Below are 57,671 nucleotides of genomic sequence, written 5' to 3'. Positions count from 1 at the left end.
ATACATCGAAAACAGCTCCAGGAGATAGAAAATTTGTGGATACGAATGATGATGGAAGAATAACAGATGCCGATCGTGTCGTGATCGGTAGCCCTATCCCTAAATTTTATGGGGGCATTAATTTCAACGGTGAATATAAAAACTTTGATTTCAATATCTTCTTCAATTATTCTTATGGGAATGATATCTTAAGCTTTGTGAAAAGGAATCTTTATAGTTTAAATGGTGAAGGAAGTATTGGGCTTCAGAATGTAAGTAAAGAATTTTATGATAATTATTGGAGAGGTGAAGGCAGTACAAATAAATACACTCGTGCCGTATGGAGTGATGTCGGCGGAAATAGCCGTGTCTCAGATGCATTCGTTGAAGATGGTTCTTATTTGAGATTGAAAAATATTGAAGTGGGATATACAATACCTAACGCTCTTTCTCGCAAAATAAATGGAGCTAAGTTGAGAGTCTTTGGCAGTGTCCAGAACTTATTTACTATTACCGGATATTCAGGGATGGATCCGGAAATAGGACAAAGCATGGGCTCGAATGGGATTGCCGGAGGAGTTACAGCTTCTGGTATTGATGTTGGGATATATCCTTATTCTAAGTTCTTCTCACTGGGTATTAATATTCAGTTCTAGTTTACTAATGAAACAATTAATTCGGAATACAATGAGAAAAATAGCTAAAATAAATACATTGGTGATCACGTTATTTGTGACATTCATGTTTTCCAGTTGTGATGGATTTCTTGAACAGAAAGATACGTCAAGCATAAATGAGGGTTCACTCTTTTTAAAGAAAGATGATGGTTATTCTTTAGTTACAGGTGTATACAGTACATTCCATTTCAATATAGAATATATGCTGAAGGGAATATGGTTTACTGCGAACTTCCCTTCACAGGACTTCCACAACGCAGGTTCTGATACTTTCTGGAATACATATGAGATACCGACAGATTTTGAGGCATTAAATATATTCTGGTCTGGTAATTATATTGGGATATCTCGGGCCAATGCTGCAATTCCTATCTTGAAAGATATGATTAACAGAGGCGTATTTACAGAAGCGGAAGGTAATCGACTGATTGGTGAATGTTATTTCCTTCGTGGCATATTTTATTATTATCTGGCTGTAGACTTTGGTGGAGTGCCATTGGAATTGGAGGTCGTAAAAGACAATGGATTACATCCGCGTAACACACAAGATGAAGTCTTTGAGGTGGTCAATAATGATATGCAAACTGCTTTCGAATTATTACCATGGAAAGCAGAACAGTCTTTGTCCGACAGAGGTCGTGCTACCAAAGAAGCTGCTTTGGCCTATAAAGGCGATGCGTTGATGTGGTTGAAAAAATATTCTGATGCTATTTCTGTTTTTGATCAATTAGAAGGAAAATGTCAATTGGAAGATACTTATCTCAATATTCATGAAACAGTCAATCGTAATGGTAAGGAATCTATATTCGAAGTACAATTTACAGAATATGGTAGTATGGGTTGGGGGCAATTTGGAGTAAACAACCAATGGATATCTTCATTTTGTATGCCAAAACCAATCTCGGATTTTGCTTATGCTTATGGTGATAAGAAATTATACGATTCATTTCAGGTAGGCGACCAAAGAAAATTGGCTACTATCATAGGTCCGGGAGACGAACATCCTTCGCCTTTAATTAATTTCAAAGACTATCCTCGGTTGAAATCATACGCAATAAATGGAGGTGCCGGACTCCCCGCATCATATTATCAAGATGAGAATGGGGATCCTATTAATACTTGTGGAACTATTGACAGACCATGGGTCGCTGACGGGTCCGGTTATTTTTGTGTGAAATATTGGCGTAATCCCGAAGTTTGCGGCACAAGAGGGCAAAATTGGTTTTTAAGTCCGGATAATATTATGATGATGCGTTATGCACAGGTCCTGTTGAGTAAAGCTGAATGCTTATACCGTATAGGAAATTCAAACGGAGCTATGAATCTTGTTCAACAAATACGTAATAGGGCTTTTGGCAAAACGATAGATCCGTCTATAAATGTTCCTACGCCAGTAGAATCAGATGTTATGAAAATTATTTTGGATGAATATCGCCATGAATTGGCTGGTGAATGTTCTCTTTGGTTTTTACTAAGACGCTCGGGTGAACATTTTCAATTTATTAAAGATAAACATGGAATTGCTATTCCTGCAGGTAAGGATTTAATGCCAATACCTCAAACGCAGATCGGTTTAAATCAAACATTAGTTCAAAATCCGGGATATTAATCTTAGCTTATGATTAAAGGTGGGTTGCCTTAATAACTAGGCAACTCACTTTTTATTGATTTCAGTGAACCTTATCTTTCTGATAATCCATTTACAATTACTACTATGAGAAATTTAGTTCTTCTTTTGTGCTTTTTATCTCTTGGGGGATCTCTTTCGCTAAGAGCACAAGACTTTAGGCTGGATACTTCCGGGTATTTCCGGAATAAAGGGGTGGATATAATGGCCTTCGATGATATATACCCAGAAGGACACCAAGGTGGAATATGCATTATTATGCACGGTAACCGAGTCGCTACAAACGGAGATATTCGCCTGGAAGCAACACCCGGACAGTGGCAACCTGTACCTGTTCAGCGTGATCGTAAGCTGGATATGAAAACCAATACCATTACGGTTCAGTTGAGCTACCCTGACTCTTCCCGTCATTTGAAAGGCTCAAATCCTATGATTTATCCAGATATAGTGTTTAATTATGCCGTGACGGTAAAAGGAGAAGGAGCATCTATTGTAGTTACGGTAGATTTAGACCGGCCTATGCCAAAAGAGTTTATCGGTAAAGTAGGTTTTAATTTTGAATTATTCCCCGGTGCATTGTTTGGTAAACCATGGATAATGGATAATCAACAGGGTCTTTTCCCTCAACAACCCAATGGACCGACTTTATCCGAACCGGCAAACTTTAATCATACCGGACACTTTAATCCTGATCCGAAGGCCGATCCGAAACGGTTGACAGGACATGGCTATAGCCCCATAATTGCCGACGATATAATTGCAGAGCCATATGCAGTCGGAAAACGTTTTGTCGTACGTCCGGATGATCCGTATAATAAATACACGATTGAATCTGAAGGAACCGAACTGAAGTTATATGACGGACGCATGAACCATAATAACGGTTGGTTTGTGGTCCGTAGTGAAGTGCCTGCCGGCGTTACTCGTGGAGCCATCAAATGGGTGATCACTCCCAATGTAGTGAAAGAATGGGTTTATACGCCTGTTATTCAAATATCACAATTAGGTTATCATCCGGAGCAACCTAAAGTAGCTGTCATTGAACTGGACAAACGGGATATGAAACGTGAAAAACCGGTTCTTTATAAAATCACGGCGGAAGGTGAAAAAGAAATAAAATCGGCAGAAGGAAAAGAATGGGGGCAATTTCTTCGTTATAACTACCTGAAATTCGATTTCTCGAATATAAAAGAGGAAGGACTGTATCAGATACGATACGGCCATGCTATATCTTCTATTTTCCGTATAGCAGAAGATATCTACGACCGGGGTGCCTGGCAACCGGTATTGGAATATTTTCTCCCGATACAAATGTGTCACATGCGTATAAATGAAAAGTATCGCGTATGGCATGACTTCTGCCACTTGGACGATGCCCGTATGGCTCCGGTCGACTTCAACCATATCGACGGATATGTACAAGGACCTTCCACCCTTACTAAATATCAACCCGGAGATATAGTGCCGGGACTGAATATAGGTGGATGGCATGATGCCGGCGACTTTGATCTCCGTGTGGAATCACAGGCCGGAGAGGTCTATATTCTGGCATTAGCTTACGAAGCATTTAATGTAAATTATGATGCGACCTCTATCGACCAGATAAGCCGGATCACTGAAATTCATCAGCCGGACGGAAAAGCCGATATGCTGCAGCAGATAGAAAACGGAGTCCTGACAGTCGTAGGTGCTTATCGTGCGCTGGGACGTTTATATCGGGGAATTATCTGCAATGATCTTCGCCAGTATGTTTTATTGGGTGATGCAGGAGCGATCACCGACGGTTTGATTGGTAACGAAGACGATCGCTGGGTTTTTACGGAAAATAATCCGTCACGCGAATTGACGACTGCCGCCCAACTGGCTGCTGCTTCACGTGTATTGAAGGGATTCAATGATACATTGAGCGTCCAGTCGCTGGAAACAGCCCGCGAATTATATAAAGTAACGGAAGTAACAGGACGCTCCAAATCGGCTAAGATCCATGCAGCTACAGAGCTATTTCTTACCACAGAAGAAAAAGAATATAAGGATTATTTACTTTCAGAGACAAATTATATTATTCAAAATATTGAACGTGTCGGATGGTTTATTGGACGGGCAGAAAAGAAAATAAACGATACGAAGTTTACTAAAGCAGTATATGACGCTCTCTTTGATTTTCGTTCCGAACTGGAAAAACAGGGAGCGGAAACGCCATATGGCATTCCTTATCGCCCTCATATCTGGGGGGCAGGTTGGGATATACAGGCTTTTGGCTACCGTCACTACTTCCTACATACTGGTTATCCGGATATTTTTGGCCCGGAGTATATCTATAATGCGCTGAACTTTATACTTGGCTGTCATCCTGGTCAAAATACATCCTCTTTTGTATCGGGTGTAGGTGCCAAATCGGCTACGGTCGGCTATGGGCTGAACCGGGCGGACTGGTCGTATATTCCCGGCGGGGTTATTTCGGGGACGGCATTGATTCGTCCTGATTTTCCGGAATTACTGGAATTTCCCTTCCTTTGGCAACAAACAGAATATGTATTAGGTGGCGGCTCCTCACATTATATGTTTTTGGTACTGGCCGCCCGACAATTGTTATCAGACCAAAAGCATTCTAAAGAGGAACATTCGGTGAAATAAGAATTTGGTGTTCATAATACATCCGGATTACATTCTTTATATAACTTCAATTTCTTGATAGTTTAGAATAAACCGATCCGACCCTCAATAGCCAAATAAAATTAGTCGGACAATAACATTTCATATGGAAAACTTGAGTTTATTATACGATATTTTTCTAATAATGCATATATTTGTTAAACCAGAAAACGATAGTATAATAATCGGATAAAAACTTCTTTTATTTTTGTCCGGTGTGTAAATATGAAAAATGATGAGACATAGGGTAATAATTGCTTCATTCATTCTAGGATTGCTGTTCTTTCACAATCAGGGTGATGCACAAAATAATTATGTACTTACTATTGATAGCAAAACGAGAGACGGCGTAAAATATGGAGAACATATTGCAACTCAATTTAAAGATTCTAAAATATTTCCCGGTACAATACGATATGTGGATGTATATGTACCTGCGGGATATGATGGGAAGAGTCCGGCTTGTGTTTGTGTCTTCCAGGATGGGATGAGCTACAAAGCAGACACAGTGGTGTCTAATTTGATTGAAAGCAAAGAGTTGCCGATGATGATTTTAATAGCTGCGTCTCCGGGTTGGATTCCAGGCGATTATGATGCAGAAAGTCCACGGGCAAATAGAACCTATGAATATGATACGCCATCTCCTCGTTTTGGCAAATTTCTTTTAGAGGAATTACTCCCCTTTGCTGAAACGCTGCAAACCTCAGATGGTCGAAAAATAGTATTATCAAATAAAAGAGAAGACCGAATGATAACAGGGTGTAGTTCCGGTGCTGCATGTGCCTTTAATGTAGCGTGGAATACAAATGCTTTTTCGAGAGTATATAGCTCCTGCGGATCTTTTACGGGGCTTCGCGGATCTTTTACGAATGCAACCTTGGTGCATAAGTTTGAAACAAAACCTATACGCTTTTTCTTTCAGAGTGGTTCTCATGATATGTGGACGTCGTTTGGCGACTGGTGGAGCGCAAATCAGGCAATGGTAAGGTCGATGGAGTTTGCCGGATATGATTTTGATTATAAATTCACCGAGAATGCCAATCATTGTGATGATAATGTTACACAAATATTTCCGGATGTTTTGAGATTTCTATGGAAAGGATATCCTGATAATATTCCATCACCCAAGCATAAATCCCATAATGGCATGATAAATCAGATATTACTGGAAGGAAAAACATTTGAAAAACTATCATTATTAGATGTTATGGGTGGTAAATTAGTGTCAAATAATGGATCCTTATTCGTAACATCAGAAAAAGAGACGTGGGTCCTTGATGAACATGGCGGGAAAGGTGAATCTTATCTGGATAAAAGAATATTAGCTTTTGGAAACGATGGGATATCTTTGGTTTATAGTACGCAAAAGGGATTAGAGATTTTAGACAAAAACGGAAAAACAATCAAGAGAATATCACAAAAAATCTACCCACATGCGGCAGTTGCTTTAAGAGACGGACGATTCTATATTGTTGGGGCTTTGGGTCGGACAGATAATCCGCGTATGTTATGGGCTTTGTCCTCTGAGGGTGCATTGTCTTTGGAAGATGAGAACTTGAAAGGGGCGAGATCATTAGGAATAAGTGCAAATGATAATTGGCTTTATGTATTTGAATACGATACACGTCGGGGTTTCAATTATATGGTTCAAAAAGATGGGAGCGGTTTAAAATATAAGCAAGAGTTTTTCTATATCCATCTTCCCGACGAGGCGGATGGTGCGGAAGTTTCCTCATCTGTTACTGATAATTATGGCCGTACTTATCTTGCGACTGCTTATGGCATTCAAGTGTGTGATTATAATGGACGAAGTGAAGCGATACTGCCTCTCCCGGATAATGTTAAGCCTATTTCAATCACATGGGGAGGTAAAGATCTTAATTATTTATATATACTGGGAGATGATAATATTGTATATAGAAGGCAATTGAATACAAGGGGAGCATCGGTAAATGATCTTGCTCCTAAGATACGTGTTGGTGCAGGTTAACCGTCGGTTTGTATTCATAGATAATGTATTACTCATAACCTAAGTATAATATGAAATTGAAAATTCGAGTGTATTTCTCGTCTACATTTTACATATCCATTATGAAAAAAACAGGATTTATCACCGGCATGATTATGATAACGCAGTTATGTATGGGCGATGGACACTTGCCCCAAACTGCCGGCTTGGAGGCCAGCAAACGGAAAATACAGATCGATGCCAATTGGACTGATCGTGCTCAGCTTTCCGGTAAGGGAGCTAAGCCGGATGGAAAGAATGTATTGTGGTATCGCAATCCGGCTAAAGTTTGGGAAGAAGCCCTTCCTCTCGGAAATGGAAAACTGGGAGCTATGGTTTTCGGAGGAGTAGCGGATGAACGTATCCAGCTCAATGAAAATACCGTATGGGACGGTTATCCTTTAGATGCCAACAATCCGGAAGCATTAAAAGCATTGCCTGAAGTACGACGTTTACTTTTTGAAAACAAGAACAAGGATGCTGTAGAACTGGCTGAAAAAACGATGCTGGGCATTCCCTCGAGAATCAAGTCTTATCAATCATTAGGCGAATTATGGTTTGACACTTCTGTTTTGGTTGCTGAAAATTATGTGCGGAGCCTTGACCTTTCCACCGCTATTGCTACAACTCGCTATTCTTCAAATGGAGTGACTTATACCCGTGAATATTTTGCATCGGCTGTAGAAAATGTGATTATTGTACGATTTACGGCTGATAAGAGAAACTCCATAAATCTGTCCCTTACGCTACGCCGGGAAAAGGATGCGGAATGCAAACCGGTTGCATCCGACCCGGCTTCTTTACTCTTAAGCGGACGCATTTCCACAAAAGATGAAGACGGTAATCCGAGAGGCATTAGTTTTGCTGCACAAGTAAAGGCGGTTGCTGAAAATGGTATGGTAAGACAGATAACGGACAATTCTAGCCACACAGAACTGCTTACTGTTAAAGATGCAGATGTACTTACCTTATACATTGCTGGGGCAACTAATTATCCGGGAATGGAGAATCTGGCGAAAGGCATATCCGAATTCTCGGAAAATCCGGAAAAGAAATGTAGCGAAACAATAGAAAAAGTAATAAATAGGCCATATTCACAACTGAAAAAAGAACATATTGAGGACCATCAGAAATATTTTGGCCGCGTAGAATTAAATCTGGCAAAAGCAGCTCCCGAAGTTGAACTGCTTCCAACCGACGAACGGCTGGACTTAGCCCGTAAAAGCGGTACTCCGGATTTAGGACTGGTAGAAACCTATTTCCAATTCGGTCGTTATCTTCTGATCGGTTCGTCCCGGCCGGGTGGTATGCCGGCTAACCTGCAAGGCCTTTGGTCCTGGCAAATGAATGCGCCCTGGAATGCCGACTTCCATACTAATATAAATTTCCAGATGAACTATTGGCCGGCAGAAATCACCAACCTTTCAGAATTGCATACCCCGATGTTTGATTTAATGGATCTATTGGTCATATCCGGTGAAAAGACTGCACAAATACAATACGGCGCTCGCGGTTGGGTGGTGCATCACTTAACCGATGCCTGGGGCTTTACAGCTCCTGCTGACGGTCCGCAAGGCATTTGGCCGATTGGATCAGCCTGGTTGGCCCAACATCCATGGGAACATTATGCCTTTACCGGAGACAAAGACTTCCTTTCAAAACGTGCTTTTCCTTTGATGAAGGGGGCTGCGCGTTTTATCATGGATTTCCTTGTGGAAGCTCCTGCCGGAACAGCCTATGCCGGTAAATTGGTAACGAACCCATCCTATTCACCGGAAAATGCGTTTTATCTTCCTGATGGTTCAACTTCCGTTTTCACATATGGGGCGACAATGGATCTGGAGATTATACACAATCTGTTGACAAACTGTATCAAAGCCTGTAAGGAATTGAATATAGACAAGGAATTCCGCATTGAATGTGAAAAGACATTAAAGCGATTGCCTACAATTCAAGTAAGTAAGACGACCGGACGTATTCTCGAATGGGCGGAAGATTATAAAGAGGTAGAACCTCATCATCGCCATACTTCCCATTTGTTCGGTTTACATCCCGGCAATCAGATTACAGTAGAAAATACTCCCGAATTGGCAGAAGCCGCACATAAAACCTTGCTCGCCCGTGGTGATGACGGAACAGGTTGGGGGCTGGCGTGGAAAATTAATATGTGGAACCGTTTATATGATGGAGACCACGCCTACAAATTATTGTCCGTATTATTGAATACCAAAACATTGCCTAATTTGTTCGACAATCATCCTCCCTTCCAGATCGACGGGAACTTTGGCGCTACGGCGGCAATAGCCGAGATGTTCCTGCAAAGCCATGCGACCACCGCCGATGGATTATTTGAGGTTCATTTATTGCCGTCTCTCCCCGTTATGATGGCGGCTGAAGGCTCCGTCAAAGGGCTTCGGGCAAGAGGCGGATTTATCGTAGACCTCTCATGGGAAAATGGCCGATTGGTACGGGCTTCGATCCAATCTACGCTGGGAGGGAAATTGAATCTTCATGTCGGAAATGCACATACAACTTATAACACGAAAAAAGGAGAAGTTATAACAGTAAACGGAAGCTTGAAAAAAGAGAGATAATGCTTTTCCTGTTTTCTCTTTTCATTTGACAGATACCCTCCATATTGTCTTAGCAGCATCATCGCTTACCAAAAGCGAACCGTCCGGCAATGCCGCCACACACACCGGACGACCGTATACTTCACTCTTTGAGAGATCGGCAATGAAACCCGTCAGGAAATCCTCAGATGGTCCTGAGGGTCTGCCGTCTTTAAACGGGACGAATATGACCTTGTAGCCTGATAATTCGGATCGGTTCCATGAGCCGTGTTGCCCGATGAACATACCTTTGTGATATTTCCGGGGAAAGGCGTCGGAATGATAAAACATAAGGCCCAGCGAAGCAGTATGTGCTCCCAACGGAACATCGGGGATAAGTGTCTTAGCAACTAAGTCCGGGCGTTTGCCCTTATGGCGCGGATCTTCATGAGCGCCGAAATATGCATAGGGCCAACCGTAAAAGCCTCCTCCTTTAACACTCGTGGCATAGTCGGGAACCAGGTCATCACCCAATTCGTCACGTTCGTTTACGGCTGTCCATAAAGTTTGTGTTCCCGGCGCCCAGTCCATCCCTACCGGATTGCGTAATCCGTAAGCATAGATGCGTTCGCCGCTACCGTCGGGATTGATTTCAAGGATACAGGCTCGCCTTCGCTCTTCTTCCATCCCGTGTTCTCCCACGTTACTTGCCGAACCGATAGAAATATATATTTTAGTCTGTTGAGGGTTGGAAATGATATTGCGTGTCCAATGATTGTTATATCCTCCGGCGGGTAATTCCAATATACGTTTTCCATCCGATTGCATTATAGTATCGCTTGCCTTGTAGGGAAAACGCAAGAGCCCGTCGGTATTCGCCACATAAAAATAATTGCCCATCACCAGCATTCCAAAAGGTTGGTTCAATCCTGATAAGTAAGAATACCGGCTTTCGTAGGCGCCATCTCCGTTTTTGTCCCGAAACAGAGTGATCCTGTTTGCACTTCCGAAATTCTGGGCTTTCGACCGGAAAAATTCATCCTTTTCATCGATTCGCTTCTCTTCGGGCATACGTGTTCCCGCCTCCGACACAAAGACATCACCATTAGGCGCCACATAGATCCATCGCGGATTCTCCAATTCTTTGGCAAACAAAGAGACTTGGAAACCCTCGGGTGCTATCGGTTTCTTTCCTTCCGGCCAGCCGATCACCGTGCAGAAATTGCTTGTCGGCCTTGTAGCATATGGCTCGGGTAAGCGAACCGTATGTTGTGCCAACAAGATATTGACGCTTCCTGCAATTATAATTAAAAGGAGCATAGCATATCGTGTCATAGCTCTCTGTTTTATGATATAACATGAAAATAAGCAGCTAAGTTTATTTTAACGTCAGTTAAGATTGGTTCTTAGCAGGCGGTGGCTTGACCGTTTGGGCCGGCATATAAAAATGTCGGATTCTTTTACCGGAAAGAGAAAGAAACTTATTTCTTTTGTTTGGCTTTTTGGGCGGCACGGCGGGCGGCTTCCCGTTCTTTAAGCTGCTGTTTGCGGAGTTTTTCGCGCTCGCGGAGCTCGGCTTTACGGGCCTTCTTTTTTTCTTTCTGCTCTTTTTCGCGCTGTTTCAGCTTCTCTTTTTGCTCTTTCTCTTTCTGCTTGCGGAGCTCTTCACGGGTTTGAGCTTCTTCCTTGCGTTGTTTTTCGCGGGCTTTCAGTTCAGCTTCGCGAGCTTCTTTTTCCGCTTTTTCCTGTGCTTGGGCCTCTTCGGTTTCCCGTTTGCGCATTTCTTCCAACTCCTTAAGGGTAATGCTATGACTCTCATCCGTCGGTGCGACGATAGGCGCCGGCACACTGTCTTGCGGCGTGGCGGCCGTCGTATCCATTTGTGTTTCCATAGGAGACTGGATGGAAACGGTGTCAATCCGGGTCGTATCCTGGCTAACCGGCCTTAATTCCGGAACAGGCTTTTCTTCCGGTAGGGAGTCGGAAACGCTTTCTTTTGTGGGCGGAACTTCTTCCGTGCGGTCGCTTGCTGTCTTTTCCGCCGGCGCCTCCTTTGCCGGTGCTTTGGTTTCTACCTTTGCCGGCGCTTGCTTCTGTTGTTCCTTCTCCGTCTCGGCAGCCTCTTCTTCCGCGTCTAAACGGGTCTGTTGGCGGGTAATGAACTCGGGCAGCAAAGCCTTGAAATGTTCGGCGAAATAGTCCATGTATTCATCCAGTGTTTTCCCCCTCATCAACGTTTCGTTGTTATGGTCGGAGATCGGAATGATGGTGATGATACGATCCAGGCTAACGGCATATCCATCCTTGCCGTAGATCATCCGATAGTAACGGATAATTTCGTCCATTGTATTGAATCCGCTGATCGTCAGTATACTCACCGGTCCTGATTCTTCAAAGCCCAGGTCAAAGCTTTTTACTTGGAAATTTGCAAAGTTATAGGCCGCCACGGCAAAGAGCAATTGGTTCTTGTCCACACTTCCGGTCGGATAAATCAGCAACATTCGATGCGGCGCCTCGGTTTCCGGGGAGAAGACACGCGCCGAGTCTTCGGCCGACAACGAGCCGTCGCTTCCCATGCCGAAACGTAGGTTCCAGGTCATGCCGGTAATGCCTCCCTGTACGATCGAACGGCCCCGGAGGATTCCCTTCAACATCTCGCTTGCCAGTTCGGTTACATCGGTATCCGGATACTTGTCGATCAACTCTTTCAGTGCCGTTTTAAAACCTTCGGCGTCGCCTGCTTGTACATAGGTCAAAGCATTCAGGAACATGAATTTCGGCATCAGCGTACCCAACGGATACTGCTCGCTGAAATTTTTGTAAAGGGTACGGACTTTTGTTGTATCTCCGGACAGATAGGAATTGTAAGTTTGCTCATAAATAGAGTTCTGAGCCGAATCCATGTTGCGCATGTTCTGTTCGTAGTTCGGATCGGCGATGGCAACGGCATAGTCGCTTTCCGGGAAAGCCCGGATCAGCCGGTTCTTATATTGCTCCGCGAGCGCATGATCCTTCATCTGAAGCGCCATCAGGAACTGGTTGAAGTAGCTGTCCAACCGGTATTTGTGATCGGGAAAACGTCTCTCCAGTTCATCGAACGCACGGATAGAGAGGGGCAAATCCTGCAGTTTATCCTTGTAGATCATCGCCATGTTGAACAAGCCGTCTATGATGATCAGGTTGGAAGCCTCGATATCTTCTTCCGTCAACGGCAACTGGCGCAAATAATACTCTCTCTGATGCGGGTCGGAGGCTAGCGAATCCAACACGGCCAAAGCCGAATCCGGGAGAAGCGGTTCACTGCCGGCAGCCTGGGAATCTACGGCAAGTGGTGAATCTGCGGTGAATGCCCCCGAATCATCGAAGGTACTCATTTGTTTCTTGCGCCGGCGCCAGTTATCTTCCAGCGTGCGCCGTCCCCATTTGTTCTGGAATTGGGTCTTTCCTTGGGCAATCAATTGCGGATTATAGAAGTAAAAACTCCCGTCCGACGAAGCCATCGGTAGGGTTGCCGGGTTGGCGGCCGGTGCCTGGAGAGCGGAGCCTTTGCTTTCCTGTTCCGCCAGGTAAGCTTCCTTCTTAGCCAATTCTTCCGCTTCTTTCTCCTGCTTGATAACGGCTTCGATTACACTGTCGATTCGTGCCAGGCGTTCCTTTTCAGGCATTTTGGCTACATATTGCAGGCTATCCTGCAGATGGACGGCTTCAGCGTAAACGACGAGTTCGTCCAATACGGCAGAGAGTTCGGAGACCCGTTCATAATCCTTGAATTCCTTGCCGATGCCGGCTAATGCTCCGCTGAAGCAAGGCTGGGCATGGATATAATCCTGTTGTTGGAAATAAATGTCACCCAGCCGGATTTGGCAGATCGCCTTATCAAGGCCGTTCTGCGTACTTTTTTCAATCCCGAGCCTATAGTTGTCGATAGCATTGGCCGTATCCTTTTCACTCATGTAAATATTTCCGATCGCATAATAGACCTGATCCAGGTAATCTTTGTTCTTCGGACTTTTGGACATCCGTTTCAAGCGGTTGATCACTTTCGGGGTGTCTCCTTTCGGATAAACCTCCGTCTGGCGGATACGCGCGGCAAATTCGAGTTCATAAGGAGGATTGGAGCGGGGAACAGTGCCGAAGGCTTCGTAGGCAAGGGCGTTTTGTCCCTGTTGGGCATAAAGTTGGCCTAACAAATAGCGTTGGCGGCTTCGTTGCCTGCTGTTTTTCTCCGCTTTGATAGCTTTGAGGAGATAAGGTATGGCTTCCTCTTCCTGCCCGTTCTTGATCAGGTAATCGGCATAGATCCGGTTGTATTGATTGAGATTTGCCCTGGGTATTCCGCTTTTGTTCAGCTTATTCAATACATCTTCAGCTTCATAGAGCCAATCCATTTCGGCGTAGCTTCTGGCTTGCCAGATGCGCGCCTCCGCCATGACTTCCGGATCTTCCTTGTAATGGCGGGCAATGTAGGAGAATGTCGCGGAAGCCTGCAGGAAATCGGCATTGTAGAATTGCCCTTGGCCGATCAGCAGCCAGCAATGTTTCAGGAAAGGATTATATTCTTCCTGGTTTTGAAATGCCACCTGCTTCGGATTGTTGCGCCAGCCGGCTTTCTTTTTCGGTTTTGTCTGAATGGAATGCAGTTTGATGGCTTTGGTTCCCTTTTCAATCGCCCGGTCGAACGGGCCTCCGGTTTCGGACTTGTCTTTCGGCTGTGCGCTGACCGGAAACATGTGAATCTGCTCCGTATAATTCTCCTTATACCCGTCCTGAAGAGCTTTCAGGGATTCGTCGAAAGAGACTTTTCCGTTATAATGGATATTATACCGCGAGGTAAAGGAATGGTAAAACCGGCTTGTTCTCGTGTTTTTCTTTGTACTACACGAAAACAGCAGGGCAAGAAGCAAGAACGGAATAATATATAAGATTCTTTTTTTCACAAACGCATGCTATCATTGTATAAACTGTAAAACCGTCTTTTTATTGCTTATGCGACAGGAATAATACCCCTTTGGCAATCAAAAAGAAAAGTACCAGCACGATGATGATAAAGGCGCCCGAAGGAACATTCAGGTAGTAGGAGAGAAGTAATCCGGAGATACACCCGGCGAAACCGATGCCGATGCTGCCGAAAATGACCTTGTTGAAGTTCTGCGTGAATAAGTTGGCTGTCATCTGTGGAATGGTCAGCAGGCTCATCAAGAGCATGATGCCGACCAGGCGGATGGATAGGACAATGGTTACGGCAATGAAGAACATCATGATCGACTCGATGGTTTTCACCGGCAATTGCTGTGTCTGGGCAAAGTCGCGGTCAAAAGCCGAATAGACGATCTCACGGAAAAACAGGATGAAGAGGACGGCCAGCAGTACCGAAAGGATCGCGATGGCATAGATGTCTCCCATAGAAATAGTAAGGATGTTTCCGAAAAGGTAAGCCGACAGATTGGGAGCGTAGCCGGGCGTCAGGAAAATAAAGAATACGCCGAGCGCCATCCCCAGCGACCAGACGGCTGCAATGGCCGAATCTTCCCGCACGTTCTGCGTTTTGCTCGCCCATTCCACGCCTAAGGCGGAGAGGATGGAAAAGACCAGTGCCATTCCGATCGGATTGACTCCCAGGTAAAAGCCCAGTCCCAGTCCGCCGAAAGAGGCGTGCGTAATTCCCCCGCTGATGAAGGCAAGGCGGCGCGCTACGATATAAGTGCCGATGATCCCACAGGAAATGGCCGTCAACAAGCTGCCGAATAAGGCGTTCTGGAAAAACGAATAATGGAGTAGTTCGATCATTCTTTTATTTATTTAATATGATTATCCGCATCGTGTCTTACGTGAAAAATCGAGTATACTGAATTAATATATTGAGTGCACTGATTTTTTCCAGGGATTTAAATACCTCTGCCGGGACATTATGCGGATAATTATTTTGTTTAATAAGCAGTCAACTTAAAACCGGCCCGTTCCAGACCTTGCCAGAAATGAGGATAGCTCTTACTGACCACTTCGGCGTGGGCTATCCGGAGGCCGGCCGGCCGTCTTAGTGCCACCGGGGCGAAAGCCATCGCCATCCGGTGATCTTCGTAGGTTGCGATCTCCGGATCAGTTTCCGGGGTACAGCGTTCACCGTTCCATTCCAAAATCCGGTCTTCCCGGTCGGTCAGGAGATAACCCAATTTTCTCAGTTCGTTTTGAAGCGCAGCCATGCGATCTGTTTCCTTGATCCGCAGGCTTTGCAGTCCGGTGAAACGGAAGGGAACGCCAAGCAAGGCGCAGGTAACGACTAACGTCTGCGCCAGATCCGGTGCATTCACAAAATCATACTCCAAGTGTTTGCTGCGGATTTCTTCCTTTTGCAAACGAACTCCTTCCGGAGTGAAAGCCGTATGGACGCCCAATTGGGCAAATAAATCGGTGACGACGGAATCCCCTTGCAAGCTGCAGGGCAGGAGACCACCCAAACGAAGGTCCGGTTTTTCCGATAAGGCTGCTATCTGATACCAATAGGAGGCGGAGCTCCAGTCGGATTCGACAGTATACGGCACCGGGCGGTATTCCTGTGGACGGACGGTCAGCGTAGCCCCTTCCCAAACGGTCTCTACGCCGAACTGCTTCATCAATTCGATCGTTAGCCGTATATAAGGTGCGGAGATCACTTCTCCGGTCAGGTGCAGCGTCAATCCTTTCTCCATCAAGGGGGCAATCATCAGCAGGGCGGAAATGTATTGGGAACTGACTCCTCCGGGCAGGGAAATCTCTCCTCCCTGCAAGGCGCTTCCGAAGATGTGCAGGGGAGGGAAGCCCTCTTTTTCCATGTATTCAATGCGGGCGCCCAGGCTGTTTAACGCTTCCACCAACAGTTTGATCGGGCGGTTCTTCATCCGCTCCGTCCCGGTGATGGTCCATTCGCCGACCACTTTCGACAAGAAGGCAGTCAGGAAACGCATGGCGGTGCCGGCAGCTTTGATATCGAAATTATGGTCATTGGAGTGCAATGCTTTCCAAAGGACTTCGGTGTCGTCGCAGTCCGACAGGTTTTGCACTTCATACGGGCTGTAAGCCAATGCATTCAGTATCAATACCCGGTTACAGATGCTTTTTGAAGCCGGTAACGGGATATTTCCCCCTACGGTCTTCCCCGCCTCAATCCTAAAGTTCACGTTCATAGTTCATCATTCATGTTATATACGTTCATCGTTCAAGCAAGAACGGCTTCTTCAAAGATCATCCCGCTTCCGAGGCAAAGCCGGTGATCCCGGTCGTAGACGACGGCAAACTGTCCCGGAGCAATGCCCTGGATCTTCTGCTCGCTGTCGATGCGGTAGAGGTCGCCGATACGCCGGATCCGCCCCTGCGTAAATTCCGGTGTGTGGCGAATCTTGAAGGTAATCTCTTTCGCGTCATCGAACTCTCCCCAGGGATCTTCCGTAATAAAATGGAATCCTTGCATCGGAATCACAGTACCGTATTGTGTTTCCGGATCGTATCCGTTGGAGACATAGATGATATTCTGCCGGATATCCTTCTTGATCACGAACCAGGGCCCTCCGCTCAGTCCCAATCCTTTGCGCTGCCCGATGGTATGAAACCAGTAGCCGTGATGCTTGCCGACCACTTTCCCGGTCTCCAATTCGATTATCGGTCCTTCCTGCCGTCCGAGATAGCGCTCGATAAAGTCATTGTAATTGATTTTACCGAGGAAGCAAATGCCCTGGCTATCTTTGCGCTGCGCGCTGGGCAGCTTTTGTGCGTTGGCAATGGCGCGCACTTCTTTCTTAGGCAGGTGCCCGATCGGAAACATTAACTTGGCGATTTGCAAGTTAGTGATCTGTCCCAGGAAATCCGTCTGGTCTTTCACTTTATCCTTGGCGGTGGAAAGCCAGGTCTTTCCGTTTATTTCCGTCGTCGTTGCATAATGTCCGGTCGCAATTTTATCGAAATCCTTTCCCCATTTATCCTCGAAACAACCGAATTTGATGTATTTGTTGCACATCATATCGGGGTTGGGCGTCAATCCCCGTTTCACGGACTCAATGGTATAGCTGACCACCTTCTCCCAGTATTCCTCATGGAGGGAAACTTCCTCGAAGCGGCATCCGTATTTCTTCGCGATGTAGGAGGTAATTTCGATGTCCTCCTCCGCCGGGCAATCGATATAGCCGTCCTTATCTTCCATTCCGATACGGATATAGAAGATAGTCGGGTCGTATCCCGCCTCTTTCAGTTGGTGTACCACCACCGAACTGTCGACGCCTCCGGAGACCAATGCTGCAATTTCCATGTTTTTAAAACCTTCCTCTAAATTTAGAATACAAAGGTAGGAATAATCCCCCGAATTTGCGTAGGGTCTTTAATGTATAACTATCCCGGGAGAGGATAACCGAGAGTCTATAAATATGGATACTCAATATTTAACTAAATGTAGGGCGCCTTTACCTTCTTACAGGTGCCCAAAAGTCATCGCTTATCCACCACTAAAAAATTGGTAACTATGAATGAACGCAGTCATAACTATGAACGAATGCAATCATAACTATGACTGCGCACAGTCATAGTTATGAGTTTTTGCAGGGTTTGGGGGCTTCCATTATCGCAAGGATAATCAACCTGTCTCGTAGAATTAATCGTTAGGCATCACATTGAGTAATCATTAAAAGGGAGTTTCGGATTCTATTTTTTAATAGACCGGTTTTTCAAGCCATGGGTGAAATTTGGATTGTCGCTGTCATAACGAAGGGGTAGGGTGGCGGAAAATCTTTATATTTGCAATGAGTAAGGATAAAAGCGATGGAGGAGAAGAAAAATAAAGAGAGGCAACACCTGACGGCACAGCGGGTTGCGGATTTGTTTCTTGATATCGGAACCTTTCTGCTGGCTTCGGGTGCACATAGCGGACGGTTGCAGACCAATCTCGGACGGATGGCGGAGACGTGGGGAATGAGGCTGCAAATCCATCCGACGTTCAAAGGGCTGTTGGTTAGCGTGCGCGATAAGGAAGATCCGCAAAATGCGGTGACTTGTTTCAAGACTTCACCGGCTCATTCCATTCATTTGGAAAATCTGACATTGGTTTCCCGGCTATCCTGGAAGGTTTGTGAGGAGAGGCTGCCGATCGATATGGCGGAAGAGGCCTTTGCCTCCATCAAAACGCAACCGCATTATTCGACTTGGCTCATTGCCATAGCCGTCGGCTGTTCCTGTTCGGGGCTCTGCCTCTTTGCCGGAGGCGATTTCCTTAGTGTCTTGGTGACTTTTATCGCCTCTTTCATGGGATACTTGGTTCAGGTGGAAGTGGTGCGCCGGCGGTATAATCCGATGCTGGCTATTACGATTGCCGCCTTCGTCACGACAATCGTCACCGGTTTGGGGACGCTGCTTCACCTGGGAGAACATCCGGAGGCTTCGATGGCGACTGCCGTTTTGTATTTGGTGCCGGGCGTTCCGTTGATAAATTGTGTCATCGACCTGATTGAAGGCTATCTGTCTTCTTCGATCAACCGGGCTTTGTTTGCCGGATTCATCTTGCTCTGTATTGCTGCCGGAATGACATTGAGTATAGGATTGATAGGGATCAGTAATTTTTGACGGACCATTCAAAGCAACTGAAAGATGGAAAATATAGTCTTATTGTTTTTACGGGATTTTGTTATCGCCTTTGTCGTCGGTTTCGGATGGGGAATCCTGTTCGGGACGCCGAGGCGAATTCTATGGATTGCCGGCCTACTGGGAGGGATGGGCCATAGCCTGCGCTTTCTCCTGATGCAGTTGGGGTTGGATATTATCCCGGCGACCCTGGCCGGCTCGGTGCTGATCGGTTTGACGGGGATTTATGTGGCTCACCGCGTAACGCATCCGCCGGTCGTTTTCACAATGCCGGCCTGCATCACTATGATTCCCGGGATGTACGCCTACCGTACGATGCTTGCGGGCATTAAGGTAACCGATCTCGCTACCGTCAGCCAAAAACCGGAACTCGTTTCGGAGATGATCCATAACCTGATGCTCACCTTATCCCTGCTTTTCACCCTGGCGATCGGCATCTGCATCGGCGCCCTGCTTTTCCGCCAGTCCAGCAGCAAATACATCTCTTTTAAGTGGAACATATTGAGACGTTCCTGAAGGTCCTAGTTACGTGTTAACATAGCTGAACAATAACTAATAAATACCATAAAGGGGGTATTTTTTCATTAAAAGAGAGCCTCTACTTTTGTTCCGGGAATAATTTAATCTAAACGGAACAAATATGACGAAAGCCAACAGGGATTTTATGGGATGCAAAAAGATTGTTTTCACTGTTTTAATATCTTTTCTTTTCTTCGGGACAGCCATAGCGCAACAGACGGTTATCGAAGGTGCAGTCGTTGATAAAGAAACGCAGGAACCCATTATCGGCGCGGGAGTGGTTATTAAATCCTCTAAAAGAGGTGCGAATACGGATTTGGACGGACATTTCAAACTTGCGGTCAACCAGGCGTTGCCGGTTACCCTCGTAGTTCGGTATGTCGGTTATCGCTCGGAAGAGATCGATGTGTATGACGCTTCGGAAGTTATAAAGATTGCGTTGATCGGGAATGCGAATCAGCTCAACGAGGTGGTTGTCTCCGCCCGGCGCCGGAAGGAGACCGTGCAGGAGGTTCCGATTCCCATTTCGGTGGTTAACGGAACTTTGGCGAATGAAGCGGGCGCTTTTAATGTAAACCGCCTGAAGGAAATGGTGCCGACCGTCCAATTGTATTCTTCCAATCCGCGAAATACGGGGCTTAGCATCCGGGGGCTGGGGACGACCTTCGGGCTGACAAACGACGGAATCGATCCGGGAGTCGGCTTCTATGTCGACGGCGTCTTTTATGCGCGGCCGGCGGCAACAACCATCGACTTTATTGATGTAGAGCAAATTGAAGTGCTTCGCGGCCCTCAGGGAACGCTTTTCGGGAAGAACACGACGGCCGGCGCTTTCAACGTTACGACACGTAAGCCCGCTTTTAAACCGTCCGCCACGTTCGAAAGTAGTTTCGGTAATTTAGGTTATATCCAGGCAAAGGCCTCCGTCACCGGGCCGTTGAGCAAGAATATTGCGGCAAGGGTTTCTTTCGTAGGAACCCAACGGGATGGAACCTTGTATAATGTGGCTACCCAGAAGCGGACAAACGACCTGAATAATTTGGGTATCAGCGGAAAAATTCTCTTCCAACCCTCGGAGAGGGTGGAAATTATTTTGGCGGCGGATGCTACGAGGCAGCGTCCGGACGGTTATGCACAGGTCTTTGCCGGTGTGGCGCCTACTTTAAGAGCCGATTACCGCCAGTTTGAAAAGATCATAGCCGACCTGGGGTATGATTTGCCGAGCCGTAATCCGTTCGACCGGGTGATCGACCATGATACGCCTTGGCAATCCTTTCAGGATTTGGGCGGCGCTTCGTTGAACCTGAATATCGGATTAGGCTCGGGGACGTTGACTTCGACTTCCGCTTGGCGTTACTGGAACTGGGATCCGTCGAACGATCGCGACTTTACCGGCTTGCAGGGACTTGCGCTTTCGCAGGCTCCGTCCAAACACAAACAATGGTCTCAGGAAGTACGCTGGTCGGGCATTTTCTCTTCGAAATTGAGCGGAGTGGTCGGGCTCTTTGCCTTTGCCCAGGATCTGAAAGCGGATCCGGCTCATACGGAAGAAGCCGGACGGGATCAATGGCGCTTCTCACAGAATACGACCAGCCCTCTGTGGGAAACTCCCGGTTTGTTCGATGGTTTCGGCATCAAGTCCTATCCTTCGCTGAAAACATTTAGCGGAGCGCTGTTCGGACAACTCGAATGGACAATCAATGACCATTGGAGCTTTCTTCCGGGTATTCGCCTGAACTATGATTATAAAGAAGTACATTTCCGGAGAGAGCCTTACGGGGGACTCGAAACAACTGATCCGGAACTCCTTGCCTTGAAGAAGGCGCTTTACAGTGCGCAGTCCTTCGATGAGGATGTGGATGATACAAACTTTTCCGGCCAGTTGACCCTCTCTTATTGGCCGGTACGGCCGGTTACCGCTTTTGCCACGTATGCCACGGGATTCAAACCGGTAGGGCTTAACCTGGGCGGATTGCCGAGTCTGGACGGAAGCCCGATGACCGAACTGGCCGTGATCAAGCCGGAGAAGGTGCATCATTATGAGGTTGGAGTGAAAACATCTCCTACCTCTTTTTCGACATTGAACCTGACGGTTTACCAGACAGATGTGAAGGATTACCAGACCCAGGTGCAGGCTGCCGATTTATCGGTTAACCGCGGGTATCTTGCCAATGCGGAGAAGGTACGTGTACGCGGTGTCGAGTTGGATGCCAATCTTGCCATTGGCGACTTTCTTTCTTTTTATGGAGCGCTGGCCTATACGGACGGGAAGTATGTGAAGTTTACTAATGCGCCTCCTCCACTGGAAGAAACCGGCGGTCCTACCTTTAAGGATATTTCAGGAGGAAGATTGCCCGGTATCTCCAAATGGGCCGGCTCTATCGGAGGCGAGGCTTCTGCTGCCGGACATTTGCTGGGGCAGGCGGGACGTTTCTTCATTGCCTTCGACACTTATACGCGTTCTTCTTTTTCGTCGAATCCGTCACCGTCCAAATATCTGGTCGTTCCCGGCTATGCATTGCTGAACGGACGCCTGGGATTCCGTACGTCGGAAAAGGCGTCTCTCTATATCTGGTCGCGGAACCTACTGGATAAGGATTACTTTGAGCAATTGTTACCCGGTGCAGGTAATGCAGGACATTACGCCGGCGTTTTGGGCGACCAGCGTACATTCGGAGCGACATTGAGGTATGCCTTCTAAAGGGGTTGCCCTATTCTTCCGGCAGGATAATATGGGTCGTATCCGCCCAGGCACCTCCGTCCTCAATGCTGATTTCAAAAGTATTTTCGGTGGTGCCGGGGGTATAGAGCGTTCCGGTATAACGGATCAGTTTGTTGGCGGCAATAGGCACTGCTTCTACTTTACGGTAATGCACCGTATCGCCGGTGGTGGTTAAAGCAGCTAGTTCCACCTGGTGGATGGTCTCCCCGTTTGGTACAAAAGTAAAGAAGGCGTGTATGTTTTTCACGCCTTTCTTTTTTTCTTCCGGAGTGAAGAGGTGGGAGAAGAGAGTCGCCGGTTCGGCTGCCGACGGGCCGTCAAGCAAATGGAAACGGTTATAAACGGGCGAGACGTTAATGGTAAAACGGCTGACCGATGGCGGGACGTCATCGATTGCTGCGAACTCTACCCGGCTGACGATCCGTTGCAATGTGATATCGATCGTCTGGTCTTCTTTTCCATCCACTTCAATCGCCTTTTTCAGAAAGAAGGCATCTCCCATTTGGTCGAATCGAAAGGCATTGTTCCCTTCCAGAAAAACTTTGGGAGAGGAATACGCCAGAAAACAGGCCGTGTAAGAACCGGCCTCAAGGCTATCATACAGGAAACTGCCGAAATCTTCCTCTCCCGTTTGTTGCTCTATCTTCCGAAGGGGAATGGTGTCTCCCGGTTTATACAAGGCATATTCCAGGGTATTATATAGTTCGTTTTCCGTAGATTCGTTTTCCACGGTAGGTTCGGGAATTGAATTTTCAGGCATCGACCTGGTTTGGAAAGGTAGTATTTCCGGAGACAGGCGTACACGGAATTGAATGGCGTGCAAAGCCGGTGTTATTTCTTCCGGAGAATCGTGTCGGCAGGAAAATAAAAGAATCGACAGGAACGATAAGTAGAGAACGTACTTTCTCATTTTGCATTAAGTATTTAAGGTTTCGGTTTGAATTGCTAAACTGAATTAGCCTTACAAAGGAAATGAAAACTTATCAAAAAAGAAAGACGAATGTTCCGAAAAAAGATTAGTTTTGAAAATTACTTATTTACGATGATTAAAAAACAAGTGAAATGAGAAGTTTTTTTAGTTGGAGCTTTTGCCTGGTCCTATTGATTTCAGGCTTTTCCGTGGAAGCGCAGAAGCCGGTTTTGAAGTTTAATGCCAATAAGGAGTTCAAGGTCGTCCAGTTTACCGATTTACATTTGAAATATCAGGATCCGGCTTCCGGGATAGCCTTTGAACGGGTCAATCAGGTGCTGGACATAGAAAAACCGGATCTGGTCGTTTTAACCGGTGATATTATTTACAGTAGGCCGGCAGTCGAAAATCTGCAAAGTATCCTGAAGGTACTGTCCGACCGGAAACAGCCTTTTTCGATCATATTCGGAAATCATGATGACGAGTTTGAGGCCAGCCGGGAAGAACTTTTCAAAGTGGCTGAGGCTTATCCGTATAATCTTTCGGAAGATAAATTTCCCGAACTCTCCGGCGTAGGTAATTATATTTTGCCGGTTCTTACTTCGGATGGGAAGAAGGAAGCGACGGTTCTTTATTTCTTCGACTCCCATGCGTATAATAAAATCGAAGGGGTCGGAAGTTATGATTATATCAAGTTTGACCAGATCCAGTGGTATCTGAACGAGAGTACGGCCTATACGAAGAAAAACGGAGGCGTCCCTTTTCCAGCGTTGGCATTCTTCCATATCCCCGTCCCGGAATACAGCTATGCCTATACGAAAGAAGATGCCCAGGTTTACGGCATTCATCGCGAAAGGGTCTGTTCTTCCAAACTGAACTCGGGACTGTTTACGGCGCTCAAACAGGCCGGCGACGTAATGGGAACATTCTGTGGACATGACCATGATAACGATTACGCAGTACTTTGCGAAAATATCCTTCTGGCTTATGGGCGGTATACCGGCGGGAATACCGTATATAACGACCTTCCGAACGGCGCCCGTATCATTGTTTTGCATGAGGGCAGCCGCACGTTCGATACCTGGATTCGCACGAAAGAAGGCGTTGAGCAACGCGTCCGTTATCCGGAAAGTTTTACGAAAAAGAAAGAGCCGTGATCCCTTACAAGCCGCAGGCAGAGAGAAAGATGTAAATGCCTGCCGCTAAGACGGCGCTTACCGGAATGGTCAGGATCCAGGCCCATAGCAAGTTCAATGTTACTCCCCAACGTACGGCGGAGAGGCGTTTGACGGCGCCGACTCCCATGATCGCACCGGTAATCGTATGGGTGGTGCTCACCGGTATCTTCAGGTATTCCGTTAAGAAGAGAGTCAATGCGCCGGCTGTTTCCGCACAGACACCCTCCAGGGGGGTCACTTTGGTGATCTTGGAGCCCATCGTCTTCACGATTCTCCATCCTCCCATCATGGTGCCCATACCGATGGCGGCAAAACAGGTGAACGGTACCCAATCCGGCACTTCGTTGACACTTCCGATCTGCCCGACCGAAATCATTGCCGTCGCAATAATCCCCATTACCTTCTGGGAATCGTTCAATCCGTGCCCCAAACTGAATAACCCTGAGGAAACCAACTGTAGCTTTTTAAAACTGTTTTCCGCTTTCCTTGCGTTCACTTTGCGGTAAGCCCACAACACCCCGATTGTGATAATAGCGGAGATCACCATTCCGATGATTGGCGCCAAGACGATGAACGCTGCGATTTTAATGATGACTGGGGCATGGATGGATCCGAACCCGGCGGCACAAATGGCGGCGCCCGCAAATCCTCCGATGAGGGTATGGGAAGAGGAGGAGGGGATGCCCAGCCTCCATGTCAGCAAGTTCCACAAGATGGCGGCAATCAATCCGGCGATGATAATCGGCAGGGTGATATATTCCCCGATAACGACCTTGGACACCGTATCGGCGATTCCGAATTCCCCTATGATATATTTAGCGACAAATAAAGCGAGAAAATTGAACGAGGCAGCCCAGAGAACGGCTTGGAAGGGTGTCAGGACATGAGTTGAAACAATCGTTGCAATCGAATTGGCCGCATCGTGAAAACCATTGATGAAATCAAATGCAACAGCGAGAACAATGACAACAAGAAGTAAAGTCGTAGCCTCCATCTTTAAGCGTATTTGACGAAAATGGTTTTTAAGACTTTACCCGTATTGTTTATTTTATTGGCCGTCTTTTCCAGACATTGGATAATTTCTTTTAGTTTGATCAGTTCTGTCGGATCCGTTTCCTTTTGGAACAAGTTCATGATGCCGTCCTCGTATATTCCATCCGCTTCTTCCTCAAGGCGTTTTATTTCCCGGTAATGTTGCTTGAACCGTAGATCCGTTTTCTTTATGCTTGCCAATTCGTTAACGCCTCCTTGTATTTCAATTGTTCCCTTATGAATAATTTCGGCTATTTTTATGGTACATGCCGGTAAGCTTTTGGGAAAATAAAGCAGGACTTTATGGGATGAGCGGAAGATCTCATCGTTGACATCATCCATTTCATCGGCCAACTTATTGATATCTTCCCGGTCAAACGGAGTAATAAACGTTTCGTTCAAGGCTTTAACAATCTGGTTGGTCACCCGGTCTCCCTTTATTTCTTCTTCTTTTATCAATCTTCCGAGTTCCTTCCTTTTTTCCAGGTCATCTGAATTTTTGAATAACTCCTCCAGATAAGCGGATGCTTGCAGCAAAGACGCCGCCGATTCATTCAATAAAGGAAAGAATATCACGTCTTTTGGCGAGAATAGGCTCAATAAAGAATTAATTTTCATTTGTTTATGTCTATTAGTTTATTTACATTGTTTCTATGGGAAAGAGCATCGCCTTGGTTAAAGCAGAGAGCTGTCCGTCGGGCGACTCGAATAATTCGAGTGCAAAAATAAGAAAAAACGGTTATATGTTTCGTTTATGTTTAGAACATGTTACGAAAAAGTTAAGATGATCTTGGGCGCCGGAATTTAGACCGTTCCACTGCTAAAATAAAAAGGCGTTGCAGCGTCAATATTTTTGATTTATTTTTTTTGACGGCATTTGAGGATTAATCTGCGTAAATTGAAAGCCACCTTCCCTCTGGCTTTCTTATCTTTGCTTTAATGATTAACCGTTCTTTCTTGCTCACATTTATTAGGTTGCTAAAATCTATACATTTAATAACCTATTGATGTGTTTGATGAAAGAAGATAAAAAAGCGAATGATGAAAAACAGAAAAAAAATCATTCATGGCAAGCTATTGACCCCATACCAAGAAATCGAAGATGGGGTAGTCTGCGTTGAAAATGGGAAAATCTGTGAAGTTGGGATAAATGATGTCAATTTTCCGGATGCTATAGTAATTGATGCGGGAGGCAACTATGTTTCGCCGGGTTTTATCGACTTGCATACCCATGGTGCCGGAGGAAGCGATTTTATGGATGGTACGGTGGAAGCTTACCTTCAAAGCGCCGAAACCCATGCCCGGCATGGTACCACCTCACTTTATCCTACGACTTTAACCTCTACGGAAGAGGAAATGTTCCGGGCGTTTGACGTTTATAAACAGGCAAACGCTTTAAATACAAAGGGCGCTTCCTTGTTAGGGCTTCATTTGGAAGGGCCCTATTTTTCCATGAACCAACGGGGAGCCCAGGATCCGAAATATATTCGTAATCCGGACCCCAAAGAATACCTTGCCGTATTAGGAGCAACTCATGATATTGCCCGATGGAGTTCGGCACCGGAATTGAAAGGAAGTAAGGCCTTTGCGGAAGCTTTGCTTTCCCATGGAATCTTACCTGCAATAGCTCATACAGATGCTATTTATGAAGAAGTACTTCCGGCTTTTGAATGGGGATATACCCATGTGACCCATTTGTATTCCGGTATGTCCGGAGTTACGCGTAAGAACGGATTTCGATATGCCGGAGTTATAGAATCCGCTTTTTTAATCGATGAGATGACCGTAGAAATTATTGCCGACGGCGCCCATCTTCCTCCCAGCTTACTACAATTGATCTACAAAATAAAAGGACCGGATAAAATTGCGCTGATAACAGATTCCATGCGTGCGGCCGGCATGCCTGAAGGGAAAAGTATTTTAGGAAGCCTGGATAAAGGACAGGAAGTTATTGTAGAAGATGGCGTTGCCAAATTATTAGACCGGACAGCTTTCGCGGGTAGTGTTGCTACAGCGGATCGTTTGGTTCGGACAATGCATTTTAAAGCCGGTATTCCACTATTGGAAACGGTGCGTATGATGACGCATACCCCGGCGCATATTATGGGAATAGAAGGGAGTAAAGGTTCATTAGTAGAGAATAAAGATGCCGATATTGTTATTTTTGATGAAAGGATCAATGTAAAAATGACGATGGTTAACGGCGATATAGTATATAAAATATAAAAAGAAGAGATGTCGTTAATTAAGTCTTTTAAGAAAGATCTGTTGCAAGTGAGAGTGTACGAATCACGTAAAGAAATGGGAGAGATGGCAGCAGGAGATGTCGCTGCGGCGATACGCGCCCTGTTGGATAGTAAAGAAGAGGTCAACATAGTGTTTGCTGCAGCACCTTCTCAAAATGAGTTTTTAGAAGCTCTTTCTAAAGAGAAAGGGATAGAATGGCAGCGGGTGAATGCGTTTCATATGGATGAATATGTAAATTTGCCGGAGGAAGCTCCACAGCGGTTCGGTAATTTTTTGAGAGAGCGTATTTTTAGCCGTTTACCATTCAAAACCGTGAATTATATTAACGGAAATAATCCGGATCAACAATTGGAATGCCAGCGATATACCCGATTGCTAAAGCAGCATCCTATTGATATAGTGTGCATGGGAATTGGGGAAAACGGTCATATTGCTTTTAATGATCCGCATGTTGCCAAAGAGAATGATCCGGAGTGGATTAAAGTAGTTGATTTGGAAAAAGTTTGCCGCCTTCAGCAAGTGAATGACGGATGTTTTGCCACTTTGGACGAGGTTCCGGCCTATGCCTTTACTTTGACCATACCGGCGTTGATGAGTGGAGAGAAGTTATTTTGCATAGTGCCGGGAAGAACGAAGGCATGGGCTGTATCTCATACGATCAACGATCCGATCTCAGAAGCTATTCCGGCAACATTCCTACGCAAGCATGAAAATGCCGCATTATATTTGGAACCCGATAGCGTGAAAGAATTTTCTCTGATATGCTAAATAATCAGCTTTAGGATCGTTTTCATCGGAAAAATAGGAAGAGTGGATGGACCCTATATAAATCTTTTAAAATCAAACAGTATAATGAGAACTACAAATATTATTATCTGCTTCCTACTTTTGGCATTCTCTCTTTCATCTTGTGTTTTAAAAACATCAGATGAACTGAAGAAGAATGAAATATGGGATAAACTGAAGGTTTATTTTTCTCCACCTATAGAATATCGTAATGTTTATGGAAATTATAGATCGCCTCTACTATTTGCCAATGGTAAAAAAGTAGAATCTGCCAGAGATTGGCAAAAGAGAAGGGACGAGATATTAAGTGATTGGACAAAAAAAATGGGAGAGTGGCCTCCATTATTGGAAAAATCTGAGTTAGAATTTCTTGATTCGATAAAAAGAGAGAATTTTAAACAATTTAAGATTCGTCTACGTTGGATGCCTAATGAGAATACTGAAGGATATTTGCTGATACCTGAAAATAAGGAGAAAATGCCAGCGGTAATAACTGTATATTACGAGCCTGAAACGAGTATAGGATATGGCAATAAACCTTTTCGCGATTATGCTTATCAATTAGCAAAAAGAGGTTTTGTTACTCTATCTTTGGGGACAGCTAAGGCAACGCAAGCTAAAATTTACTCTCTTTTTTATCCGTCGGTTGAAAATGCAACGATAGCACCACTTTCAACCTTAGCTTATGCTGCTGCAAATGCATGGTATGCTTTAGCAAAAATAGAGAAGGTCGATACTGCTCGTATTGGAATTATGGGACATTCTTTTGGAGGAAAATGGGCTATGTTTGCCTCATGCCTTTTCGATAAGTTTACATGTGCTGTTTGGTCTGATCCGGGTATCGTCTTTGACGAGTCCCGTGAATCCGTCAATTATTGGGAGCCTTATTATTTAGGGTACCAAACACCTCCATGGAGAAAGAGGGGGGTAATTACAGAAGAGAATCCGGCAACAGGATTGTATGTGGAATTAAGAAAAGAAGGATATGATTTGCATGAATTACATGCATTAATGGCCCCGCGTTCATTCTTAGTCTCCGGAGGATCTGAAGATCCTATCGAAAGGTGGGTCCCTCTGAATCATACCATAGCTGTAAACAAAGTGTTGGGATATAAAGATCGTGTAGGTATGACTAATAGGCCAACACATAGTGGAACATTAGAATCAAATGAACAGATATACCTGTTTTTTGAGTATTTTCTAAAATAGAAAGATGCATAAAAAAGCCGATCGATTAAAAACATTTTAATATATGATATTATGACAACCAGACGTAATTTCATCAAAAAAGCAGCATTGGGAACTGCGGCCATTTCATTTGGCGGCATTATTCCCGGTATGAGTGCAAAGAGTTATGCAAATGTAATCGGAGCAAATGACAAAATCCGGGTGGGTGCTATCGGCGTGAATTCGAGAGGGACGGCTGTATCTACAAATTTTGCCAAGCAGAAAGGGTGTGAGGTGATCTATATTTGTGATGTGGATTCGCGTGCAATTGGTAAATGTATAAACTCCATTGATCAGGCAGTAGGCTATAAACCAGAAGGAATAAAAGACCTGAGAAAAATGGTTGAGAAAAAAGATGTAGATGCAGTAATTATTGCAACACCAGATCATTGGCATGCGCCGGCTGCTTTGTTGGCCATGCAGGCCGGTAAAAATATCTACTTGGAAAAACCTTGCAGCTATGCTCCGGCAGAAGGAGAATTGCTAATGCAGGCAGCGAAGAAATACAACCGGGTTTTACAGATGGGGAATCAACGCCGTTCCTGGCCCAATGTGTGTGAAGGGATACAGGCTTTGAAAGAAGGAATCATAGGAAAGGTCTATTTTGGGAAATCCTGGTATACGAATAACCGGAAGCCGATCGGCATCGGGAAAGAAGTGCCAGTACCCGAATGGCTAGATTGGGAATTATGGCAGGGACCTGCTCCCCGGGTAGCTTATAAAGATAATATAATACATTACAATTGGCATTGGTTCTGGCATTGGGGAACCGGGGAAGCCTTGAACAATGGTACGCATATGATCGATATTCTGCGTTGGGGTATGGAGGTCGACTATCCTACTATGGTCAATTCGGCTGGTGGACGATATTTTGCAGAGGATGATTGGGAGACCCCAGATACGCAGATAATCAATATTGAATTCGGCAATAAATTTTCGATGTCATGGGAAGGGCGTAGTTGTAATGGCCGGACGATAGAAGGTAGCAGCGTAGGAAGTATGTTTTATGGAGAAAAAGGCAGTCTTTTGATCACAGGCAGTGATGGATATAAAATATTCGGATTGGATAATAAATTGATCAAAGAACAGAATAGCAAAATTCCTATTGATCCGCGTAACCTGATGAATCCGGCAGAGAAATTGGATGCTTTTCATATCCAAAACTTTTTTGATGCAATCCGAGAAGGAGAAAAATTGCATTCGGATATAGAATCGGGGCATAAAAGTACCTTGCTGATGCAGTTAGGAAATATTGCCCAGCGTGTAGGCCGTTCTCTACGGATTGATCCGACAAATGGTCATATTCTATCTGACCCGGAAGCCATGAAATTATGGAGCCGTGATTATGAGCCGGGTTGGGAAATGATAATATGAATATGATGCTGAATCAGAATATAGAAAAACTTGTAAACAAGAATGTCTCAATATTAATTGTTGAATATGCATGGAGAATGAATAATTCATAAGTTGATTTTTTTATTGGATCGTTAATGCTATTTTTATTTTACTATATAGTTGCTGTAGTTGTTTTCTCTTCTATGTAATAAGTGTTTGGAATATGTTTTGAAATCTAATAATTATGAAAGATTATATTTTATTTCTTTTGTTTCTGTCGTTTATGGTAAGTTGTTCATCTTTTTCATCAGAGAAAAAGGTTTTGTCGGAAAATAATGCAATATCCCAAGAAATCTATACTCCTGAAAGCTTAGGATATAAATTATATTGGGAAGATCATTTTAATGGAACGAAATTAGATTCGACTAAATGGGCATTGAGGCAACTTGGTCCTCGTCGTATTGGCTATAATGATACTCGTTCTGTTCGGATAGAGAATGGTAATTTGAATATTATTTATGATATTATCGGAGATAGCATTGTAATAGGAGCCATAGGATCTCAAGGACGCTTTGAAACGACCTACGGTTATTTTGAATGTAGGGCGCGAATGCCTAAATCCGTCGGACCTTGGGCTGCCTTCTGGCTGCAATCTCCCCATATATCCGAAGGAGAAGACCCCGGACTGTTTGGGGTAGAAATCGATATCTTTGAATATTTCAAGAAATATGGTGCTGATATTACAACTCATGCTTATCATTGGGCATACGGACCAAATCAGAAAGGAGTAGGGCCGTTGAAGAGTCGATTGAAAGGGCTTGATGAAGGATATCATCTTTTTGCAGTCGAATGGACCTCGGAAAAATATGTGTTTTATATAGACGGATTAAAATTCCATGAAGTGAGAGAAGCTATATCTCACGTGGATGAATACTTGATCGTGAGTTATGAACCGGTAGGTAAATTGGAAGAACAAAAGACAGCGTGTGCACCAGATACTTTTATGATTGATTATGTTAAAGTTTATAAGAAATAAGATGTTTAGAAATCAGTTTATTGACGGTTTTTGAAGATTAGTATGCGCAAAATGTCGCATTATTCCTTTCTTGCCTCATTATTTTTGTATTGTGCATTTCTATAGAAAGCATAAGAGATGCTTGCTGAATATTAAAAAGTGTTAACCTTCTAATTCGAAATGTAAAGATGAAAAAAGCTTCTTATCATTATTTGTAACTATTACTTCGGTTATTTGTGGGACTGCATTTACTCAAATCTGATTTATCGAAAAAGGTATACTTCGATGAAGTGAGAGTGAGTGGTAATTATCTATATTCTACGCTATTTCTGAATTAATTATAAAAAATTCGTTTTAAGTGTAGAAGACTACATTAAAAGTCAATTTCTCGGAATTCAAAGAGAGAGTATAATCCATTTTTGAAAACTCTTAACGCACTTTGTGCTAAATAATAAATATGATCTTGTGGAATTTTTTCTATCTTTCTTATAGACGCTTTTTGAAGATTTTTGTGCGCAAAGTGTGCGATTTTATGGTTTTTATGTTTCTATATTTGTATTGTAGTTGATTTTTTATAGATAAATGTAAAATAATTATTTCTCTTAATATTATAATATATATGAGTATGAATAAGATTTCTCGCCGACAATTTATGACTACTGCTTCAGCTGTTACTTTGGGTGTAGTTGCTTCCAATAATGTATCAGCTTTTGAAAAACTATCCTCTTCAGTAAACAAATTGGCTATTTTGGGAGGAACTCCTGTACGACAAAATAAGTCGTGGCCAAAATGGCCCTATGTGGATGAAAAAGTAGTTGCTTCAATAACAAAAACCGCACGTAGTGGCATTTGGTGTAGGATTGACTCTCCTAATGGTACTGTTCCAACTTTTGAAAAGGAGTATGCCTCTTTAATGGGTGCAAAATACTGTGTGGCTACAGGGTCAGGAACTCAGTCTCTTCATACTTGCGTTGAAGCTTTAGGTATAGGTCCTGGGGATGAAGTGATAACTACTCCCTATACGGATATGGGTACTATCTCTGGCATTATATCGGCAAGAGCTCTTCCTGTCTTAGCTGATATCGATAGAGAATCGTTTCAATTGGACCCTACGATTGTTGAGCGTCTAATTACCCCTTATACGAGAGCAATCATACCAGTTCATATAATGGGACAGCCTTGTGATTTGGATAGTATTCTCACGATAGCAAAAAAACACAAACTCTATGTGATAGAGGACGCTTGTCAAGCCCACTTAGCACAATATCGTGGAAAGAGGTTAGGTACTATTGGTGACTTGGGCTGTTTTAGCCATCAATCGTCTAAAACAATACCATGTGGTGAGGGCGGATCTATTCTAGGAGATGATGGAGGCCTAATGGATCAGTGTTATACTGTAATGAACCATGGAACGAATAAAAAAGGAAGAAGCGTGACAATTGGGCCGAAATATAGGATGAATGAATTTGAAGGAGCTGTTCTGTTGGCTCAATTGCCCAATGCAATGGAACAATGGAAGCGAAGAAATGAGAATGCTGCTTACCTGACTTCTAAATTGAAAGCCTGTCCGGGTGTAGTTCCTCAGAAATTATATAATGGGACAGAGAGTGGTTCTTTCTATTTATATACAATGGGTTATCGAAAAGAATATTTTAACAATGTAGATCGTGCTGTTTTCTTAAAGGCATTGGCCGCTGAAGGAATTAGTCTTAGCTCCTATATTCCGAACGGTTTGCATCGTGAACCGTGGGTTGACCATATTCTCGGGTTGAAAGTTTATCAAGAGATGTATTCGCCGGCACGGTTAAAACAATATAAGGAAGAACTTGCTTGTCCAGTCTGTGATAAAATTTGTTCGGAAGAAATGCTGATGCTATGGGCTTCTGGTCCATTATTGGGAACAAAGAAAGACATGGATGATATTGTAAATGCAATAATGAAAGTCTATGAAAATAGAGATCAGTTAGCAAAAGTAAAATTGTAATCATTGTTATATTATATTTTATCGATAGAAAATTTGGGAGAATGAAAAAATACTATCCAATCTAATTTAGGCACATGTGTTTTTATAATAATAAAATTGATGTTTAATTTAAAATAATAAATGTATGAACATTAGCATATAACCTTTCTCATCTCCATATCCTTTAATAATAAGGAAATAAAAACATATAATTATAAGGAATTCGAAATAATCGCTTACAAAACATGTAGGGGAATCTGTTTATTGCTTGATTGCATGCATATAATAAATATATGTTAAAAAATAAAAAGTGAACATATGAAAAATATCTTTTGTATAATATTATTTTTTCTGCTCTCTATATGTACAACCAATGCCCAAAATATAAATATAACAGGGAAGGTAGTCGATATCCAAGGGGAGCCTATTGTTGGAGCATCTGTGCGGTTGAAATCTAATCCATCTTTGGGAACATCAACAGATTTAAATGGACAGTTTTCATTAAGTAATGTTTTAAAACAAGGCATTCTTGTTGTATCTTATGTTGGGTACTTGACTTCAGAATACTCAATTAATTCTCAGAACTTTTTAAATATAACTTTAAAAGAAGACTTTCAGGCTTTAGACGAGGTTGTGGTAGTCGGATATGGGAGCCAAAAGAAAGTAAATTTGACTGGTGCCGTGTCTTCCATAGACATAGGAAAAGTTGCCGCAAGTCGACCGATCACTAATTTATCAGCGGGTCTTGCTGGTCTTGCTCCAGGTTTATATGTTCGTTCTCAGAATAATGACCCGGGGAGTAATGCTACGTTAATGATACGTGGGCAAGGAACTCTCAACAATTCGTCTCCGTTAATTATTATCGATGGTGTAGAAGGTGATATCTCAAGGGTATCTCCACAAGACATTGAAAATATCTCTGTATTAAAAGATGCTGCATCTGCTTCTATCTACGGATCAAGAGCAGCAAATGGAGTTATATTGATAACTACTAAACAGGGGAAATCAGGCAAAATAAACATCAATTACGATGGCTATTATGCAGCCCAACGAGTTGCTCATTTGATGCCGTTTGTCAGCAATAGTGTTGAATGGATGGAACTAATTAATGAGGCGGCAAAGAACTCTAAACAAGCCCAGATCTATTCGGACGCCAATATTCAACTATGGAAAGACCATGCCAATGATGATCCGATTCTTTGGCCTAATTCCAGTTGGAATGATGGGGCGTTCCGGACTGCAAATACAATGAATCATAATATATCTGTATCGGGAGGGACAGAGAGATCTAGTTCGTTTATATCATTCAATTATGCTAATAATCCCGGAATAATAGAAAATACAGCTTATTCCAGATATAGTATAAGAGCTAACAACAAACTCCAGATTACCCCATGGTTAAATGTCGGTATGAATTTGAATGGAATATTAACCAATAAAGATCGAGGTAGTAGTAATTTATCGGATATGTTTACAAACTCTATTTTGGCAATTCCGACTGTAACGGTTAAACATCCTGATGGTCGGTTAGGTGGTACACAAAATATTGAAGACAATCAGGTTGCTCGTTCTGCATTGGCTTACATGCGGTCTATTTCAGGAAGCAATACATCTCATGTCTTCAACGGACGTTTTTTTGCATCTCTAAATCCGATAAGGGGATTATTTATTGACGGTTCTTATAACTATTCATTATATGTTAATAAATTAACAACGATTCCTGTTCCGTTAGAACTTTGGAATTTCCAAACAAATACCCAAACAGTTATAGATTCAAAACAAAATATAACAGTTACCAACTCCGAAAGCCGGTATACACGAAATTTCATGGACTTAACAATTGCATATGAAAAAACAGTTTTTAATAAATTATACTTTAAAGCCATGCTTGGAGGTAGTCAAGAACAATATGTTTCAGAAAATTTTAGTGCATCGAAACAAAACTTGATAGATATAGCTCTTACTCAAATCGATGCTGCAACTGGTGATGCCACGGCTTCTGGATCATTATCCGATTGGGCCATGCGATCTTATTTTGGAAGATTGAACTTTAGCTGGGATGAAAAATACCTTTTTGAATTCAACTTCAGAAGAGACGGTTCTTCCCGGTTTATTGGGAATAACCGATGGGGTAATTTCCCTTCATTTTCTGCTGCGTGGCGTATAACGGAAGAACCATTTATGAAGTCGTTGCATAGTCAGTGGATTGATAATTTTAAATTAAGGATTTCTTATGGTTCATTAGGAAACAATGCTGTTGGAAACTATGATGCTATTCCAGTTCTTTCTACCACCCAATATGTTTTTAATAATGTTCCGATTGTCGGATTTTATCAATCTGCGATTGCCAATTCTAATTTGACTTGGGAATCAACCAAAGTTACAAATGTGGGTGTCGATTGGGCCTTTTTGAAAAATAAATTATCAGGAAGTCTTGATCTTTATAATAAATTGACGGATAATATTTTGATTTCGTTGCCGGCTCCGGCTGTTCATGGGATATCAAGTATTCCTACTCAGAATGCTGCAAAAGTAAGAAATAGAGGCTTAGAATTATCTTTGTCCTGGAGAGATAAAACAAATGAATTTAATTATTTTATAGAAACTAATTTTACATTTAATAAAAATAAGGTAGTTAAATTCAAAGGGAATGAATATTCTCTTTCAGGAACTCGAATGATTAAGGAAGGATTAGCTATTAATACTGACTATGTACTTAAAGTAGACAGGATTGTACAGACTCAAACCGATTTGGATTTAGTACAGCAAATAATTGATAACGCTCCGTTGGATCCGAGTACAAATAAAAAGATGAATCCATTTCCTTTTGGAACACCTCAATTGGGTGATTTTCTCTATAAAGATATGAATGGGGATGGTTTAGTGAATTCGGATGATAGGGTAAACATCGGGAATGGCCCTAATCCTCAATTGATGTATAGCTTCTCATTTGGAGTAAATTATAAGGATTTTGATGCTTCTGTTTCAATGGATGGTATAGGTAAAATAAAGCAATATTTTTATAATACGTATTATACTACACAACTTAGGCAATCAAGAATTATTAATCGTGAAGTCGCTGACGGAAGATGGTATGAAGGTCGTACAACGCAAGCTAGTTTTCCTCGTACGATGCTGGAAGGAGATAGTCGAAATCTTCAAAACAGTGATTTTTGGTTGCAGGATGTCTCTTACTTAAAAATAAGGAATATCCAAATCGGGTATTCATTCCCTCAAAAAGTAATTTCCCATATGGATTTGACGAAATTACGGATATATGGGGGCTTAGAGAATTATTTTACATTCACGAATTTTAAAGGAATGGATCCTGAAGTTCCTGGAATGTCATATCCTTCTATGAAACAGGCAGTTGTTGGTGTCAATTTATCATTTTAAATTGAGTTAATATGAAAAAGAATATATATATAATAGAAATTCTATCGTTAGTGTTCCTGGGGACTTTTACTGGATGTTATGATTTAGATCGTTTTCCGCAAGATAAATTAAGTTCAACGACTTTTTGGAAAACAGAGGATCAGGCTGTTGAAGCAGTTAATGCTTGTTATCAGGCTTTAAAATTACAAGAAACTTATTGGCGATTATTTAGTATGGATTGTGTCTCGGATATTGGAATAGGATATGATGACCCTGGCTACCTTGCAATCAGTAATGGGACTTTAACTTCTACATCTGGTTATGTGTCTAATAGATGGGCTCATTCATATGAAGGTATAGCACGGGCAAATACTGTGATTCGAAATGTAATGGATATGAATATAAGTGAAGGAGTGAAAAATGAAGTTATTGGACAAGCAAAGTTCCTTCGTGGTCTGTTTTATTTCTTTCTGATGCAACATTTTGGAGGTGTACCATTATATGATGAAACGACTGATTATAATAAAGATTATATGAATTTGTTAAAACCTCGTAGTTCTGCAGAAGAAACTAGAGCTTTTATATTAAAAGATTTGGCAGATGCGATTGGTTCACTCCCAATAAAGTGGGCACAAAGCGACTATGGTCGTGCAACTAAGGGGGCTGCTTATGCTTTAAGAGGGAAAGTCTATCTTTATAATAAACAATATGATTTAGCTACAAAAGATTTTGAAGAAATTGTATTGGACCCAGGAACTAAAGGATATGGGTATGGATTGTATTCGAATTATGGTGATCTTTTTACTCAAACAGGGCATAGAAGTAATGAAATGGTGTTTTCAATTCAAAATTATTATCAGGTAGGATATAATTTAGGAATGCCATATGCTTTTTATATGGGTAGTAATGCTTGCATCGGGACAAGTTGGAACAATGTAATGCCATCTGTAGGATTGGTTGATAGCTATGAATGTAAAGATGGACGTCCTTTTAATTGGAATGATTTTATTCCTGGATATAATGAGAGCACAAGTGTGAGAGAACAAACGCTAAAGGCTACTTTATCCCAAGATTTAAAAACGGTTGAATCTTATCCTAAATATTATAAGCAGCTTTTGGATATGTATGAACATCGAGATCCTAGAATGAAAGAAACGATAATTCTTCCTTATACCAATTATCTTGGTTATGTAGGAGGAAAAAATAAACTATGTGAATTTATTTATGCAACGGGCGTAAACACTATAAATGGATTTATCGTAATTAATCGCTACAAAAGTAATTATATGTATTTATACCGGAAGTTTGTACCGGAAGGGGACATGGGAATTTCGGGCCTTTCAAGGGCTAATATACCTATCGATTTCCCGATTATTCGTTATGCAGATGTTCTGCTGATGCTTGCGGAATGTTATAATGAACTGGGTCGGTTGAATGATGCTGTTAAATATATTAATATGGTAAGGCAAAGGCCCTCTGTGAATATGCCTGAAATTAATAGTGGACCGGCTTGGTTAGAGGCTAGAACGAAAGAGGCTGTTTTCAAGAGAATTGTTCATGAACGAGCCGTTGAATTTCCTGCCGAGGGGCTAAGGCATTATGATATTATAAGATGGGGCATTGCCAAAGAATTGATGAATGGAGATGTGACGGATGCGTTAGGTAATCACATCTATTATACGAAATTTGAAGATAAAGATTCTTTGTGGCCTATTCCGAGTACAGAAATAGATAAAAACTCGAATTTGACACAAAATCCTGGATGGCAATGAATTGCGAATAATAAATAGTTGAATAAACAGGAAGATGTCTCGGCATAAATTTATAAAATCGGGACATCTTCCTGATATATCAAAAATATGAAACCATTATTCTTTTTTTTGTCTTTTATTATAATTACTGTTTTTTCTTATGGGCAAAATTTTTCCAAAATAAGAGAATACACAGAGAGATATACCACTTATCCTTTTTCAGATCCAAATCCCATTCCAGTCTTTGGGAAAATATATCCATATTATAGATTTGATGGTTATACAATTAATTCTAAGAAAAAAGAATGGAGGATTGTAGAATTAGAAAATGATTATTTACGAATAAAGATCTTTCCTCAAATAGGAGGAAAAATATGGTCAGTTGTTGATAAGACGAATGGGAAAGAATTATTCTATGGAAACGATGTTGTCAAGTTTAGGGATATTTCATTGCGTGGGCCATGGACTAGCGGAGGAGTTGAATTTAATTATGGGATAGTAGGACATTCTCCTTCTTGTTCCTTCCCGATAGATTATATTACAAAAAAGAATAATGATGGAAGTGTGAGTTGTTTCATTGGAATGTTGGATCTATTAACAAGAACTCGTTGGGCTGTCGAAATAAACTTACCGATGGATAAAGGATGGTTTACTACTCGTTCTGTTTGGCATAATGCTACATCTATTAGTCAGCCTTATTATAATTGGGTAAATGCAGGAGTGCTTGCTAAAGAGGATTTGGAATTTATTTATTCAGGGAAATATATAGTTCGCCATGATGGTATTGCTTTACCCTGGCCCTTAGATTCTTTGAAAAATAAAAATTTGGCGCGGTGGGCAGAAAATGATTTTGTAGGATCAAAGTCCTATCATATTGTAGGAACTCATAGCCCTTTTTGGGGCGCATATTGGGCTTCGGAGGATTATGGAATGATGCATTATGCAGATAGGGAAGAGAAATTAGGACGTAAGATTTTTAGTTGGGCACTGTCTGATCAGGGAAAGATTTGGGAGGAATTACTGACAGATCATAAAGGTCAATATGTTGAGCTCCAAAGTGGAAGACTTTTCAATCAAAATATGATAATTAGTAGTTTGACACCTTTTAAACAAATTACATTTATGCCATATTCAACCGATGTTTGGTGTGAATATTGGTTTCCTTATAAGGGAACAAAGGGAGTAAGTAATGTCACATTAGAAGGTGTAGTAAATGTTAACGAAAAAAACGGAATGTTTACTTTCAATCTTTCTCCTCTTTATTCAATAAAAGATACGTTGAAATTCTATAATGTCAATAAAGAATTACTTTTTCAAGAACAAGTCACTTTGGGTATTGGGCAACCTCATGTGTCTCGTTTCTATTTTAATAGAATAGATTCAGTGTATTTTGTGACCTTGCAAAATAAAGAGTTGTGGAGTAAAGAGAATGTTGAATTGAAAAGGCCAGTTAGTAAAAACGATAAATTTAATTGGAATACAGCGCAAGGTCAATATTTTAGGGGCAGAGATCTCTTAGGATTAAGAATTTATGATCAGGCGGAAACCTTTATTCGGAAATCATTAGAGTATGATGAATATTTTATTCCCTCATTAACAGAAATGTCTCGGCTTTTTTATAATAAAATGAACTATGATTCGGCTTTTTTTTATGCTTATAAAGCTCTGACGATTGATACATATGACCCTGCTGCAAATTTTGAGTATGGAAAGGCTGCATTAAAATTAAAACAATATTATGATGCTTTAGACGGATTTGAGGTCGCTTCACTTTCTTCTTCTTATCGGTGCGCTGCTCTGACAGAGATCGCTAAAATTTATGTGTCAAAGAATGAATACGCAAAGGCAATTAGATATGCGGAAAAAAGTTTGATGGAGAATCAGTACAATATTGAAAGTTTACAATTATTATGTTTATTATATAAATTAACAAAGTGTGAAGATAAATTCAGGTTTTTTGCTGATCAAATTAAGGATAAAGATCCTTTAAATCATTTTGTTCAATTCGAAGAATATTTAGAAAATACAGTTTTAGCTGCTAAAGAAATTTTTTGTAAGAGTATAAAATGTGAAATGCCAGAGCAGATATATTTGGAATTAGGCATCTGGTATAATTCTTTAGGTTTAAAGGATCGGGCTGTAAATATTTTAACTATGGCTCCTTTGAATCCGGAAATTAAGTATTGGGTGGCATATTTGAATAATGACAGAGATGAATTATTAAAGGCTGAGCAATTGGATCCATCTTTTGTTTTTCCTTTTCGTGAAGAAAGCGAACCTGTTTTTAATTGGGCAGTAAATTGTCGAAGTGGATGGAAGTCTGTTTATTATTTATCATTGATAAATATTTTCCGGAATAATAAAGATGCAGCTAGAAAATTACTTTTGTCCGTAATGGATAAACCGGATTTTGCTCCTTTCTATATTATAAGATCCCAGCTTTCTACTAATGAGGTGGAACAAGAGGCTGATATTCAAAAGGCAATATCGTTGGATTCTAAAGAGTGGCGGTATGTACATCAACTTACGAGACTTTATTTAGATAAATCGGAAGTTGATAAAGCATTGAGTTTGATTTCTTTATTTTATAATAAAAATTCATCTCACTTTCCTACAGCTATTTTATATATTAGGGCCTTGATTAGAAACAAACAATATAAAAGAGCAGAAAAAGTATTAGAAAAGATTCGCATATTACCTTTTGAAGGATCAAGAGATGGTAGGCTTCTTTATGAAGAAACTAAGTTAATGTTAGCTGTGCAAGCCTTAAATAGGGGCAATTTGGCTATAGCATTAAGGAAAATAGAGGAAGCTAACCGTTGGCCTAGAAACTTGGGCGTTGGAAAACCATATGAGGAACTAATAGATTCACGATTAGAGGATTGGTTAAGCGCTATGATTTACCTGAAATTAGGTAATCAGATAATGAAAAAGAAAATTTTTCAAAAAATAGCTATTGTTGATTCTGATCATACTTCTATAAATACTCTGTTACAATGCATTTCTCTTTATCAATTGGATAAGTTAGGAGAGGCTGAGCAATTATTTCATGAATGGGAGAAATATCAAACTAGTGGGAATGTCAGAGAATGGGGAAAGGCTTTTTACCAAGAAAACAGAGAAAAAAATAACCCATTTGATTATAAGCGTATCATAAAAATTATCGGATTGATTTCCAGAACAGAAGATATGAGATTCTTTTAATAATTATAATAAAAATAGATATGTTTAAGAAGTTTTTTTTAACCGTTTTTTTCTGTACAATTACAGCATACGGATTTTGTTCTGAATATATTCATTTATATCAAGTGGACCCCTTGATTAAGGTTCTTAAGGAAAGAAGTTATTTCAAAGATGATATAGATACTATAAGAGTTGCAAAAGGAGAAATTGCGAGTGTTCAAGTAGTCGTGAAAGGGAATGCTGAAATACAAAATATGAGGATAGCTTTGAGTAGTATCTTATCTTCTAGTTCGGCACAATTAATGGGAGCGACGGCAGGGTGGGTCGGTTATGTTCCTGTCGGGCGTTCTTATAATCCTCCTTCCAAAGATATAATACGTTCTTCGTCAGGATATTTTCCTGATCCGATTTTGACAGATTCCGCTTTTTCTATAGCAGAAGAAGAGGTTCAGCCTTTATGGATTTCTGTTCCGACTGATGCAAAGACAGTTCCTGGACTGTATAAAGGAACTATAAGAATAACTGGGGATATTGATGGGAAAAGAAGAATATGGAATAAAGATTTTTATATACGTGTATATCCAATTACATTAGGTAAATCTCCTTTGTTTGTAACAAATTGGTCTGCACATTTTAATCCGGTTATTTTGGGCTATTTAAATAAGAATGAGCCTGTAAAACCTTATTCTTCTCTTTATTGGAAATTAATAAAGATGCATGCTGAAATTATGGCGTCACATAGGCAAAATGTATATAGGATGTTTCCTGTGTGGAATACTTTATATACTTACAATAATGGTATATATACGTTTGATTTTAGCAGATTTGATAAAGAAGTCGAAATTTTTGATGAAGCTGGTTCTTTAGAGAAGATAGAAGGGGGGCATTTGGCTTGGCGATCAGAAGCATGGAACAGTCCTTTTTATGTAGAAGTACCTCTTCCCGATAATGAAGAGAGCCGTGATTTAAAAGCATCTCCGAATCCTATAAAATGTGAAAATGGTATTCGGTTTACCCTACTCCCTGTTGACGACGTAAGAGCAAAGAATTTTATTGCACAGTTTCTACCTGCATTAAGAGAACATCTTGCTAATAAAAACTGGTTGAATAAATACATACAGCATATTGCGGATGAGCCAATATCTGATAATGCTCCTTCTTATAAAACTATAAGTAATTATATTCATAGGTTTTTACCTGGAGTTAAAATATTAGATGCTGTTTTGACTTCAAAAGAGCTTGCAGGTTCGATCGATGTTTGGGTCCCGGTTCTCAATGTCTTACATAAAGATTATGAGTTTTATCAGGATTTAAAAAAGGAAGGAAAAGAGATATGGTTTTATACTTGTGTTGGGCCACGAGGAAATTATGCAAATAGATTTATAGAATTACCTCTTATTCAGACGCGTTTTTTACATTGGATAAATTATAAATATGGCATAACAGGTTATTTACATTGGGGGCTTAATTATTGGATAGAAAATCAATTAAGTGTTGACGCCTCAAGAGATAGAGGGCGGCTGCCGGCGGGAGATAATTGTATAATATATCCTGGATATCATAAGTTATATAGCTCTATACGATTTGAAACGATGAGAGACGGCATTGATGATTATCAATTGTTAAAAATGGTAGAAAAAAAGAATCCTGAAAAATCAAAAGAGTTCGTGGATAGTTTGATTTTGAATTTTGATGATTATGATAATAGCGTGACCTATTTTAGAAAAATAAGAAAACAGATATTGGAGTTTTTAAGCGAATAGTTTGTGGATGAAATTGTGAATTGTTTTGTTTTTCTTTTATAAGTCTAAAATCTAATCTAGGATTAATACGCAACACTAAATATAAGATGATAATGGGTATAAAAAGACGTGATTTTATAAAAAAAAGCATAATGGGTGGTATAGGAATATGGACCACATCAATTTTTCAGACTCCATATGTTTGGGGACAAGGAGGCCGTGATGTTAAGCTTCCAGCTATTTTAGGAGGGAAAAAATCTCATTACGATTTATGGCCAGCATGGCCCGTCTGGAAATCACCTACTTATGATGAGCAAATACTGAAAGTACTACAAAGCGGAGTATGGTCACGAGCAACGGTAACTTCTGAATTTGAGAAAAAATGGGCTGAAATGGTGGGCACCAAGAGATGTCTTTCTGTGGTGAATGGTACAAATGCTCTAATAACTGCAATATCGCAGTTTAATATTGGACCAGGAGATGAAGTTATTGTATCACCTTATACTTTTGTTGCTACTGTCCAAGCCATTTTAATGAATGGAGCAATTCCTGTCTTTGCTGATATAGATTCCGAGACATTCCAAATAAATCCTAAAAAAATAGAGCAAAAAATCACATCAAAAACGAAAGCAATATTGCCTGTCCATATTTTGGGTATTCCTGCCGATATGATTAGAATAATGCAAATAGCGCGGAAACATAATTTGATTGTGATTGAGGATGCTTGTCAAGCCCATTTAGCCCAGATCAAAGATAAACGGGTTGGTTCCATCGGAGATGCAGGATGTTTTAGCTTCCAAACTTCCAAAAATTTACCGATAGGAGAAGGAGGAGCTGTGGTTAGTGATAATGATATGTTTGTTGATAAATGTTTTTCTTTTCATAATCTAGGTTTTCCTTATGGGGCATCAGTGGGTGCTGTTGCTAATGGTTCTTTAAATATAGGAACTAAGATACGGTTTACTGAATATCAGGCTGCGATCGGTTTAATGCAAATGCAGAATCTTGAGAAAGAAACGGAAATGAGGTGGGAAAATGGGAGATATCTTTCTGAAAGAATAAAAATTATACCTGGTATTTTGCCTTGCAAATTATATCCTGAAACGACTAAGGCTGCATTTCATCTTTTACCCTTACGATATGTGAAAAGTGAATTTAAAAATATGAGTAGATCGTTGTTCTTAGAAGCAATGAGAGCCGAAGGTGTGCCTTGTTCGTCTGGTTATACGTCGCTATATACTCAACCATTCATTAAGGCGGCTTTTGAATCGAAACTATATCAAAAGATATACTCAAAGAAAGAGTTAAATTATGCCGATTTCTTAGCAAATAATCAATGTCCGGCCAATGACAAAATATGTAATGAAGAAGCTATTTGGATAACACAAAATATGTTATTAACCGGTAAAAGTTCAATGGATGATATTGTTACTGCGATAGAAAAAATACATGATAATGCAGAAAAAATTATACAAAAATTTGAAAAATAGCTAGAAATGACAAAGATTAGAAGATTCTTTATTTTCATTCTTGTTGTTCTGTTTAGTCTCCATTACACTAATGGGCAAGAATTGCAGAAAGAACTGGATAAAAATGAAATATGGAAAATAGGAGTTGCAAAAAAGAGCATAACACCTACTTTCCCTATTTGGATGGCCGGTTATGCTGCTCGAACTTCACCTTCAAAAGGAATATTGCATGATTTATGGGCAAAAGCTCTTGTTCTTGAAGATGCTTTGGGGCATCGTTCCATTTTGATAACAATGGATTTACTGAGCATACCCAAAGATGTATCGGAGAGATTTAGAGAAAAATTGAAGCAGAAGTATGGATTTGAAAAATCTCAGATCATATTGAGCTGTTCACATACCCATTCTGGTCCGGTTGTGTCGCGTGCTTTAAAGGATATTTATCCCATGAGTCAGGCTGACTGGGATGTCGTAGATGAATATACTAAAGAGTTGGAAAATAATCTTATGCAATTGGTGGATGAGTCGTTGCAAAAAATTCAACCTGCACGAATTTATACTCAAAATGGGATTACTCGTTTTCAAGTGAACAGACGCAATAATAATGCATCAACACTAACACCTACGACTGTTTTAAATGGCCCCAATGATTATGCAGTGCCTGTCATTAAAATTGAAGACCTAAACAAGAGGTTGATAGCTATCGTTTTCGGTTATGCTTGTCATCCTACGGTTTTATCTGGGAATCAAATTTGTGGCGATTATGCTGGGTTTGCTCAAATTGAGTTGGAAAAGACATATCCAGGTGTAACAGCTCTGTTTTTCCAAGGAGCAGGAGCTGATCAGAATCCTTTGCCTCGCCATACGCTTCCTCTTGCAATGCAGTATGGTAAAGAATTGGCCAATGCTGTGGAACGAGTTTTATTAGAGGGCATGGTATTGCAAGAAAGTAAGTTAGAAACCCGATATAAAGAAATCAATCTTCCTTTTGATATACCTCTTTCTCTGGAAAGATTACAGGAGATGGCTAAAACTGGAGACTTTCATGCTAGATGGGCGCAAAGAATAATTGGATTTTATGAAAGAGGAGAGCCATTTATGAAATTCTATCCTTACCCAATAGAATATTGGAAAATAGGTCGCCAATGTTTATTTATATTGGGGGGAGAACTTGTTAGTGCTTATTCCGTGAAATTGAAAGAACTATTTGGACAAGATATATTTGTCATGGGATATGCTAATGATGTTATGGGATATATACCATCAGTAGTCATCCTTGAAGAAGGTGGTTATGAGGGAGATATGGCACAGCACGTATATGGATTACCTGCTAAATGGGATAAACAAATCGAATCGCTAATCATTGAAAACGCAAGAACTTTAGCGCAAGAAAAAGGAATGAGATAGACTATATTCATATATATATGTAAAGAATTAAATTATGAGACGATCTTTTTTATTTTTAGGGACATCATTACTATTGTTTACAGGGTGTAACCTGTCACACGAACAATCTGCTGCGGGAGAAGAAAAGACTCCAATTATACCAGATACAATGATCGCGAAACATTATTTTTCAGGATTTGCTGGTGCTCACGACACGTATAATGCCATATCCTATGCCAGTGATGGCAAAGTATATTATGTACTTTCTTCTACTCGGTATGATGTGGGTGGCCAATTTTACTGCTATGATCCTCTGTTAGATAAAACGGAGTTTATCGCTGATTTATCAGATGCATTGGGTGAAAAAGCTGAAAAATATATTGCTCAAGGCAAAAGCCATGTTGAATTTTATGAATTTGAAAAAAAGCTTTATTTTGCCACACATGCGGGATATTATCAAATGATAGATGGTGCTGAGCAAATGCCGCTTGTTGCTCCTGAAGGATATAAGTTATATCCTGGCGGACATTTTTTGTATTATGATATGAAGACAAAGAATTTGCATGATCTTGCTACCGCTCCAGGCGGAGAAGGAATTATAACGATGACCATGGATAAAGATCGAGGTCATCTATATGGACTTACATGGCCAAAAGGTTTATTTCTTGATTATGATATCAGCACAAAAAAGTTGAAAAACTTAGGGCCTGTGACTAGAGCAGGTGAAACTCAGTTAGGTACGGATAATTTTAGAGTAATTTGCCGATCTATGTTTGTTGACCCTCGTGATGGAAATGTTTATTATTCTACTGCCGATGGGGATATTTGTTATTATAATCCTAAAAGTAAAGTCCTTGATAAATTAGAAGGCGTTAATCTTAGATTGGATTATTTTGGTAAATATGATCCTAAGGATGCTGGCAGTATGGGATATAACTGGCGTAAAATATATTGGTATGGTCCTGAGAACAAGGCTTATGGCGTGCATGGGAATTCTGGTTATTTATTTACATTTGATCCCAAAATAAGGAAAGTAGAGATCATAGAAAGAATAACATCGGAACCTTCTAAAAAAAGTGGAATGTTTGATCAATTCAGTTATGGATACCTAGGATATAATATAGATAAAAATGGTGTAATATATTATCTTACAGGATCACCAATCTATAAAGGAGGCGAAAGGGTTACAGGTTTGGACAAGATAAACATGGGAGCAGCAAAAGGTCTTGAATATATTCATTTAGTAACTTATAATATTCCTGAAAAGAAATATAAGGATTTGGGGCCTATTTTTTATCAAGACGGGACTTTTCCAACCTATGTAAATTCCATTGCTGTTGGTGCCAATTCGGATATATATACCTTAGGCAGATTTATGTATGATGGAAAAGAAATTGAGGACTTAGTGAAAATCATACTAAAAACAAATATATAGGATAGAGGAAGAATAATCAGAGTATTGTTATAATATCAATTCACAATAGATTTTTGTAAACTATTATGGATTTTCTAAGTAAGATTAATAGTTTTATCTCAAATATTAAGAGTGTAAATGAAGAAGATAAAAAATAAATTACAATGAGAAATAAATTTAGCTTTTTGTGTCTCATTTTTGTGGAGATTTTGCAGACCGTATTTTTACAACCTTCTTATGCCGCTGTATCATCAGATGCGATTCTTAAAATTTCAGTTTTTGATGTAAATGCCACACCGCCGGTAGGCTCACAACTTACATATGATCAAATGAGAAATTCAGGAGATCTTTCTTTACGGGCTAAAGGTATTGTATTGCTTGGTATGGAAAAACCGATTGTTTTATGTGCTATTGACTGGATTGGAATAGCGAATGAATCTCAGGATTCATTTAAAGTTGCATTGGCAGAAGCTGCTGGTACTATACCTGAAAGGGTTGTTGTCCATACGGTTCATCAACATGATGCGCCAATATGTGATTTTACTGCTGAAAAGATATTAAAAGAGCATAATCTTCCTACGGGTTGTTTTGATGGTACCTTTGCCCGGCAGCTAATAAAATGTATTCAGGAAGAGATCCGTCTCTCTATATTGCAAGCAGACACCATAACAGATATTGGCATGGGGAGGGCACAAGTATACAAGGTGGCCTCGAATCGGAGAATTAATATAAGGTATGGCAAAATTATATCGATGCGCGGTTCTTCAGAACATGATTCCGTTGTGCGCAGTATGTCGGAAGGAGTGATTGATCCTGAGATATCGTTACTTAGCTTTTGGAATAAAGATAAGCCATTGGCAGTCTTAAGTTTTTACGCTACGCACCCCCAAAGTTATTATTTAACAAAAGTTGCTAATCCGGATTTTCCAGGCATAGCTCGTTATATGCGGCAATTATCTGTCCCTGATGCATTGCACATTCATTTCAACGGAGCTGGAGGGAATATTGCTGCAGGAAAATATAATGATGGAAGTCATGAAAATAGACTAATTCTCTCTGAACGATTAGTCGATGGAATGAAACGTGCATGGGAAAGCACTAAAAAGTGCAAGGTAAAAGCAAAAGATGTTTGTTGGGTAACGGAACGGTTATATCTTCCTTATAATCCGGAAGTCTCTGAAATAGAAAAAACGATATGTAATATGAACGGTCGACTTTTAGCGAATAGCTTAGGAAGATTGGGATGGTATAAAAGACGTATGGCGGGTAAATATGTTGAGGCCTCTTGTTTAGCAATCAATGATGCTCGATTATTGTTTATGCCTGGAGAATTGTTCGTTGAATATCAATTAGCTGCCAAATCGATGAATCCAGATAAGTTTATTGCGATGGCCGCTTATGGTGATTATGGTCCGTTTTATATTGGAACGAAACGAGCATACAGTGAAGGAGGATATGAAATTGAATCGAGTCCTGTAACAGCTGATGCTGAAGAATATATATTGAATGCTATTCATACGCTTTTGAATAAGTCTAATAATTAGAATGTCTTATTGAATTTATAATAGTAAAGAACATGTATATGTATAAATATATTATTTGCCTATTTTTTTGTTTTTTTGTAAACCATTCTTTTGCTCACGGGAAACTTGGTTATGCATATCAAAAAGGAGATACATTTTGTATTGGTAACAATAAAATAGAACGTAATTTTTTGTGGAATGGAGGCAATTTAATCACGATTAATCTTTTAGATAAAGAAAATGGAATAAAATGGATAAATCAAAATAAAAAAGTTGATTTTTTTATTCCGGGACAAGAAGATGTTAAAAATGAGATGGGAAGTTGGAATATTCAAAGAGTCGAAAGATCTTCTTTTCCTCCGTATACAGAGGTTCTTGTAGAATATAGGTTAGAAAAATTATTGATTAGGAGAGTTTTTCGGATTTATGATGATTGTCCAGCTATAGCAATAGATACTTATTTGAAAGGGAAAGCAAATAATTCTTGGATTGTTCAAGACTTAGATTTGGGTGTTTGGAAATACCTAAAGCGAAAAAATATTTTATCGCAGTTGGATGAAATTCCGGTTTTGGATCATATAAGTTTTAAAGGCAAACATTGGAAACTTAATTTGGTGAATTTTACTGATAATTCTGATTCTAACAATACATTCGTAAATAGTTATTCTGAGACCGCCTATTTGGAGAATGTATATAAAGGCAATTTGTTGTTTTTAGAGAATATGGAAAACGATTTTGGATTGTTTTATTTGAAAGAGTCTCCGTTGGCACCGTCTCAATTAGCATATCCTGGCGCCGACTTTATTGTGAAATTTGGTGATGTTAAGCCTATTGGAATAGGTGTTGTTGCTTCTGATTTACAAAGTGATGAATGGGTTAGAACATATAGTGTTGTTTTGGGAGTTTCTGCAAATGACGAGTTAAGTCAGTTAAAGGCGCTGCAAAGTTATCATAAATGTAGAAAATATATTGCCGCCTCAAAAGATGAAATGATAACGATGAATACATGGGGTGACAGAGGACCTTTGGAACGCTTAACTGAAGATTTTTGTTTTAAACAGATTAACGCTTGTGCTAAATTAGGAATAAGTCATTTTCAGTTGGATTGGGGTTGGCAAGAAACGTCGGACTATATAGGCAAAGATGGACTTTCTAAAAAGAAATGGACTCCTAAAGGCTCTTTATTTCCAAATGGTTTTGAAAAGATAGTGGAAAAAGGCCAGAAATCGGGTGTTCAAGTCTGTTTATACTTCGTTCCTAATACTAAATATGACAATGAAGAGTGGGAAAAAGATGCAGATGCTATTATCTATTTATATAAAAAGTATGGAGTACGCATATTCAAAATTGATGGCCAACAGATGCAAAGTAAGGCTGCGGAAATCCGAACGCGAAGAATGTATGAAAAAGTAATGAAAGAAACTGATTATAATGTTGTTTTTAATTATGATATAACTGCCGGACAACGTGGAGGATATTTTTATTTGAATGATTATGGCAATATGTTTTTTGAAAACCGTTACACTGATTTTTCCAGTTATTATCCCTATAAAACGCTTCGCAATATTTGGATGTTATCCAAATACGTTCCTGCCCAAAAAATGCAGGTCGAATTTTTAAATAAGTGGCGAAATCAAACAAATTATTCGGACGACGTATTTGCTCCTATAAATTATTCAATGGATTATTTGTTTGCGATAGCGATGATTGGTCAACCTTTGGCCTTTATGGATGTTGCAGCTCTACCTGAAGATGCTTTTGAGTCAAAGAATATTATTAGGGAGTATAAAAATATACAGTATGAATTCCATAAGGGGATAATTTTGCCAATTGGGAACGAGCCATCGGGAAAATCATGGACAGGGGTTCAGTCTATTGGGAATAAAGAAGGATTTTTATTGGTGTTTAGGGAATTAAACAAAAATAGAATAGAAGATGTTGTGACATGGTTTCCTCCTTATACAGAGTTGGAGCTTTTACCTATTTTAGGTGAAGGGAAAAAAAATAAACAAAGAGTAAAGAACAATAGAAGCGTCTCAATCCAATTATCCAAAGAGAATAGTTTTGTTTTATATAAATATAAGATATTGAATTATTGAGTGAACCTTAAATAGTATTTGATGATTAAATTTAATAGTTTATGATAAAAAGTATTTTAACGATTGCGATTTTAATAATGTCTTATCCATGCTTGGCACAACAACATCATTTGTCACTGATTCCCGAACCGAAAGAAGTCGTCGCCCACACAGGCGATTTTACACTGAGTGCTTCAACCGCTTTGTATTACCCGGCAAAAATAGAAAAAACCGTTTCCTTGTTGAATAACTGCCTGGCAGACCGTTACTCTATCCACCTTAAAAAGGGGAATGCAAGTAAAAATACGATCCGGCTCACCATTGATACGTCCGTGCCCTCAGAGTCATACCAGCTGACGGTTGATTCTAAAGGTGTCTCCATACGGGGAGGAGAGGCTGGAGTATTTTATGCTACCCAGACATTATTACAATTAATAACCGAAGATTCTAAAGGAGCGTTATCAATTCCTTTTGTCGATATTAAAGATGAACCCCGCTTTGCCTATAGAGGTCTGATGCTGGATGTTGGGAGATATTTCTTCTCCGAAGAAAACATCAAACAATTTATCGACTTGATGGCCTATTATAAACTTAATATCTTTCATTGGCATTTGACGGAAGATGGCGGATGGCGAATTGAAATTAAGAAGCATCCGGAATTAACCCGGAAGGGGGCCTGGCGCAGCAGTACGCAAGTCTCACGCGATCCTAAAAACCAGGATCGTATTCCGCATGGAGGATTCTACACGCAAGAGCAAGTCCGCTCCATTGTCAACTATGCTTCGGATCGCCATATTACGATCGTTCCCGAAATAGAAATGCCGGGGCACAGCATGGCTGCACTGTCTGTATATCCTGAGTTGTCGTGTACCGGAGGCCCTTTTGCGGTTCCTCTTGCCTGGGGGATCAAAGAAGATATCTTCTGCGCCGGAAATGAAAACACATTTCGCTTTTTAGAGGATGTTTTAACGGAGGTTATAGATCTTTTCCCGGGTGAATACATTCATATCGGGGGGGATGAAGCGCCCAAAGCGAGGTGGAAAGCATGTGAAAAATGTCAGGCGCGCATCAAACATGAGCAACTGGAGGATGAACATGGGTTGCAAAGTTATTTCATCCAACGTATCGAGAAATTTATTAACAGCAAAGGGAAAAAAATTATCGGTTGGGATGAGATATTGGAAGGCGGCTTGGCTCCGAATGCTGCGGTGATGAGTTGGAGAGGTGAAGAAGGTGGCATTGATGCCGCCAATATGGGACACGAAGTAATTATGAGTCCGAATAATTATCTTTATTTTGATTATTATCAATCCTTAGACAAGGATAATGAACCCATAAATATAGGAGGTTACCTCCCCCTTTCCAAGGTATACGGTTATGAGCCTTATACCCCGAAGATCACAGAAGAACAACAGAAATACATAAAAGGTGTCCAGGGTAATATATGGATGGAATATATCCATACAAAAGAGTTGATGTATTATATGACTTATCCCAGGGCATTAGCGCTGGCGGAAATAGGCTGGTCGCCGGCATCTAAGAAAGACTATGGGTCATTTCTTACCAGGCTGCCGGCCCGGTTGGCAGATCTAGACAAAAGAGGCATCCTCTTCCGTATCCCGGAACCTTTCGGATTAGATAACCCCCAAATCGCGAACGGGGAGGCAACGATCAGATTGGTTTCACCGGTTGAAGGTGCAACTATCTATTACACAACAGACGGGTCGGATCCTACCAATGCTGGAGAGTTATATATAAAGCCTATTGTTCTACCGTTGAATATATCTGGTATTCATGTTAATTGTGTGGTCGTTTTACCTTCTGGACGGAGAAGTGAAATATACAAAGTTAAAAGTAAAGATTTTTAATATACCCTATTAACAAGTTGAAAAAGAATATTAAAAGCCTAGTCTTGTATGAGATGTTATGTCAAAAGAAAATTCTCTAAAAAAGTGATAGTTAATAAACAAATGACTTTTGATACGCTCTCTTTTTTAGAGACTTTTGGGACAATCCATTTCATATTTGTGAGTCCTTATTCTTTTAAATTTGCCAATAATCTGATTTTTCTCTTTGCTATGATTCACTAGTGTCCATTAAAAAATGGACGATTAAAAATTAAACAAATTTAGTTCACTATAATCAATTCGTTCTTTGATATTTTTGAAATTAGCTTTATTAAAAAGATCTTTCGGCGTACTTGTATCAGTTAACGATATGCTGAGTATCTGCAAAATTTCATAGGTTGACCGTTCAAGTTTCATGTCGTGTTGCACAATTGCAACTAAGCAATAAGCTATGATAGCAGCATAAATTTGAATACGTACTGCATTTTGGGAGCTACTCCCAAACTTTTGGATTTTGAGATGCTGCTTCAACCATTTGAAAAATAATTCAATTTGCCAACGGTTTTTGTAAAGTTCCGCAACTTGATAAGCTGTCAGATGCAAGGCATTAGTCAGATATGTGTACTCGCGTTGTTTTTCTTGTTCAAAGTAAGAAACTTTACGGATAAGTTCAGGATATTTCTTTTCTGAGTTGTAAACGGTAAGAACCCCGGTGCAATCCGATAGAATATTCTTAGGTAATTTCCGTACCCACTTGACAGCTTTAAACTGTAAACTCGGCTTGGCTCTTACCACAAAGAAAGCACCTATGGCGTGGGTTGTGAATAGGTGTTTAAAGTTATTGTAACCTCGGTCAAAAACCTAATAAGCGCCAAGTTCATAAGGTATTGCATCCTTGGCAACCATATCATTGACAGATGTTGTTGTGATGTGGAAGAATGTTGGAATCTGAGTCTCGATGTCATAAAGTGTGTGTAATTTGATGCCACCTTTATGCTTGCGAAACTTAGCCCACCAGAAGACTTCCAAGCAGAGGTCGATGGTTGTAGAATCGACTGCGTAAACATTTCCATTGAGTTTGAAGATGTCGTTTATGCGTTTCTTTCTCGCAATCTCAATCATATAATAAGCGAACTCTTCAAAGATTCGATAATCTCTGTTTTGATTTGCTTTGGTAAGATTGCTTCGAGTGACACTGTTTCCAAAGCTGGGATGATAAGACTTTCCTCGATTCGCCTGGACTGCTAAAATCAAATCCTGTAGGCTAATCCTTGTATATAGTTGACCGAACATAAGGATAAGCAGTTGGTTCCAGCAAGTAAAGGACTTCACATAATGGTTTCCTTTGTATTTATCGACGATGCGACGAAATTTCTAATAATCAAGGAAGGAAATTAGTTGTGCAAAAACATATTTAGCATTATACATGGCAGTCAGATTTTGAAACTGCAAAGTTACTAATTCAAGTCCCTGCGCCGGAAATATCGAAACAACAAGCTAATTTTCAATTATTTCAAAGAACTATTTCTGATTTTTAGTGGACAGTAATGAAAAATAATAATTGTAATTAATTGAGTTATGAAAAAGATAGAATGGTTACTTTCTAAAATGTCTTTAGTGTTGCTGTCGGTAGTGATATTGTCGTTTAATCAGTGCGTTTCTTCAACGGATAAAAAACCCGATGACAGTAAATCTCTTTCTGTAAAAAAAACACTTGTGGCAAAGCATTATTATTCGGGATTTAATGATGCACATGATACTTACAATGCAATATCAGCGGCAAGTGATGGAAAAATATACTATGTCCTTTCTTCTACTAAATATGATGTCGGAGGACAATTTTACGTATATGATCCGGAAACAGATAAAACTCAATTTATTGCAGATTTGTCTGAAGCTGTAGGAGAGAAAGATAAGAGATATATTGCTCAGGGAAAGAGCCATGTGGAATTTTATGAGTATGATAATAAATTATACTTCGCAACTCATGTTGGCTATTATGAGATGATTAATGGATCTGAGCAACTTCCGAAACATGCACCGGAAGGATATAAACTCTATCCTGGAGGGCATTTTGTTTATTATGATTTGAAGAGTGGAGGAATAAAGAGTTTAGCCATAGCTCCGCATGGAGAAGGAATCATAACTATGACAATGGATAAAGAACGAGGTCATTTATATGGTATTACTTGGCCGAAAGGATATCTTTTGGATTATGATCTGAAGACAGGCCAGCTTAAAGATCTTGGTTTGATAGATGAATTGGGTGAAGGTGGCGTTATCGGTAAGGATTATCGGGTTATTTGTCGTTCTATCTTTGTTGATCCACGAGATGGCCTCTTATATTATTCGACAGCAGAAGGAGATATTTATTCCTATAAGTCAGGAGATAGTGTCCCTAAAAAGGTAGAAGAAGTGAATTTGCGGTTAGACTATTTTGGTAGTTACGACTATACCGGTGCGGGTAGTATGGGATATAATTGGCGGAAAATATTCTGGTATGAACCTGAACAGGTTGCTTACGGTGTTCATGGTAACTCTGGTTATCTATTTAAATTTGATCCGAAAGCAAAAAGTGTTGAATTAGTGGAACGAATCACTTCTGAGCCTTCAAAAAAGAGTGGGATGTTTGATCAGTTTAGCTATGGATATTTAGGTTATATGTTAGGACCGGATTCTACAATTTATTATTTGACAGGTGGTCCTGTCTATAAGGATGGGAAAAGGGTAAAAGGAGTTGATGAGATCGCGATGGGAGCTGCCAGAGGTTTAGAAAATCTCCACTTGGTAACCTATAATATACCGCAAAAGATATACAAAGATTACGGACCTATATTTTATGAAGATGGATCTATACCGACTTATGTGAATTCGGTAGCGATGGATAAAAAAGGAAATGTATATACCTTAGCAAGATTTATGCATGATGGAAAAGAAATAGAAGATTTGGTAAAAATTCCGTTTGTTAACAGATAGATAAAGGAGGTATAATTGATGAAAGTAGTTTTCTTAATTTTGATAATTATTCTTCCAAATGTTTGTTATGCGACTAATGATGATTTAAAGCAAAAACGTCAAAAGGCATTTGAATGGGTGTTTGGAGAGTATGCAAGACTCTCTTCAGAGATGAGGGAGAAAGTGCTTGCTGGCAAACCGGGGGAACGCCATTATGTTGATCGTGATGGCGACGGGAAACCAGAAGAAGTTTGGTTCGTTGATATTTCTCCACGTCATAAAAAAGAAAACCAACCTATTCTGGTGCGTGTTATTGACGAGAATGGGAATTTGGAAGCGGGAGGTGAACCGGATCAATGCGGAGACCTTTATGTTGTTGACTGGCATGGAGATGGAACAGTTGACGCTGTTGTCGGTTATGAAGATTCAGATGGAGATCAGGATGTCGATCGAATGGGGCTCTATTTTTATGATGATAACTATGGATTACGTGTTTGGTGGAGTCGTGATGATGGGGATGACAATCTGTTATGGTACGATGTCGATTATTATTATTATCAAGATATTTGCCAGGATAAAACTCATTTTGGTGGAGATGAGTCTTTTATCTCTCTCTATATAAAACCAGGGGAAAATAGGTGGACTCCATTTTTTGAAAATCCATTTTTGTTTTTTGATAATAATAAAGATGGAGTAACGGAAGAGACGCTTCGTGTTTCCGGCAAGAAGAATGTTGTACAGTCTGTTCGTTGGAGTTTTGATGTGGATGGAGATGCAACTATTCATAAGCCGCGCGATTTTGATGTTTCTCTTTCCGCTTATGCGCCTGGATGGACAATTGAGAAACTGAATGAAAGTGACTTTCGCTTACATATAAATGAAAATCTTTCTGAAATTTTGAATATCAGGGGGCGACAGTCTT

Annotated in this window: 35 protein-coding genes and 1 pseudogene (2 of these 36 running past the window's edge); 27 read left to right on the top strand and 9 right to left on the bottom strand. The window is 40.8% G+C overall.

The features are described from left to right. The 5 genes from BQ8014_RS16950 to BQ8014_RS16930 form a co-directional block, all read left to right on the top strand. On the top strand, window positions 1-635 hold the 3' portion of the coding sequence (locus BQ8014_RS16950) for a SusC/RagA family TonB-linked outer membrane protein (protein ID WP_080905386.1). The gene continues 2,851 nt to the left of window position 1, outside the view; only the last 635 of its 3,486 coding nucleotides appear in the window; the start codon falls outside the window, past its left edge; it ends in the stop codon at window positions 633-635. Between the two features lie 31 nt (window positions 636-666). Next, window positions 667-2,265, top strand: a complete 1,599-nt coding sequence (locus BQ8014_RS16945; protein ID WP_160150114.1) for a RagB/SusD family nutrient uptake outer membrane protein — start codon at window positions 667-669, stop codon at window positions 2,263-2,265. Window positions 2,266-2,541: 276 nt separating this feature from the next. Continuing rightward, window positions 2,542-4,917 carry a glycoside hydrolase family 9 protein gene (locus tag BQ8014_RS16940; RefSeq protein ID WP_234998075.1) on the top strand — a complete coding sequence of 792 codons (2,376 nt, stop codon included), beginning with the start codon at window positions 2,542-2,544 and terminating at the stop codon, window positions 4,915-4,917. A gap of 250 nt (window positions 4,918-5,167) precedes the next feature. After that, a complete protein-coding gene (locus BQ8014_RS16935; protein ID WP_234998074.1) occupies window positions 5,168-6,925 on the top strand; it encodes an SMP-30/gluconolactonase/LRE family protein in 1,758 nt (585 codons plus the stop codon). Between the two features lie 101 nt (window positions 6,926-7,026). Continuing rightward, window positions 7,027-9,537, top strand: coding sequence for a glycoside hydrolase family 95 protein (locus tag BQ8014_RS16930; RefSeq protein WP_080905383.1), 2,511 nt, complete (start codon window positions 7,027-7,029; stop codon window positions 9,535-9,537). A 21-nt stretch (window positions 9,538-9,558) separates the two neighbouring features. Here the strand turns inward: BQ8014_RS16930 and BQ8014_RS16925 are convergent, their stop codons facing one another. The 5 genes from BQ8014_RS16925 to mnmA form a co-directional block, all read right to left on the bottom strand. Next, window positions 9,559-10,830, bottom strand: coding sequence for a PQQ-dependent sugar dehydrogenase (locus tag BQ8014_RS16925; RefSeq protein ID WP_080905382.1), 1,272 nt, complete (start codon window positions 10,828-10,830; stop codon window positions 9,559-9,561). 146 nt (window positions 10,831-10,976) lie between these two features. Beyond that, window positions 10,977-14,432, bottom strand: a complete 3,456-nt coding sequence (locus tag BQ8014_RS16920; RefSeq protein WP_080905381.1) for a type IX secretion system periplasmic lipoprotein PorW/SprE — start codon at window positions 14,430-14,432, stop codon at window positions 10,977-10,979. Between the two features lie 40 nt (window positions 14,433-14,472). Continuing rightward, window positions 14,473-15,279: a metal ABC transporter permease gene (locus BQ8014_RS16915; protein WP_080906030.1), complete on the bottom strand. Its 807-nt coding sequence runs from the start codon at window positions 15,277-15,279 to the stop codon at window positions 14,473-14,475. A gap of 143 nt (window positions 15,280-15,422) precedes the next feature. Next, window positions 15,423-16,649, bottom strand: coding sequence for a 3-phosphoshikimate 1-carboxyvinyltransferase (locus tag BQ8014_RS16910; RefSeq protein WP_080906029.1), 1,227 nt, complete (start codon window positions 16,647-16,649; stop codon window positions 15,423-15,425). 38 nt (window positions 16,650-16,687) lie between these two features. Beyond that, window positions 16,688-17,770 (bottom strand): tRNA 2-thiouridine(34) synthase MnmA, encoded by a 1,083-nt coding sequence (mnmA, locus tag BQ8014_RS16905; protein ID WP_080905380.1) that lies wholly within the window; start codon window positions 17,768-17,770, stop codon window positions 16,688-16,690. Window positions 17,771-18,276: 506 nt separating this feature from the next. Here mnmA and BQ8014_RS16900 point away from each other — a divergent pair. The 3 genes from BQ8014_RS16900 (at window position 18,277) to BQ8014_RS16890 (ending at window position 22,312) form a co-directional block, all read left to right on the top strand. Continuing rightward, entirely contained in the window at window positions 18,277-19,074 is a 798-nt protein-coding gene (locus tag BQ8014_RS16900; RefSeq protein WP_080905379.1) for a threonine/serine exporter family protein, read from the top strand. A 24-nt stretch (window positions 19,075-19,098) separates the two neighbouring features. Then, entirely contained in the window at window positions 19,099-19,608 is a 510-nt protein-coding gene (locus tag BQ8014_RS16895; RefSeq protein WP_080905378.1) for a threonine/serine exporter family protein, read from the top strand. 124 nt (window positions 19,609-19,732) lie between these two features. Next, the gene (locus BQ8014_RS16890) at window positions 19,733-22,312 is read left to right on the top strand and encodes a TonB-dependent receptor (protein ID WP_200814423.1); all 2,580 of its coding nucleotides are present in this window, start codon (window positions 19,733-19,735) and stop codon (window positions 22,310-22,312) included. A 10-nt stretch (window positions 22,313-22,322) separates the two neighbouring features. Here the strand turns inward: BQ8014_RS16890 and BQ8014_RS16885 are convergent, their stop codons facing one another. Then, window positions 22,323-23,243, bottom strand: coding sequence for a hypothetical protein (locus BQ8014_RS16885; protein WP_139785147.1), 921 nt, complete (start codon window positions 23,241-23,243; stop codon window positions 22,323-22,325). A gap of 152 nt (window positions 23,244-23,395) precedes the next feature. On the opposite strand from BQ8014_RS16885, the gene BQ8014_RS16880 reads away from it, so the two are divergent. Then, window positions 23,396-24,400, top strand: a complete 1,005-nt coding sequence (locus tag BQ8014_RS16880; protein ID WP_080905376.1) for a metallophosphoesterase family protein — start codon at window positions 23,396-23,398, stop codon at window positions 24,398-24,400. A gap of 4 nt (window positions 24,401-24,404) precedes the next feature. Here the strand turns inward: BQ8014_RS16880 and BQ8014_RS16875 are convergent, their stop codons facing one another. Next, window positions 24,405-25,415: an inorganic phosphate transporter gene (locus BQ8014_RS16875; protein ID WP_080905375.1), complete on the bottom strand. Its 1,011-nt coding sequence runs from the start codon at window positions 25,413-25,415 to the stop codon at window positions 24,405-24,407. Between the two features lie 2 nt (window positions 25,416-25,417). Continuing rightward, window positions 25,418-26,071: a DUF47 domain-containing protein gene (locus tag BQ8014_RS16870; RefSeq protein ID WP_080905374.1), complete on the bottom strand. Its 654-nt coding sequence runs from the start codon at window positions 26,069-26,071 to the stop codon at window positions 25,418-25,420. Window positions 26,072-26,494: 423 nt separating this feature from the next. Here BQ8014_RS16870 and nagA point away from each other — a divergent pair, with 423 nt between their 5' ends. The 16 genes from nagA to BQ8014_RS16790 all read left to right on the top strand — a co-directional run bounded on the left by nagA (window position 26,495) and on the right by BQ8014_RS16790 (window position 53,815). Then, window positions 26,495-27,679 carry an N-acetylglucosamine-6-phosphate deacetylase gene (gene nagA / locus BQ8014_RS16865; protein ID WP_080906027.1) on the top strand — a complete coding sequence of 395 codons (1,185 nt, stop codon included), beginning with the start codon at window positions 26,495-26,497 and terminating at the stop codon, window positions 27,677-27,679. A gap of 9 nt (window positions 27,680-27,688) precedes the next feature. After that, window positions 27,689-28,468, top strand: a complete 780-nt coding sequence (locus tag BQ8014_RS16860; RefSeq protein ID WP_080905373.1) for a glucosamine-6-phosphate deaminase — start codon at window positions 27,689-27,691, stop codon at window positions 28,466-28,468. A gap of 84 nt (window positions 28,469-28,552) precedes the next feature. Further along, entirely contained in the window at window positions 28,553-29,695 is a 1,143-nt protein-coding gene (locus tag BQ8014_RS16855) for a dienelactone hydrolase family protein (RefSeq protein WP_080905372.1), read from the top strand. Between the two features lie 51 nt (window positions 29,696-29,746). Further along, the gene (locus BQ8014_RS16850; protein ID WP_080905371.1) at window positions 29,747-31,087 is read left to right on the top strand and encodes a Gfo/Idh/MocA family protein; all 1,341 of its coding nucleotides are present in this window, start codon (window positions 29,747-29,749) and stop codon (window positions 31,085-31,087) included. 205 nt (window positions 31,088-31,292) lie between these two features. After that, complete coding sequence (locus BQ8014_RS16845; RefSeq protein WP_080905370.1) at window positions 31,293-32,084, top strand: glycoside hydrolase family 16 protein; 792 nt, start codon at window positions 31,293-31,295, stop codon at window positions 32,082-32,084. A 604-nt stretch (window positions 32,085-32,688) separates the two neighbouring features. Then, window positions 32,689-34,047 carry a DegT/DnrJ/EryC1/StrS family aminotransferase gene (locus tag BQ8014_RS16840; protein ID WP_200814422.1) on the top strand — a complete coding sequence of 453 codons (1,359 nt, stop codon included), beginning with the start codon at window positions 32,689-32,691 and terminating at the stop codon, window positions 34,045-34,047. A 297-nt stretch (window positions 34,048-34,344) separates the two neighbouring features. Next, window positions 34,345-37,422, top strand: coding sequence for a SusC/RagA family TonB-linked outer membrane protein (locus BQ8014_RS16835; RefSeq protein WP_080905368.1), 3,078 nt, complete (start codon window positions 34,345-34,347; stop codon window positions 37,420-37,422). Window positions 37,423-37,433: 11 nt separating this feature from the next. Further along, a complete protein-coding gene (locus BQ8014_RS16830; RefSeq protein WP_080905367.1) occupies window positions 37,434-39,173 on the top strand; it encodes a RagB/SusD family nutrient uptake outer membrane protein in 1,740 nt (579 codons plus the stop codon). Window positions 39,174-39,260: 87 nt separating this feature from the next. Further along, window positions 39,261-42,356, top strand: coding sequence for a DUF5107 domain-containing protein (locus BQ8014_RS16825; RefSeq protein ID WP_080905366.1), 3,096 nt, complete (start codon window positions 39,261-39,263; stop codon window positions 42,354-42,356). Between the two features lie 20 nt (window positions 42,357-42,376). Then, entirely contained in the window at window positions 42,377-44,098 is a 1,722-nt protein-coding gene (locus BQ8014_RS16820; RefSeq protein ID WP_080905365.1) for a DUF4091 domain-containing protein, read from the top strand. 92 nt (window positions 44,099-44,190) lie between these two features. Further along, complete coding sequence (locus tag BQ8014_RS16815; RefSeq protein ID WP_080906026.1) at window positions 44,191-45,567, top strand: DegT/DnrJ/EryC1/StrS family aminotransferase; 1,377 nt, start codon at window positions 44,191-44,193, stop codon at window positions 45,565-45,567. Window positions 45,568-45,573: 6 nt separating this feature from the next. Continuing rightward, complete coding sequence (locus BQ8014_RS16810; RefSeq protein WP_080905364.1) at window positions 45,574-46,953, top strand: neutral/alkaline non-lysosomal ceramidase N-terminal domain-containing protein; 1,380 nt, start codon at window positions 45,574-45,576, stop codon at window positions 46,951-46,953. 34 nt (window positions 46,954-46,987) lie between these two features. Then, window positions 46,988-48,367 (top strand): hypothetical protein, encoded by a 1,380-nt coding sequence (locus BQ8014_RS16805; RefSeq protein WP_200814420.1) that lies wholly within the window; start codon window positions 46,988-46,990, stop codon window positions 48,365-48,367. Between the two features lie 143 nt (window positions 48,368-48,510). Then, the gene (locus tag BQ8014_RS16800) at window positions 48,511-49,890 is read left to right on the top strand and encodes a hypothetical protein (RefSeq protein ID WP_080905363.1); all 1,380 of its coding nucleotides are present in this window, start codon (window positions 48,511-48,513) and stop codon (window positions 49,888-49,890) included. A gap of 38 nt (window positions 49,891-49,928) precedes the next feature. Further along, complete coding sequence (locus BQ8014_RS16795; protein WP_080905362.1) at window positions 49,929-51,968, top strand: alpha-galactosidase; 2,040 nt, start codon at window positions 49,929-49,931, stop codon at window positions 51,966-51,968. A gap of 41 nt (window positions 51,969-52,009) precedes the next feature. Beyond that, entirely contained in the window at window positions 52,010-53,815 is a 1,806-nt protein-coding gene (locus BQ8014_RS16790) for a beta-N-acetylhexosaminidase (RefSeq protein WP_080905361.1), read from the top strand. 243 nt (window positions 53,816-54,058) lie between these two features. Here BQ8014_RS16790 and BQ8014_RS16785 read toward each other — a convergent pair. Continuing rightward, a pseudogene (locus BQ8014_RS16785) lies at window positions 54,059-55,222 on the bottom strand (IS4 family transposase). 150 nt (window positions 55,223-55,372) lie between these two features. On the opposite strand from BQ8014_RS16785, the gene BQ8014_RS16780 reads away from it, so the two are divergent. Beyond that, window positions 55,373-56,770, top strand: coding sequence for a Kelch repeat-containing protein (locus tag BQ8014_RS16780; RefSeq protein ID WP_200814418.1), 1,398 nt, complete (start codon window positions 55,373-55,375; stop codon window positions 56,768-56,770). An 18-nt stretch (window positions 56,771-56,788) separates the two neighbouring features. Then, window positions 56,789-57,671, top strand: partial view of a DUF4861 family protein gene (locus BQ8014_RS16775; protein WP_080905360.1) — the beginning only. Its footprint extends 1,682 nt past the window's final position; the window shows 883 of its 2,565 coding nt (coding positions 1-883); the start codon lies at window positions 56,789-56,791; the stop codon falls past the right edge of the window.

Source organism: Parabacteroides sp. Marseille-P3160 (assembly GCF_900162725.1).
Classification (GTDB): Bacteria; Bacteroidota; Bacteroidia; order Bacteroidales; family Tannerellaceae; genus Marseille-P3160.
The sequence above is the reverse complement of the archived record's forward strand: the minus strand, read 5'-3'. Positions and strand labels throughout refer to the sequence as shown.

Coding starts and splice junctions, on each gene's coding strand:
- BQ8014_RS16945 (WP_160150114.1), top strand. CDS start 667: ATGAGAAAAATAGCTAAAATAAATACATTGGTGATCACGTTATTTGTG.
- BQ8014_RS16940 (WP_234998075.1), top strand. CDS start 2,542: ATGCACGGTAACCGAGTCGCTACAAACGGAGATATTCGCCTGGAAGCA.
- BQ8014_RS16935 (WP_234998074.1), top strand. CDS start 5,168: ATGATGAGACATAGGGTAATAATTGCTTCATTCATTCTAGGATTGCTG.
- BQ8014_RS16930 (WP_080905383.1), top strand. CDS start 7,027: ATGAAAAAAACAGGATTTATCACCGGCATGATTATGATAACGCAGTTA.
- BQ8014_RS16925 (WP_080905382.1), bottom strand. CDS start 10,830: ATGACACGATATGCTATGCTCCTTTTAATTATAATTGCAGGAAGCGTC.
- mnmA (WP_080905380.1), bottom strand. CDS start 17,770: ATGGAAATTGCAGCATTGGTCTCCGGAGGCGTCGACAGTTCGGTGGTG.
- BQ8014_RS16900 (WP_080905379.1), top strand. CDS start 18,277: ATGGAGGAGAAGAAAAATAAAGAGAGGCAACACCTGACGGCACAGCGG.
- BQ8014_RS16895 (WP_080905378.1), top strand. CDS start 19,099: ATGGAAAATATAGTCTTATTGTTTTTACGGGATTTTGTTATCGCCTTT.
- BQ8014_RS16890 (WP_200814423.1), top strand. CDS start 19,733: ATGACGAAAGCCAACAGGGATTTTATGGGATGCAAAAAGATTGTTTTC.
- BQ8014_RS16885 (WP_139785147.1), bottom strand. CDS start 23,243: ATGAGAAAGTACGTTCTCTACTTATCGTTCCTGTCGATTCTTTTATTT.
- BQ8014_RS16880 (WP_080905376.1), top strand. CDS start 23,396: ATGAGAAGTTTTTTTAGTTGGAGCTTTTGCCTGGTCCTATTGATTTCA.
- BQ8014_RS16875 (WP_080905375.1), bottom strand. CDS start 25,415: ATGGAGGCTACGACTTTACTTCTTGTTGTCATTGTTCTCGCTGTTGCA.
- BQ8014_RS16870 (WP_080905374.1), bottom strand. CDS start 26,071: ATGAAAATTAATTCTTTATTGAGCCTATTCTCGCCAAAAGACGTGATA.
- nagA (WP_080906027.1), top strand. CDS start 26,495: ATGAAAAACAGAAAAAAAATCATTCATGGCAAGCTATTGACCCCATAC.
- BQ8014_RS16860 (WP_080905373.1), top strand. CDS start 27,689: ATGTCGTTAATTAAGTCTTTTAAGAAAGATCTGTTGCAAGTGAGAGTG.
- BQ8014_RS16855 (WP_080905372.1), top strand. CDS start 28,553: ATGAGAACTACAAATATTATTATCTGCTTCCTACTTTTGGCATTCTCT.
- BQ8014_RS16850 (WP_080905371.1), top strand. CDS start 29,747: ATGACAACCAGACGTAATTTCATCAAAAAAGCAGCATTGGGAACTGCG.
- BQ8014_RS16845 (WP_080905370.1), top strand. CDS start 31,293: ATGAAAGATTATATTTTATTTCTTTTGTTTCTGTCGTTTATGGTAAGT.
- BQ8014_RS16840 (WP_200814422.1), top strand. CDS start 32,689: ATGAATAAGATTTCTCGCCGACAATTTATGACTACTGCTTCAGCTGTT.
- BQ8014_RS16835 (WP_080905368.1), top strand. CDS start 34,345: ATGAAAAATATCTTTTGTATAATATTATTTTTTCTGCTCTCTATATGT.
- BQ8014_RS16830 (WP_080905367.1), top strand. CDS start 37,434: ATGAAAAAGAATATATATATAATAGAAATTCTATCGTTAGTGTTCCTG.
- BQ8014_RS16825 (WP_080905366.1), top strand. CDS start 39,261: ATGAAACCATTATTCTTTTTTTTGTCTTTTATTATAATTACTGTTTTT.
- BQ8014_RS16820 (WP_080905365.1), top strand. CDS start 42,377: ATGTTTAAGAAGTTTTTTTTAACCGTTTTTTTCTGTACAATTACAGCA.
- BQ8014_RS16815 (WP_080906026.1), top strand. CDS start 44,191: ATGGGTATAAAAAGACGTGATTTTATAAAAAAAAGCATAATGGGTGGT.
- BQ8014_RS16810 (WP_080905364.1), top strand. CDS start 45,574: ATGACAAAGATTAGAAGATTCTTTATTTTCATTCTTGTTGTTCTGTTT.
- BQ8014_RS16805 (WP_200814420.1), top strand. CDS start 46,988: ATGAGACGATCTTTTTTATTTTTAGGGACATCATTACTATTGTTTACA.
- BQ8014_RS16800 (WP_080905363.1), top strand. CDS start 48,511: ATGAGAAATAAATTTAGCTTTTTGTGTCTCATTTTTGTGGAGATTTTG.
- BQ8014_RS16795 (WP_080905362.1), top strand. CDS start 49,929: ATGTATAAATATATTATTTGCCTATTTTTTTGTTTTTTTGTAAACCAT.
- BQ8014_RS16790 (WP_080905361.1), top strand. CDS start 52,010: ATGATAAAAAGTATTTTAACGATTGCGATTTTAATAATGTCTTATCCA.
- BQ8014_RS16780 (WP_200814418.1), top strand. CDS start 55,373: ATGAAAAAGATAGAATGGTTACTTTCTAAAATGTCTTTAGTGTTGCTG.